The following is a 57671-nucleotide window of genomic DNA, read 5'->3' as shown; positions in this document are numbered from 1 at the left end:
TATAGAAAAGGCGAATGAAGCACGCGGTCTAGTTGATGCGGTTGTCAAGACGGTGAAACCGCTCACGGAAGAGCAGCAACAAGAATTGGTTAAATCCTTTAAGTCCTTGTTAAATAAAGAAATTCGCATTGAAACTCAGCTGGATGACTCGATCATGGGCGGAGTTGTCGTGCAAATTGGAGACCGTCTGTATGACGGCAGTGTGGCCGGTAAGCTAAATCGTTTGCAACAGAGCTTAAAGCAAGCTCAAGTTCGCTAGATAGGAGGGTACTTCATTGAGTACAATCAGACCTGAAGAAATCAGTTCTCTTATAAAGCAGCAGATCGAGAACTATAAAGCTGATATAGAAGTAGTTGAAGTAGGTACGGTTATCGTGGTAGGTGACGGTATCGCGCGTGTGCATGGACTAGAAAAAGCCATGGCGGGAGAGCTTTTAGAGTTCGCCAACGGCGTAATGGGTATGGTATTGAACCTTGAAGAAGATAACGTAGGGGTTATCATCCTTGGGCCTTTCACAGGCATTAAGGAAGGGGACCAAGTAAAGCGTACAGGCCGTATCATGGAGGTTCCTGTAGGGGAAGCGTTACTTGGACGCGTTGTGAACCCTCTTGGTCAGCCGATTGACGGGCTTGGCCCAATTGAAACAACTCATTTCCGTCCAATCGAATCTCCAGCTCCTGGAGTTATGGCTCGTAAATCCGTACATGAGCCGATGCAAACGGGATTAAAAGCGATTGACGCTTTGGTTCCGATCGGACGCGGTCAGCGTGAGTTAATCATCGGAGACCGTCAAACCGGGAAAACAACGGTTGCTCTTGATACGATCTTGAACCAAAAAGGTCAAGACATGATTTGTATCTATGTAGCGATTGGACAAAAGCAATCCACTGTATCCGGCGTGGTTGAGACCCTTCGCAAGCATGGAGCTTTGGATTATACAATCGTAGTATCTGCGACAGCATCTGATCCTGCACCATTATTATACTTGGCTCCATATGCTGGGGTTTCCATGGGTGAGTACTTCATGTATAACGGAAAGCACGTTCTTTGCGTATACGATGACTTGTCCAAGCAAGCTGCTGCATACCGTGAGCTTTCCTTGTTGCTTCGCCGTCCTCCAGGTCGTGAGGCTTATCCAGGGGATGTATTCTATCTTCACTCCCGTTTGCTTGAGCGTGCTGCGAAAATCAATGATGATTTGGGTGCAGGTTCTATCACTGCTCTTCCTTTCATTGAAACGCAAGCGAGTGACGTTTCTGCATACATTCCAACAAACGTAATCTCTATCACTGACGGACAGATCTTCCTTGAGTCTGACTTGTTCTACTCTGGGGTTCGTCCAGCAATCAACGCTGGTATCTCCGTATCTCGTGTAGGGGGATCCGCGCAAATCAAAGCGATGAAGAAAGTTGCTGGTACATTGCGTCTTGACTTGGCACAATACCGTGAGCTTCAAGCGTTTGCTCAGTTCGGTTCTGACTTGGATAAAGCGACAAAAGCTCGTTTGGATCGCGGAGAGCGTACCGTTGAGATCCTGAAGCAAGGTGTAGGGGAGCCAATGCCTGTAGAACACCAAGTTATCTCTCTTTATGCGCTAACTAAAGGATTTATCGATGATGTTCCAGTAGAAGATGTACGTCGCTTCGAAAAGGAATTGTTGGCATTCTTTGATACTCAAAAGAAAGAATTGCTTGATCATATCCGCAATACGAAAGACCTTCCGGCTGATGATCAGTTGAAAGCAGCAATTGAAGAGTTCAAGAAGGGCTTTGCTCCTTCCAAGTAAGCCTCTTAATCGACGCCTGCATATAAACTGATTCGTTAAAGGTGGTGAAAAGAAATGGCAATGGGAACACGCGAAATAAAACGCCGTATTAAAAGCGTTAAGAATACAAGGCAAATCACGAAAGCCATGAAGATGGTTGCAGCCGCGAAGCTGCGCCGCGCTCAAGAGCGTGCACAGTCTTCTAGGCCTTATGCGGAAAAGATGAAGGAAGTAATCACAAGTATTGCTTCCGGAACGTCCATCAATCATCCGATGCTTCAAACTCGACCTATTAAAAAGACGGGATATCTTGTCATTACATCAGATCGAGGTTTGGCCGGCGGGTTGAACAGTAACTTACTGCGCATGGTGTTGAATACCATTAAGGAACGACACAAGAGCCAGGATGAATATGTGATTTTTGCGGTTGGGAAAAAGGGTCGTGATTTCTTCAACAAGCTAGGCTACAAGCTGATTGATGAAGTTACCGGTATCCCTGATTCCCCCAATTTCTCAGACATTAAGTCAATTGCCAGCAAAGCTGTAGCTCTTTTCGCGGATGAAAAGATTGACGAGTTAAACTTGTTCTACAGTAAGTTCCAAAGTGCTCTTACCCAAATACCAACCGAAATTCGTTTGTTGCCTTTGGGTGATGTCGAAGGAAATGCTGGTCAAGCAAAAGTAAGCTATGAATATGAGCCGTCTGCTGAGGAAGTATTGAACGACCTTCTTCCAAAGTATGCGGAAACGTTGATCTTTAGTGCGCTGCTGGATTCGAAAGCAAGCTTCCAAGGTGCTCAGATGACGGCGATGGGCAGCGCGAGCGATAACGCCAGCGAGATGATCGGCAAGTTGACCTTGTCCTTCAACCGTGCCCGTCAAGCAGCGATTACTCAAGAGATTTCCGAGATTGTTGCTGGAGCTAACGCTTAGTAATATGGTTCCGACTGTGATACCCATATGTGGGGTATTTTCTTCCGCCATGGACGCCGTGGCGGGACCTTAAGGAGGGAATACGATGAATAAAGGACGCGTAGTTGCGGTCATGGGTCCCGTTGTTGACATTCAGTTTGAACGTGGACATCTGCCTGCGATCTATAACGCTATTAAGATTGAAAATAATGAGTTAAGCCTTACTTGCGAAGTAGCGCTTCACTTAGGAGACAACCTTGTTCGTACCGTTGCGATGTCTTCTACCGATGGTTTGGTTCGTGGCGCTGATGCGATTGATACTGGAAAGCCGATCTCTGTACCAGTTGGTCAGAAAACACTAGGCCGTGTATTTAACGTTTTGGGAGAGCCTATCGATTTGATGGATGCTCCTGAAGGTGCTGAAACATTGCCGATTCACCGTGCGGCTCCTGCTTTTGATGAACAAGCTCCTGCTGACCAAATTCTTGAAACAGGAATTAAAGTTATCGACTTGCTTGCTCCTTATGCAAAAGGGGGAAAAATCGGTCTATTCGGCGGTGCGGGTGTAGGTAAAACCGTATTGATCCAAGAATTGATCAACAACATCGCGCAAGAGCACGGTGGATTCTCCATCTTTGCTGGGGTAGGGGAGCGTACTCGTGAAGGGAACGACCTTTACCACGAAATGAAGGATTCCGGCGTTCTTTCCAAAACTACAATGGTATTCGGTCAGATGAACGAGCCTCCTGGTGCACGTATGCGCGTGGCCTTGACTGGTTTGACCATGGCTGAGTATTTCCGTGATGCGGAAGGCCGTGACGTATTATTGTTCGTAGATAACATCTTCCGCTTTACTCAAGCGGGTTCTGAGGTATCAGCGTTGCTTGGACGTATGCCATCTGCGGTAGGTTATCAGCCTACACTAGCTACAGAGATGGGTCAGTTGCAAGAGCGTATCACTTCTACTAAGAAGGGTTCTGTAACTTCCATTCAAGCGATCTACGTTCCTGCGGATGACTATACGGATCCAGCTCCTGCAACTACGTTTGCTCACTTGGATGCAACAACTAACCTTGACCGTGGTATTTCCGAGTTGGGTATCTACCCTGCGGTTGACCCATTAGCTTCTACTTCTCGTCTTTTGACGCCAGAAGCTCTTGGTCAGGAGCACTACCAAGTAGCTCGTGGAGTTCAGGCTGTTCTTCAACGATATAAAGAATTGCAAGATATCATTGCTATCTTGGGTATGGACGAGTTGTCTGATGAAGATAAGCAATTGGTTGCTCGTGCACGTAAAATCCAGCGTTTCTTGTCCCAGCCGTTCCACGTGGCTGAGCAATTCACTGGCTTCCCAGGTAAGTATGTTCCTGTAAAGGAAACTGTACGCAGCTTTAAAGAAATCCTGGATGGTAAGCATGATGATCTTCCAGAGGTTGCTTTCTTGTATGTAGGTACAATTGAAGAAGCGCGTGAAAAGGCACAAAAGATGTTGGCTGAAGCGAAGTAAGGCAACCCTATCACAAGGGGAGGAACGTAACGATGAATACCGTTAAAGTAGAAGTAGTGACTCCTGAACGGGTTGTTTATAGCGGTGAAGCTAATCTTGTTGTTGCTAGGGGAGCAGATGGAGAACTGGGTATCCTAGCTAACCATATTCCCATGGTAACTCCATTGAAGATCGCGCCTGTTCAGATTAAAAAGCCGGGCAACCAAGAAGACTTGATTGCCGTCAGTGGTGGATTTTTAGAAATACGTAAGGATAAGATTACAATCCTTGCGGAGTCTGCTGAACTCCCTCAAGATATCGACGTGAATCGTGCTCAAGCCGCAAAAGAGCGAGCTGAGCGCCGTATGGCCGAGTCCCGTCGAGAAGAGCTGGATTTCAAGCGTGCTCAATTAGCACTTCAACGTGCCCTTGTCCGTATTCAGGTAGGCGGTAAAGGGAATAAATAAAGTTTCATAGGAAGAGGCTTCTAACCGAATGGTTAGAGGTCTCTTTTTTTATGGCATTAAAAAGTAAAGGTAGTCAGTATGATTGGATTGAAAAATAGGTCTAGCTGGAAGGTAATTTCATAACATAAGGTTTTTATACAATTGTTTCAATTTAATCTTTACAAATGGTTGATTTTGGATTAACGTAAGAAAGGTATAGGTTATTTGACCTAATATTGAATTCGGCAATAGGTTATCTTACATAAATTGTCAGATACACTACTTTGATGGGAGGTTTACCTTTTACCATGTCTGCACTTGGTCAAGAGCTGAAGCGACTGCGTGAACTGCGCGGTTTTACGTTAGAGGAGGCTTCTAGCAAAATAGAAATTACACGACAATACCTAAGCATGCTAGAAAAAGGACAGAGAAAATCCGCTTCCTTTGAAATTATGAACCGAATCGGGGTCATCTATGATGTTCCTATGGATTATTTGAAGAAATTCATATCCAAGTCAGCAAAACAACTATCAGAAAATGAGCTGCGGATATGGAATGAACTGAACCGACGTGCAGAGGAAGAAGTGTATCATAAGAAGAGCGATAATCTCATTGATTATAGGATGCCAAATGAACAACAAAGCAGTTAGATAGTGGGACGATGACAAAGAGTCATCGTTTTTCTTATGTAATTTTAAGAAAAGTGACTGATATGAGTGAGAGAATGTGAGGGTAATAGTGTTTATAGGTTTCAGTTAAACAGTGTTGTGGGTGGTTGTTAAAAAAGGACGATTATGCCGCAATTCGCAAATTTTGATAGGTCTGTTCTAGAGGGATGGAACTGCTTCGTATAAGAAATTCTGTCATGGTCTCTTGGATAGGGTCTTTTCTATGACGGTCGATAAATAGAAACCAGGCTATATAACGGGCTAGATATTTTCCTGCGATCCAGTTAAAGCGAAGAATCCAGGATCCGAAGCGGTATCTTTCTTCTTGGGAAACAAGCCAAGTGGGTGGGTAGAGGCCGACAGGTACATATTTCTGACTTGAATGAGGGATCTTGTTAGAGGCGAGTTTTAGCATCGCATGAATTAATTTATGCCGCCAATCGAAGACTCTCTCCTCGAACCATGGATTCGAGGAACTTTACCCATTTGTCAGGAAAGTGGGTGCGGTGAAGGGGGGTATTTGTATAATCATTGAAGGTCCTCTCGCAGGATTTGCATTTATACCGTTGGCGGCCACGATATTGGCCGTGACCGATGACACTTTGGCTTTGGCAATGAGGGCATGCGGAAGGGTGTTTTTGCTTTGATGATACTAGGCTTTGTAGGATCTTATTTATAGTAGGGTGATCCTTGAAGCGTTTGAGAGTATCGTGGAGTGATTTTTTTCTAAATGTGGCCGTATACTTTACCAAGAGAGTTCACCCCTTTATCAGGAACGTTTGTTCTTATTTTAACTGAATTCTTTTTTAACGTCCACCCACAATGTTATTTAACTGAAAGGCTAACATACAAAAGCAGCCACTTTTGACAAAAGTAAAGGCCGCACAAAGAGATAGTCCTTTATACGGCTATAAGTTAGTAGCGAGTTCTAATTAGACTTCAACTGATGTTCCTCAGCTATGTAGTCCAAGAGATTCTCACAAGAACGGCGTACAATTAAATAGGTTTCTAGAAAGGCTTCATCCCCTAGACTCCAAGGATCTGGAACGTCACTACCCGGACCTTCGTGGTCGAAATCTCGCATGAGAAGCAGCTTTCCTATGACTGAACCCAGCCTTTCAATATTTTTTCGATTGGAAGAGTCCATAGCGATGATATAATCCCAACCTTCTAGATCATTAGGAGAAAATTGGCGAGCCCGTTGACCTTCGATAGAAAATCCATGTTTTAAAGCTACGCGTTGGGAGCCTGGATCAGGAGATTTCCCGACATGATATGCAGCTGTTCCAGCAGAGTCGATTAGAAATTCCTTTTCCCAGCCTTTCTCCTTTACTAACTCTCGAAAAATTCCTTCTCCTAACGGAGAACGACAGATGTTTCCCAAACAAACGAATATGACTTTTATCACAACGTAACGCCTCCTTTTGTGATAATATAACAAAGATGATTGATTAAAAGTATTATTTTATCGAAGAAAGGGGAGGTTAGTTAAAAAAAGACCTTTTTGGAAGAAGACTCATGTTAGACATATCCAGGAACTATTTGCTATACTGTTCTATGGAATGTGATGGTTTTATCATTTTTTCAAGGTAAATGGAGGGAGAGGCAATGGCTGAATTATACTCCAATAATTACCTGATTGTCGCCATATTTTTAATCCTGGGGTTAGCCCTTCCGGTAGGAGCGTTGACTGCGGGGCGTTTTTTGCGTCCTCATAACCCGACTCCGGCAAAGCAAACCACGTATGAGAGCGGGATGGAACCCATTGGAGGCAGTTGGGTACAATTCAATGTGAAATACTATATGTATGCTCTTTTGTTTGTAGTATTTGACGTTGAGACGATCTTTTTATATCCTTGGGCCGTAGCTTATGAGCAGCTGGGACTTTTTGCCCTGATTGAGATGCTTATCTTTGTTGTACTATTGCTCATTGGTTTAATCTATGCCTGGAAAAAGAAGGTGTTAGAATGGAACTAAATCTAGAAGGAATTTCTCCTGAGGAACAAAAAGAACTAGATCGCAACGTTTTCGTTACTTCTTTAGAACAAGTGAAGGCTTGGTCTCGAAGTAATTCTTTGTGGCCCCTCGGTTTTGGTCTAGCCTGCTGTGCCATTGAGATGATGGCAACTGGCGGTGCTCATTATGACTTTGACCGATTCGGGGTTATTTTCCGTGCCTCACCACGCCAGTCTGACCTTATGATCGTTGCAGGGACGGTAACGAAGAAAATGGCTCCTGCGCTGCGTCGATTATATGATCAAATGCCGGAACCCAAATATGTCATTGCAATGGGGGTTTGCGCGACTGCTGGGGGTCCGTACGTGAACTCTTACTCTGTCGTGAAAGGGGTAGACCAGATTGTACCGGTAGATGTGTATATTCCAGGCTGTCCTCCGAATCCAGCGGCCTTGATCTACGGAGTAAATAAGCTGCAAGAAAAAATCCGCTGGGAAGCGAAGACTGGGAGGAAGGTGACCAGTCAATGAGTACTCCGGAAGACAAGAAGGCAGCCGCCGCGAAAGCGAAGGAAGAAGCTCTTCGCAAGCTGAAAGAACAGCAAGGACAGGCGGGTACTAAAGCTCAAGATGAAGCCCCAGCTGCTGCACCTGCTGAGAAACCGTTCAGTGAAATGACAGATGAGGAGAAGAAGGCGGCAAAAGCTAAGGCGATTGCGGAGGCCAAGGCGAAAGCTGCAGCTAAACTAAAAGGGGAAGAGCCTGTAGCTCCTTCGGCTCCAGCGGCACCTGAGAAGCCGTTCAGTGAAATGACGGAAGAAGAGAAAAAGGCGGCTAAGGCAGCAGCCATTGCGGCAGCTAAGGCCAAAGCAGCCGCTAAGCTTCAAGGCGGGGAAGAACCCGCAGCACCAGCTGTTCCGAATAAGCCGTTAAGTGAAATGACAGAGGAAGAAAAGAAAGCGGCTAAGGCAGCTGCTGTGGCAGCGGCAAAAGCTAAGGCTGCGGCCGCAGTCAAAGCGAAGGAAGGAACAGCAGAACCAGCTGGGGATGATGAAAAAGCGAAAGCGATTGCGGCAGCCAAGGCAAAAGCTGCAGCTGCAGCTGCAGCTAAGTTGAAAGCTGCGGGAGCGGAGAAAACGGAAGAAGCAGCCGCTCCGAAAGAACCGTCGCCGAAGCAGCCCATATTAGACCATATCGTCAAGATTATTTCGCAAGAGTTAGGCAATGATGTGATAGAAGAGTCTTACGTGAAGGAAAACAGCAAGCATATGCCCACCCTCGTGGTTAAACGAGAAAAATGGTTGGAAACGGCTACTCTATTAAAGAATCATCCGGAATTATCGTTTGATTATGTTTCGAATTTACTTGGGGTTGACTATAAGTCTCATATGGAGTCCGTTACTTATTTTTACTCATATCCGAAAAAGCATTCCCTTGCCGTTCGGGTAAAAACGAAAGACAGAGAGGATACCAAAATCGCCTCCATCGCAAACTTGTGGGCAGGTGCTAACTGGCACGAACGCGAAAGCTACGACTTGCTGGGCATCGTCTATGAAGGCCATCCGGATCTGCGCCGGATCATGCTGACAGATGATTGGGTCGGTCATCCTCTTCGCAAAGACTATGAGCAATATGACGAGGAGGTGTAATCGTCATGACCTTAAGAACGGAAGAAATGACGCTAAACGTTGGACCGCAGCATCCAAGTACACACGGGGTTTTGCGTCTGCTGGTTACGTTGGATGGGGAGACTATTAAAAAGGTAGACCCTGTTGTCGGTTATCTCCACCGTGGTACGGAGAAGCTTGCGGAGGACTTGAACTATACGCAAATTATTCCGTATACGGATCGCATGGATTATCTTGCGGCGATGACCAATAACTATAATCTTGTTCACTGTGTTGAAACCGCCATGGGATTAGAGATTCCTGAGCGTGCAGAGTATTTGCGCGTTCTGGTTATGGAGCTTCAGCGGATTGCCAGTCACTTGGTTTGGTTTGGGACCTATCTGTTGGATATTGGGGCCATGAGCCCATTCTTGTACGCTTTCCGTGACCGAGAAGCGATTCTTGGCTTGTTTAATGAGCTTTGCGGGGCTCGCTTAACCTACAACTATATGCGTGTAGGAGGATTAAAGTGGGATGTACCGCCAGGTTGGCTTGATAAAGTGAAGGATTTTGTACCTTACTTTAAAAAAGAGTTGGAAGGTTATCATCAGCTTGTATCGGGTAATGAGATTTTTCTCCGCCGTGTACGAGGTGTGGGCAGTTATACAACGGATCAAGCCATCAACTATGGACTTAGCGGGGTTAACCTGCGCTGTACAGGCGTGAAATGGGATCTGCGTCGGGATGAGCCTTATTCGATTTATGATCGCTTTGAATTTGATGTCCCTACGGCAACCGAAGGGGATTGCTATGCGCGTTACCTTCTTCGCATGGAGGAGATGAAGCAGTCGATTCGGATCGTAGAGCAAGCGGTTGCTCAGTTTCCGAGCGAAGGGGAGATCATGGCCAAAGTGCCACGCGTGATCCGCCCGCCAGCAGGTGAATGCTTTACACGCATTGAAGCCCCACGCGGAGAAATTGGAACGTACATCTTAAGCGAAGGAAAAGATAAGCCTTACCGTTTGAAATTTCGCCGTCCATCTTTTGTGAACCTATCGATTCTTCCAGAAATATTGGTGGGGGAGAACATGGCAAACATGATAGCGGTCCTAGGTAGCATTGATATTGTGCTTGGGGAGGTTGACGCGTAATGAGTGATTTTCTGCAACAGCCCCTCAGTTGGATCAATGGCTCTGTCTTCGTGCTTTCTGCCGTTGTACTGATGGGAATCGTACTAGGTTTCGTAACGTATGGGATTTACTTTGAGCGTAAGGTGATAGGATGGATCCAATTGCGGATCGGGCCGAACCGTGTAGGTCCATTAGGACTTTTACAGACGGTAGCGGACGTATTAAAGCTATTGCTGAAGGAAGATACCATCCCTAAGCTGGCGGATCGTCCCCTGTATCTATTGGCTCCGCTGATCGCCTTCGTACCTTCTTTTGCGGTACTGGCCGTCATTCCTTTTACCGAAACGCTGCATTTTGCTGACCTTGGTATTGGGTTGCTTTATTACATTGCTATTGCCGGGATTACTACGTTAGGTGTGATTACCGGGGGCTGGGCATCTAACAACAAATATTCCCTGATGGGAAGCATGCGATCTGCAGCTCAGATGATCAGTTATGAGATTCCTTTGATCATGTCTCTAGTAGGGGTCATCTTATGGACTGGAAGCTTGAATTTAATTGATATTGTCAACAAGCAAGCGGAAATGGGAGTTTGGTTTTTTATCCCGCAGTTCATCGGATTTGTTATTTTCATCATTGCCTCTTTAGCGGAACTAAACCGTACACCCTTTGACTTATCGGAAGCGGAGTCGGAGTTGGTCGCGGGTTATATGACAGAGTACTCTGGGTTCCGTTACGCTTTCTTCATGTTGGCGGAATATGTGTATGTGTTTGGAATGGCAAGTCTAACCACGATTGTTTTCTTTGGCGGCTGGTTGCCACCATTTGAATTCTTAGGCTTTATTCCAGGCATTGTCTGGTTCATTTTAAAATTTAGTGCCGTCGTTTTCTTCCTGTTCTGGTTGCGTGCGACCATGCCGCGTTTGCGGGCGGATCAATTGATGCAGTTCGGATGGAAGGTCCTTCTTCCTTTGGCGCTGTTGAACATCTTCCTGACGGCCTTGATGAAAGAGTTTTTACGCTAATAGAAACATCCAGTGAAGGGGTGAAAACATGCTAGGTTTCGCCAAAGGGTTAACCTATACGCTTAAGCAGATGACTAAGAAAAAGGTAACCTCCCGTTATCCTGATGAGGCTGTCATCATGCCGGACCGGTTCCGCGGGATTCAGCACTTTGATCCAGAAAAGTGTATCGTCTGCAATCAATGTGCGCGGATTTGTCCGACGAACTGTATCAACTTAACAGGAAAGGCGTCGACGGACCCGAATAAAAAAGGGAAAGTAATCGATACGTACGATATTAATTTTGAAATCTGCATTTTATGCGATCTATGTACCGAAGTGTGTCCTACCGAAGCGATTGTGATGACCAATAATTTTGAGCTGGCGACGTTCAGCCGAGATGACTTGTTCAAAGACCTGCAGTGGCTTCATGGAAACAACACGAATGTCAGAAAGGATCAGGGGACCTAATATGAGCGGAGAATTTATTGCTTTCTTTATCTTGTCCCTTCTGACCATTGGCGGTGCCGTGTTCATGATCAGCTTCACCCGCGTGGTGCATCAGGTTGTGGCCTTGGCTTTTACCTTTTTAAGCATTGCGGGGCTTTATGTCCTGCTTGAGGCGGAGTTTGTAGCCGTGACTCAGATCCTGGTTTACTCCGGGGCGATTTCCGTGCTGATGCTTTTTGGGATTATGCTTACCAGGCATAACGCGCAGGAAACGGAGAAACGCAAAGGCTTTAAGTTTTTTGCCTTTCTTGTGGTAGCTGGATTTTTTGCTCTGATGTTTGCCGGTATCCAATCCATGACCATTCCAGGAGAAGTGGCGAATTACTCCTCTACGAATAACGTGAAGGAAATCGGAAAGCTGATGTTTAGCCAGTATGTGATTCCTTTTGAGACGGTTTCGGTCTTGCTGCTCGTGGCACTGGTTGGAGCCATCATCCTTGCGAAGAAGGAGACGGGTGACGAATGAGTGTACCATTAGCTTCTTATCTTTTAGTGGCTTTGATTCTGTTTTGCATCGGTTTATTTGGGGCCTTAACGAAGCGCAATGCGGTCGTGGTGCTCTTGTCTATCGAGTTGATGCTCAATGCGGTAAATATCAATTTTGTGGCCTTCTCTAAGTACGGCGTGATGCCGAATATGACGGGTCAGATTTTTACCTTGTTTAGTATTACCCTGGCGGCTGCGGAGGCGGCGATCGGGGTGGCACTTCTTATTGCCTTGTATCGCAACCGCAGTACGGTGAATGTTGACGAAATGGACTTATTAAAAAGATAGAGGGTGAAATCAAATGATGTCTAACGCATGGCTGATTCCTCTCTTTCCCCTCCTGTCCTTCCTCGTCCTGTTGGCTTTCGGCCGCCAGTTGAAGGAAGGTTCGGCCTACGTCGGGATTATCGCGACATTGGCTGCGTTCGTGGTCTCCTTGGGAGCGTTCTTTGAGCGTTTTGCGTCGGGAGCAGAGGATTATGATTTTGCATTCCAGTGGTTGACTTTAGGTGACAATGCCATCGACATGGGATTCGTCGTCAACCCATTAAATGCTATGATGCTTGTGATTGTTACGTTTGTCAGTCTTTTGGTTCATATCTATTCCAAAGGATACATGCACGGAGATGAGCGTTTCCCTGTTTTCTATTCCTACTTAGCCTTGTTTACCTTTTCTATGTTAGGCTTAGTCATCTCCCCGAACTTATTGCAAGTTTATATCTTTTGGGAATTGGTAGGGGTATGTTCCTTCTTGCTTGTCGGATTCTACTTCTTTAAACCAGAGGCGAAAGCGGCAGCCAAAAAGGCTTTTATCGTGACCCGGATTGGGGATGTGGGTCTTTTTATCGGAATTGCGTTATTGTTCTGGTTTACAGGCAGCTTTAACTTTGTGGATATTTTCGCCGCGATCCAAAATGGCGTTATGGAATCTTGGCAGTTAACGTTAATTGGGATCCTGGTCTTTATTGGGGCCGTAGGGAAATCCGGTCAGTTTCCGCTTCACACGTGGTTACCGGATGCGATGGAAGGTCCTACGCCGGTTTCCGCTTTGATCCACGCCGCAACCATGGTAGCCGCAGGGGTATACTTGGTGGCGACGATGTTCCCGCTTTATCAGGCATCTGCGGATGCCAGCTTGGTCGTAGCGTATATTGGAGGATTTACTGCGATCTTTGCTGCCTCCATCGGTTTGACTCAGCGTGACATTAAGCGTGTCTTGGCGTATTCAACTGTCAGCCAATTGGGTTATATGATGTTAGCACTTGGGATGGCATCGGTGGCCGGTTATGTAGCAGGTACGTTCCACTTAATGACCCACGCATTTTTCAAAGCTTTGCTGTTCTTGGCAGCGGGTAGTGTGATCCATGCCGTTCATACGCAGGATATTTTTGAAATGGGCGGATTGTTTAGCAAGATGAAGGTAACCGGAACGGTTTTCTTAATCGGATGTCTAGCGATTGCCGGGATTTTCCCGTTTGCCGGTTACTGGTCCAAAGAAGAAATTCTGGGTGCCGTTTATAACGAAGGTCATTATGGTTTGTTTGTGATCGCATTGACTGCGGCGTTCTTCACCGCTTTCTATATGTTCCGTTTGTTCTTCGTGACGTTTATGGGAAAAGCGCAGAACTCACATGCACATGAGTCTCCGCTTGTGATGACGGTTCCGATGATGCTGTTGGCCCTGTTGGCTGTGGCTGCAGGTTGGATTAACACCCCTGGAAATCCGGTGCTGGGTCATTGGATGACCGAAGGCATGGCGGGAGCGGGGGAAGCACACCATGCCCCGGGTTGGTTAGCGATTGTGGCAACTGTGGTTTCGTTGCTCGGGATTGGTCTTGCGTATCTGATGTATGCGAAAAAATCCGTTTCACGGGATATTATTGCAGATCCGCTGCCATGGCTGTATAAGCTTTCCTTTGGTAAGTACTTTATTGATGAGCTGTATGATCTCATTATTGTTCGTCCACTGCGTGCGATCGGGGCCTTCTTGACGGCTGTTGACGTGTACATCGTGGATGGTCTCGTACGCTTGGCTGGCGCTTTTACAAAAGAGCTTGGACACGCCGGTGCCCGCGTACAAAACGGTCAAGTTCAAACCTACGGAGCAATTGCATTCTTAGGCATTGTATTGCTTGCCCTTGGCTTGACGTTCGTTAGGGGGTATCTAGGTTAGATGGATTCCATATTACTGTCACTTATCACCTTTTCTCCATTGCTCGGGCTGATCTTGCTGGCCTTTATCCCGAAAGAACAAGCGGGTACGGTTAAATTGATTGGAATATTAGGGGCATTGCTGCCTTTAGTTTTGTCTTTTGTGATGTATGCAGGCTTTACTTTTAATCAAGCCGGATTGCAATTCCATGAACAGTTCCAGTGGTTCTCGATTCCGGCCGATCAAGTGAGCTTCCCGATCCAATACGAAATGGGCGTGGATGGTCTGTCGATGCCGCTAGTCATGCTGGCCGCGTTGATTGGATTTTTTGCTGCCGTGGCGGGAGCGATCTTTATTAAAAAACGCTGGAAAGAATTTTACATTCTGTTCTTTATCATGCTAATCGGGATGATCGGCGTGTTCGCTTCGCAAAACCTGTTTTTGTTCTTCATTTTCTTCGAGTTCACACTCATCCCAATGTTCTTTATCATGGGGATCTGGGGCTATGTAGAAAGAGAGCAAGCGGCGTTTAAGTTTTTGCTTTATAACGGGGTAGGATCGGCGATCATGCTGATTGTGTTTGTGACCATCTTTATGAATGTATGGACGTTGAGTTTTTCGGAAATTGCTGATGCATTCACGAATCCGATGTCTCCTTACAATGTACCGGATGCACCCGCCTATGTTTCTGAGGGGATTCGTTACGGTTTATTCTTGGCCCTCTTGATCGCTTTTGCGATTAAGATGCCGATTGCTCCGCTTCACACGTGGATGGTGAAGGCATACCAGGAGTCTCCAGCCCCTGCGGTGCTGATTTCTTCCGGTGTATTAATTAAAATTGGTGCCTACGGTTTGCTGCGCTTTAACGTTGGGTTCTTCCCAGAGGTTGCAACGGATATGGCTCAAGTGTTGGCTGTTCTTGGATTGATCAACATTATTTACGGGGCTTTGCTGGCATTGGTTCAAAAGAGCTTAAAGCTGGTTCTTGCGTATTCCAGCTTAAGCCATATGGGAATTGTCCTTTTGGGGATCGCATCAATGAACGCGGTTGGATTCCAAGGAGCAATCTTCCAGATGGTTTCCCACGGGATGGTAGCTGCACTGCTGTTCTTTATCGTGAGTATCATTTTTGAGCGTACGTCGACTGCTGAACTGGCAGACTTAGGCGGATTGGCAAAATCCATGCCTTTCATTGCGGGGATGTTCCTTGCTGCGGCGATGGCATCTGCAGGCTTGCCAGGGATGTCAGGGTTTATCAGTGAGTTTATGGCTTTCCTAGGATTGTTCGGCGAAATGCCAATCTTAGCGGCGATTGGGACGTTGGGAATTATTTTGACGGCCGTGTATCTCTTGCGAGCTGTACTCGGCACCACGTATGGACCGACACCAGAGCGCTGGATGGGCCTTTCGGACGCCCGCCCGCTGGAAGTGTTGCCAATGGTATTGCTTTTAGGTTTTATCTTGTTAATCGGCGTTTATCCTTCTGTACTGAGTGACCCGATGCAAGCCACATTACAAAACATTGTTCCTAAGATAGGAGGGTGAGCCGATGGAAAGCAGATGGGGTCCTTTAGCCCAATATGATTGGTCGGTCATGGCACCCGAATTCACCATTCTGATCGTGGCGACGCTGATTTCCTTAATTGATTTGTTTGCACCGAAGAATACAGATCGGCGTTTCTTGGCATGGTTCGGAATACTAGGAAGCTTGTTGGCTGGCTGGTTTGTTTTTCAGAACGTCGGGATCGGAGTCGTTGAGATTCTGGACGGTTCCTACCGGATTGATGCTTATGGAAACATCTTTAAGCTGATTTTCATAAGCGGAACGATTTTGACGCTCATGATGTCTGTGAATTACTTGGATCGCAAGGATGAGGTTCAGTATCACGGAGAATTCTACTATTTGATTTTAACCGGCTTGCTCGGAGCGATGATTATGTCCTCCTCTGCCGACTTCATTACCTTATTCGTAGGGCTTGAGCTTCTTTCGATCTCGTCTTATATTTTAGTCGGAGCGAGAAAGAAAAACCTGCAAACGAACGAATCGGCGTTTAAATATGTCGTAAGCGGATCGATTGCAGCGGCAACCACGCTGTACGGAATCAGCTTCTTGTATGGATTGACAGGGACGACCAATATCTTCCTAATGGGGGATTACCTGGCTGAAGCCTATGCAGCGGGGAATCAGTTCATTATTTACTTGGCTTTCTTCCTGTTGTTTGTCGGTTTGAGCTTTAAAATCTCTACTGTTCCTTATCATATGTGGGCACCGGATGTGTATCAAGGAGCACCGACGCCGATTACCGCTTTCTTGTCTGTGGTTTCCAAGGCAGCTGGTTTTGCTCTTATCATTCGTGTGATCATCACGGTCTTCCGAAATATGGTGGATGTTGACAATACGCTGGGGCCGAAATCCGTGCTGATCGATGAGATCACGTTTATCGTCGGCGTGTTGGCTGCGATCTCCATGATTGTCGGAAATACGTTGGCATTGCGTCAAACGAACATCAAGCGCATGATGGCGTACTCGTCCATCGCGCAAGCTGGATATATCCTAGTGCCATTTGCAACGATCACCTCGTTGGTGTTTGAACAGACGGTCTTTTACCTTGTAGCGTACCTATTGATGAACATGGGGGCATTTGCGGTCATCATGATCGTGACACGTGATCGTGGAAGCGAAGATTTGGTTAGCTTTGCCGGATTGTATCATCGTGCTCCGTGGGTAGCGATCGCCATGACGATGTTCCTGCTGTCCCTGGCCGGGATACCGATCTCCGCCGGGTTCTTCGGAAAGTTCTATATCTTCATGAGCTCGCTTGTGGTAGGCAACTACTGGCTGGCTGGCATCATGGTAGCGACAAGCGTCGTATCCTACTACTATTATTTTGGCATCATCAGACAGATGTATATGCGCCCTGGGGCGACGGAATCGCCATTGCGTGTTCCAGCTTCCATCGCTGTGATCGTCTTGATCGCCTTAGTGGGTACTGTGGGTGTAGGGTTAGTTCCGGATACGCTGATGAACTTCATTCATACGAACTTCCCGTTCATTGAGATGATTCAGGCGGCGGGGCAGTAAAGAAAGATAGAGTTGAGGGTAGATAGTGCCTTAGTTAAGGTGCTGTTTATCCTCTTTTTTTTGAGGTTGAGTAGGTTAGTCGGTAACATGAGTGATGTGGGGGGAGGAGCTTGCAGTTAAACAACGTTGTGGGTGGGGTAAAGGTACAGAAAAAGGTACCAAGGGACCTATTATCTATATTAAAGAAAAAAATGACAGGAAATAACAATAAATACTGTTCTAACGAGAAAATGTCAGTATTTTTCGATAACATTTTTACCCAATTATAAAGTTAACATGTTAGAATTTTATTTATAAAAGTTTAGGAGATATTCATAGAGTTTTGTATACTGCCAAAAGAAAAAGAAGAACCGTATAAAAGATTAGATTTTTGTACGGTTCTGTCTCCATATATGAAATTCTAGGCACTCTCGGAACTGCTCTTTACTAATGCCGGAACTCATGGCATCTTGTACAATATTAATCCACTCTGCATCAAGGTGAGACGGTTCTATGTCCTCTTCATCATGAAGGAATGCATTGACTGAAACCCCTAGAACAGCAGAAATTTTTTCAAGGAATTGTATTGAAGGGTTAGATTGTATGTCACGTTCAATGGTACTGAGATAAGATTTCGCTACACCTGCACGCTCCGCTAATTCTGATAGGGAAAGCCCCTTATCTTGGCGTAATCTCTGGATACGCTTTCCGATCATAATCGAAAACTCACCTTCTCTCTTTTTATGCCACCATTATAGCAGATCTAGAATAGAAACGATAATGATTTATGAAGAGGAGAACCAAGCAGCAGGGCAAAAAGGAATAGCTCAAGGAACAATTCATCCAATTCTCCTTGGTGATCTATGGCTTATATTCTGTAACAATCTCGGTTTTGACTTCGGTGGAACAACCCATTTTATAAGAAAAGGCAGGAAAGGTGAATACAAGGAACTTTCGCCGGATCTCGTTCTGATGGATATTTTTATGCCGGAGTTGGATGGGATTACTGCTTTAAAGGAAATTAAAAAGCTAGATCCTATGGCAAAGGTTATTTTTTGTACGGCGGTATCGGATCGATCGAAGATCCGTTATTACAGCGATTCAGGAAGGAGCGATCGACTTCTTGGCCAAGCCGATCCAACAAGAAACGCTATTATTTAGCCTGGAGGCTTCATTATTAAAAGAGACTTCCAATTACGAAAAGGGGGATCCAATTCTCTTGAGACCTTTTTATTCCTATAGAACTCCTTATTCCTTGCAACCGGTTCATCCGGTCTGGTCGTTACCGCACCATGAGCATTGGCCTCCTTTTCAACACCACGCAGATGATCCCTTCACGATTCACATCAAGCTGTCTATTCAAAAGAAGAAAAAGAAGTCACAGGCACCCATTTCTGCCAAGCATCCCTATAAAGGCCACGTCATCGACCTTTCGATTTAACTCTACGACAAAAAAGGCTGCCCTTATCCTCATGGATATCAGGCAGCCTTTTTTTCCCTCACCCTCTTCCTATATTAATCGGAACGCTTCCCTGCAGCCCGCTCATCAGCTCCCTTAATTGCTGGTTGCTGATGACCACATGTTCCACGTTATCCATCAGTTGATCACAGCATTTTAACAGGACCGAATCGGTCAGCAATTCTTTTCCACAGCAGGAGCAACGAAACCGGAATAATACGTTCATCCGAACCCCTCCTCGTTATAGCAGATAAACAAAATAACAACAATTTCTGATATGTTTATGCACGGCAGTAGGCTTTAATGTATACTTATGTGAGGAAAAATTGAAAAAAGATGGGGGAGTGACCATGGGGTTTGACCAATGGCGGCGCATCGATAGCCAGATTCCTTTCCATGAACGATACATACGGGTCCGAAAAGATCTCCTGCAATCTCCGGAGGGGAAGGAGACGGACTATGTTTACTTAGAGGATGAGATCCCGGGAACCGTAGTCGTAGTGGTGATCACCGAGGATCAAAGGATTGGACTGGTGAGGCAGTACCGCTATCCAATTCAAGCCTATCAGTACAATCTTCCTGGCGGTGCCATCGATCCGGGGGAAACGCCGGAGCAAGCGGCACGGCGTGAACTCAGGGAAGAGACGGGGATTACGGCCGAGGAGTGGATAGCGGCAGGAACCTATCATCCGATGTCTTCTCATCATACGAGGAAGGCTTACTTGTTTGTAGCCAGGGGACTTTCTTTTGGGGAGCAAAGCTTAGATCCTGATGAAGATCTTCAAGTGGAATTGGTGTCGGTTGAAGATGTTGTGAATCGGATTTTGGCTAACGAATTTACAGATATCGAACTCGTTTATGGGATTTTATTTACCCGGGCCAAGGGTTATATATAGGAAGGAGTGTTGACCATGGGTCTTGGATCCACTGGATTGATTAATATCTTTTTATCGCTTGTTTTTATCTGGATTAGCTGGTGGGCAATCCAGTGCTTTCGCCTGGATTTGTTTGTGAAGGACTATAAGAGTCCGCAGGTAAAGGCTTTGCAAATCCTCGTGTCGGTTGCGCTTGGGCACGGTGTGGCTCGCTTTTTTATGGACTATCTCGGATGGTCGATGATGCTTAAGCAATTGTTTGTGCCTTAAGTAGGATTTAGGAATCGATGGTATAAGTTTCCTCTCCCCGGTAAAAATAGGTAGTACAGATAAATGGGGAAGAGGAGAATACGCTATGATTAAAAATTGGGGAAAAAACACCGCATTAGTCGGTTTGATGTTGTTATTTTCATGGACGGTTTTTGCTGATCAGCAACCGATGCAGGATGCGCAGGAAACGCACGCAGCCCTTGACCAAATCATGCGAGCCATGGAGGATACAGGGGCGAATGCGGAACAGATTTATCTTCACTTAGGAACCTCTTATCGGACGTTTGAGGATCCCCAGGAAGTGGAGGGTTTTGCGGAGCAATTGGGGTCGGAGCTAAATCTGACTGAAACGCATCGCCAACAACAAAAGGAATTCCATTTTCAAAGCCTCAACCAAGGCGTCACGACCGATCTTCGGGTGATGATGATGCCTAGTCATTCTAGGACAGGTGCATGGGACAGCTACTTGACAGTAAAGCTCACGGCTGAGCCTTCCGCAATAGCAAGTCTCAAGACTCAACACGATTTTGTGTATAAAGCCCTAGAACGTTCGCAAATACTACCTCATTTTAACACTTGTGTCCAAGGAATTTATAATGTTACACTGGAAAATGACGTTCAATTAATGAAACTACACAAACTGCTTGATTTGTTGGGTGCTGAAGTAGTAGAGCAGGTGGAAGATTCTACGGTAAAAAGTATATCGGCTTATACGTCTCGCCTTTCGTCTTACATAATGACAAATGGTCGTCCTATGAATGTCCAAGCCGGTATGCATGTGGATCAAATGCTCGACGTAACTAGAATAACCATTGGAACCCCCATCATCACTATAGAATATTGATATATAGTGGTGGAACGGACGGACGTATACGCTCATGCCGTTACGAACCGAATGTTGGGGTCCCCCTTCGGACATATAAGGCACCCCATATAACACCAAATCAGGATTGGAATACTAGCAGCGGGGGGAAAAGTACTTTGGACAAAATCATAGTCCACGGTGGAGCACGTTTATCAGGAAAAGTTAAAGTTAGCGGAGCAAAAAACGCAGTCCTACCGATCATTGCGGCAGCCCTTCTGCCAGAATCGGGCAAGAGTGTCATCCATGATGTGCCCGCCTTGGATGATGTCTACACGATCGGCGAAGTTTTACGAGCACTTAATGCAAAAGTCACATATGATGAACAAGGAATTTTAGAAGTAGATGCAACCGATGTCGATCGCACAGAAACGCCCTATGAGCTAATCCGGAAAATGCGTGCCTCTTTCCTCGTCATGGGTCCTTTGCTGGCCCGAAAGGGAAAAGCGCGCGTGTCTTTACCAGGCGGTTGTGCTATTGGCACCCGGCCGATCGACCAGCACCTGAAAGGCTTTGAAGCGATGGGTGCGCATATAGATATTGGTCAAGGATATATTGAAGCCTCCGTGCAAGGACGCCTTCGCGGGACCAAGATTTACTTGGATATCGCGAGTGTAGGCGCTACGGAAAACATCATGATGGCGGCCACCTTGGCGGATGGCACAACCATCATTGAAAATGCTGCACAAGAACCCGAGATCGTTGATCTGGCCAATTATCTGAATGCGATGGGGGCCAAGGTCCGCGGTGCGGGTACGGGCACCATCAAGATCGAGGGAGTGGAACAGCTGAAAGGAGCCGTCCACACCGTGATTCCCGATCGAATCGAAGCCGGTACGTTCATGGTTGCCGCGGCGATTACCCGCGGAGATGTGTACGTGGAAGGGGCGATCAGTGATCACCTTCGTCCCGTGATTGCCAAGCTTCGGGAGATGGGAGTCATCATCAAGGAGGAGGAGAATGGCGTTCATGTCACGGCCACGGGCAAGCTCAAGGCGGTTGACGTGAAGACCTTGCCTCATCCTGGTTTTCCGACCGATATGCAATCTCAATTCATGGCTCTGTTGCTAACCGCGGAAGGATCCAGTGTGGTATCGGAGACGGTTTTTGAAAATCGTTTCATGCACGTGGATGAATTTAAGCGCATGGGAGCTAGGATCAAGATTGAAGGAAGAAGTGCAGTGATTCAAGGCGGTGCCCAGCTGAAAGGAGCTCAAGTCACGTCGACTGACCTCCGTGCGGGAGCGGCCTTGGTTCTTACGGGCCTCGTATCCGAAGGGCAAACGGAAGTCGGAGCCTTGCACCATATCGACCGGGGATATGTTGATCTTTGTGGAAAGCTTCGCGGCTTAGGCGCGACCATCACTCGCTTGTCCGAAGAGGAAGCGAAGCGGAAGGAAGCGGAAAAGCTAGCTCCGAACGTGATTAAGTTAAGAACTTCATATGCGTAAAGACACACTAAAATCGCCGCGCTGTTTAGACAGTGGGGCGATTTTTTTATTCTTTTAACTTTGCAGTAATAATGTACCGATATGGGGCGTCCCCTGTGAAGGAGAAAGGGTAACAAGTGATTAAGGTTAGCTGAGATTCAGAGCTCAACTTTACAGCATGCTTGTTATCTTTAGCGACAACGACATAGCTGGAAAACGACACAAAGAGAACTGACGAAAATCAAGTGCAGTATCCTAGTCCATCCGATCATTTTTTTCGTTCCTCCCGTTGACGCAACCATAAAGCTAAACCAGATAGACTTGTTATAATCGCTCCTTCCATTCCCCAGATGTACCAGGAAGTACCCGTGTTCGGAAGGTCGTAGTAGCTTTGGCCCGCTGTTGCTTGGATTTCTGTCCCCGCTGCGATGGATTGGCTGACGGATTCCTCATGTGCTTTTTTGAATGACTCATGAGAAGAAATATCGTTATTGGCAGATGTGTTCTCATCATTTCCTGATAAGCCCTCTCCGCTTTCAACCCTGCTTGGATTATTTTCACTCAAGGGCTCTTTGAGCAATGGATCTTCTTTTGGAGATGGCCCTGTGTTAGGGACGGAATCCCCTTTGGGGGATTTCCCCTTTCCGGTAGGGGAATCCTCTTGCTCTTCAGGAGAGGGAATTGGTTTGTTGCCATCCGGTGGTGTGGAAAGATCCGTAGAGGAAATAATGGTTTCGAAAGTAATCGCAAAATGCCCTAAAATGGTAGGGCTTCTGTAGGGCTTCTTATAAAGATCATCCATCAGAACAGGAGCCACCTTTTCGTTCTTTATATAGGTATTTTCAATTATATTGTTCTAATTACAGAACAAAAGTAGCGAGTTATACAACAGATTACTTGAAAGTAAATAGGAAAAAATATACATAAACCCGGAATCTCAAAAAATTATCCCCACAAAAACCCAGATAATTGTTAAAATAGGAAAGTACATCCTAAAACATTCGGAGGAGAAACATGGATTACCGCCAAGAATATGAGCGCTGGAAACAAGCCGGCCATTTAGATGAAGAAATCAAGCAACAGCTGGTAGACATTGAGGGAAATGAAAAAGAAATCGAAGACCGTTTCTATAAATCTCTTGAGTTTGGGACCGGAGGCTTACGCGGTGTGATTGGCGCAGGAACCAACCGGATGAACACCTACACAGTAAGAAAAGCAACCCAAGGCTTGGCTCAATTCATCGCAAAGCAAGGGGAGGAAGCGAAGCGAAAAGGGGTAGCGATCGCTTATGACTCACGCCATAAGTCGCCAGAGTTTGCCCAGGAAGCTGGACGGGTGCTCGCTCAAAATGGGATTAAGGCGTATGTGTTTGAGGAATTGCGTCCCACTCCAGAGCTTTCTTTTGCTGTGCGCCATTTGGGAGCGACGGCTGGTATTGTCATCACAGCGAGCCATAATCCCCCAGAATATAACGGGTATAAAGTATATTGGTCAGATGGGGCCCAGATTGCTACAGAATTAGCGGATGCCATTACAGAAGAGATTGCCGGGGTGCAGGATGAGCTGAAGGTTCAGGCGATGGCGTTGGAAGAGGCACAGGCACAAGGATTATTCCAGTGGTTAGGCAAGGAAGTGGATGAGGCTTACCAGGAAAGGCTAAGGACCCTGGCCCTGCAGCCAAGAGAGAACAACAAGGATTATAAGGTGGTTTACACGCCTTTGCACGGAACAGGGAATCTTCCCGTTCGGCGAGTTTTAGCGGACATGGGATTTAAGAACGTGTATGTGGTTCCTGAACAGGAACTGCCGGATCCGAATTTCTCTACGGTGAAATCCCCGAATCCGGAGGAGCATGAGGCATTCAAGCTGGCTATCGCTTTAGCGGAAGAAGTAGGAGCGGACATGATCATGGGAACGGATCCGGATACAGACCGAGCTGGTGTGGTCGTGCGCAATGAGGAAGGCGAGTTTACCGTTTTAACGGGAAATCAGTTGGGGGCATTGCTGTTGGATTACCTTTTGTCCCAGCGCGAGGTGCAAGGGACTCTTCCGGCTAATGGGGTGGTCATTAAAACCATTGTTACGTCAGAGATCGGTGCTGAAGTTGGAAAGAGTTACGGTTTGGATACCCTCGATACGTTGACCGGGTTTAAATATATCGGAGAAAAGATCAAGCAGTTCGAAGAAACGAAGGAGAAAACGTTCCTTTTTGGCTATGAAGAAAGCTACGGCTATTTGGCTGGCGACTTCTGCCGGGATAAGGATGCGGTCCAAGCCTGTCTGTTAGCGGCAGAGATGGGGGCTTATTATCAGAAGCAAGGGTTGACGGTTTATCAAGCGCTTCTTCAATTGTTTTCTAATGTGGGCTATTTCAAAGAAGATTTGGTGTCTTTAACACTCAAGGGTGTAGAAGGGGTAGCCAAGATCAGCCAAATGATGGAGGATCTGCGGAAGCAGCCGCCAAGCCAAATCGGAGCGGTGAAAGTCAAGGAAGTCAAAGACTATAAAGATGGAATCGATGGACTGCCGAAAGCCAATGTACTGAAGTTTTTCCTGCAGGATGATTCTTGGTTTGCCGCACGCCCATCAGGTACGGAGCCGAAAATTAAGTTTTACCTCGGAGTCAAAGGGGATAGTGTGGAAGATTCCGTATCGAAGCTGAATGCGTTGAAGCAAGAAGTAATGCAGATGATTCAAGAATAGTAATTGATGATTAAAAGAGATCCTGCGGGGTCTCTTTGTTATTTCCCAGGGAAATGAAGGGAAAATAATTTAGCCCCAAAACACTTATAAAAGAAACATACTCCCCCTCTTCGATGAATAGATATCTTAGTAGATTTAAGCGGGAAGACCGCGCGACATCGGGAGGGGTGTAATGAAACGAATTGGATTAGGACTAGCTGTATTACTCATCATTGTTATGGTAATCCCTGCAACGATTACGCTTTTTACCCCAAAACAACCGGAGGTGTCCTTGCCAGATAATCCTCCACCCAGTACCTTAGAAAGTCCGATTGATGTGTCCGTGTACCGAACAGAAAGCAAGAAGGTAGAGTCGTACCCTATTGAAGAATATATTGTGGGCGTATTATCGGCGGAGATGCCGGCGGATTTCGAGCTGGAGGCGTTGAAAGCCCAGGCGATGGCGGCCCGCACTTATATTGTCCGAAGGCTGGCAAGCAAGGATTTTAAGGATGTTCCGGAAGGAGCACAGGTCACCGATACCGTACAGCATCAGGTTTTTCTGGATGATCAGCAAAGGCGGGAAGCGTGGGGAACCGATTATAGCTGGAAGATCCAGCGGGTCCGCCAAGCGGTCGCAGAAACGCAGGGGAAAGTGCTCACTTTTGATGGTAAGCCGATTGATGCCACGTTTTTTTCTACGAGCAATGGCTACACCGAAAACTCCGAGGAATATTGGGCTTCGGAAATCCCGTACCTGCGCAGCGTAGAAGTGCCATGGGATAAGGCATCGCCTAAATATCAAGGGACAAATACGTTTTCCATCGCGGATGTGGAAAAGAAGCTGGGTGTGAAGATTGCGGTCACGGCATCGGCACCGAATGCTTGGTATAAGGTGGTGGAGAGAACCACAGGAAACCGGATTGGGAAAATCCAAATTGGGGAAAAGACATTCACTGGCAAGGAGATCCGTGAGAAGCTCGGCTTGCCTTCTACTTCTTTTGAGTGGAGTATGAAGAATGGGAAGCTGGCGGTGACGACCTATGGCTATGGCCATGGCGTAGGAATGAGCCAGTGGGGGGCCCATGGCATGGCACAAAGCGGCAAAACGGCCAATGATATTGTACAGTATTTTTACCAGGGAATTGCGATAGAAGACTATGACCAGTGGGTACAATAAGAGGCGGAATGAGACGGTTGGCTTCGAATAACAGGAGAAAGCCCGGTTATTTCAGAATGTTGACAGAGAAAAGGGTAGAATAGGGGAGAAGCTCCGGTTATTTCCGTGGGAGGTGCGAAAAAGGTGCATTTTTCTGGACTTAACCGGAGAAGGTCCTGTTATTTTGCTTTTTTTTATGAGAAATTGTGATATAGGTGGAAAAGCTCCCGTTATTTCTGCCAGGAGAAAGGAGTGTAAGATGAGAACTGAACGTTTGGTATTACGTGGTGCTCGGATCTATGGAGAAGAGGATGTGATCGAACAGGGTTATCTTGTTGTGGACAAGGGAAGGATTACGGAGATCGGGCGAGGGGAAAGGGAGCTTCCGAATGAGGTTCAGCTTCCTACTGACTGGACCATCATCCCAGGGATGATCGATGTACATATTCATGGAGCAGCTGGGGCGGACACGATGGATGCTACCCCGGAATCGATCAGTACAATGGCGGAGGCGCTGCCGGCAGAGGGGACGACGGCTTTTTTGGCGACGACCATGACGCAGGAGGAGGTCTTCATTGAACAGGCTTTAAAAAATGTGGCTTTTTATATCGAAGAAGAAAATCAGCTGGGAAAAGCTGAGGTCCTGGGCATTCACTTGGAAGGTCCGTTTATCTCGCCGAAGAGAGCCGGAGCCCAGCCGGTGGAGGCCATTCGTCTTCCCGATGTAGCTTTGTTTCGAAAATGGCAGGAGCTAGCCCGTGGTCATATACGGCTGGTTACGCTTGCCCCGGAGCGGGAGGGAGGCTTGGAGCTGGCAGCTCATCTCAAGGAGACAGGTGTAGTGGCCTCGATCGGTCATTCGGATGCGACGTATGAAGAGGCGGTGGAGGCGGTAAAAGCGGGGGTCTGCCACGCGACACACCTATTCAACGGTATGCGTGGCCTGCACCACCGAGAGCCTGGCGTTGTGGGGGCGGTTTTACTGCACAAGGAAATCACGACGGAACTGATTGCTGACGGCATACATGTCCGTCCCGAGATGCTGGATCTCACGTTTCGCCAGAAAACATCGGAAAAGCTCATTCTCATTACTGACGCGATGCGCGCCAAGTGCTTAGGCGATGGCACGTATTCGTTGGGGGGACAGGCCGTTCAGGTGGCGAATGGACAGGCGGTCCTGGAAGACGGGACACTTGCGGGAAGCATCGTGAAAATGAGGGATGCCGCCATTCATATGATGTCAGCCACTCGGTGTGACTTGCGGGACATTGTCCGCATGACATCCGAAAATCCGGCGAAACAGCTCGGCCTTTTTGACCGAAAAGGCAGCTTGCGTCCTGGAAAAGATGCGGATCTGGTGGTCCTGGATGAGCAGTTGAGGGTGAAAATGACCTATTGTCGTGGGAAATTGGCTTATCGGGATTATTTTGAAAATGTGGGGTCTGAGCACCATCCGATATAGGATATGGCGGGTCTGACCCCACTCTTCGTGTTTCACGCGAAATGAGAGTTTATAATGATTAAACTATTACTGTTCAATTTTTATATATATGAATCCAGTAGAGCTTTAGATTCAGGCAGGCCTTGGAATCTCTTGAAAACAGTCAAAAATCTCTCGAAATGCCTGGGTATTCTCTCGAAAATCTCTCGATCTCGGAAGAAGACTGTTCATCCCACCCCAATCTTCGCCAGTTCCCTCTCAATCGCAAACGCCACGCCATCTTCTCCATTCGTCTTCGTCGTAAATCGGCAAATCGCTTTGACCTCTTCTGCCGCGTTGCCCATGGCCACGGGCATTCCCACGATCCGCATCATGGAAAGATCATTGAAGCTGTCTCCTATAGCCATCACTTCCGCTAAGGAAATGCCCTGAGAGTCTGCATAAGCTTGAACGGCATTTCCTTTTTGGGCTTGAACGCTGTTCACTTCTAAGTTAATGGGGGCAGAGGAGCTGATGGCAAGTCCGGGAAGCTGCTGCAATTCCTCTTTTGTCCACGACAGATTAGAAGGATCCAAGGAGTAGCCCATAATTTTAAAGATGGGAGCCTTTTGCTCCGAAAAGTATTGGTCGTAGCTTTCAATTAAACGGACGGCCCCGGTAGCAAATCGATCCTCAGCAAGGGTGTGCAGGTAAACCGGGTCCTGCTCCAGCTTTGTCCCTGTGAAGTAAGCTTTAAGAAAGGACAATGCTTTTTCCCGATCCTCCGTCAGCGTTCCTTTTTCTGTATACACTTCGTAGTAGACGTTGCCTTTCTTCAATACATCCGCGATCTGCTGGTATTGAGTCAGGGAGAGGGGAAAATGGGCGATTCGTTTCCCTTCTGCTGTCCGAATGTCGGCTCCGTTCAAGCAAAGAAGAGGACAGTGCAGTCCGGCCTCTTGGATAAGGGGGTGGGCTTCCTGGTAGGAACGGCCCGTCGCGACTACCACGTGAATGCCGCTGGATTGAGCCCGGCGGATGGCTTCCGCATTCGCGGGACTAATCGTGTGATGATGGTTGAGTAGTGTTCCGTCCATATCTAAGGCGATGAGTTTCATATAAGCATCCTCTCTCAATTTCATTCTTAACCCCACTATATACCATTTTGTACGGATAGGAAAAAAAGATGTGAAAATGGTTGGTTTAATTTACCATGTAAGGTAAATCCAAGAACTCCAAAAACTGAAAGGAAAAAGGAGTTGAGCAGGTATTGACAAGGAGGATTCCTTTTTCCGGAAGGGCCTGGGCGGCAACATTGGCAGCTGGTGCATTCATTGCAGGGATCGGTTGGACAAGCCTTCATATTCCTGCCGCTTCCCAGGCAATGGACCCTATTGATCAGGTGATTCAGCAGGCGGTTCAAGATCGTCTCATACCGGGGGCGGTTGTGTTGATCAGCCATAAAGGGACTGTTGTGAAGCACGAAGCCTATGGACAAGCTTATCGCTATGAAGATGACCAGTTCAACCCAGCCGCGGAGCCTAGGCCTATGAAAAAAGACACGATCTTTGATATCGCCTCGATCAGTAAGGTGTTTACAGCGACCGCCGTGTTGAAGCTGGTGGAGGACGGGAAGCTCAAGCTAGACGATCCCGTGATGAAATATTTGCCGGCATTTGGACAAAATGGGAAATCAGGAGTAACTATCCGCCAGCTGTTGACCCATACGTCAGGTTTTCCGGCTTGGGTTCCTGTTTATAAGATGGGGGCCACGAGGGAAGAACGACTTCAAGCGGTGTACCGTCACCCCCTCACAAATGGTCCGGGTAAAAAGTACACGTACAGTGACCTAAACCTGATCACGTTAGGAGCTTTAGTGGAGAGATTGACGGGCAAAGGCTTAGATGAATACGTAAAAGAGGAGATCACGGATCCTTTGGGTATGAAAGAAACCGGGTACAATCCTTCAGCGAAGCTAAAGCGGCGCATGGCGGCAACCGAGTATCAGCCATTGATAGGGAGGGGAATGGTCTGGGGACAGGTGCATGATGAAAATGCCTGGTCTCTTGACGGCGTAGCGGGCCATGCCGGCGTGTTTTCCACTGCCCAGGACTTAGCGGTATTTGCCCACATGATGTTGAATGGCGGCACGTATGGCGGGAAGCTCATTTTAAAACCGGAAACGATCAAGCTGCTGACGGAAAACCAAATCCCTCAGTTCCCTGGGGATGGACATGGCCTCGGCTGGGAGGTATGTCAAGACTGGTATATGGATACCAAGTTTGATTCCGCGTCTTATGGACACACCGGGTATACCGGAACTTCGCTGGTCATTAGCCCCAACAGGGAGACGGTCGTGATTTTGCTTACCAATCGGGTCCATCCCACACGTGATACTCCTTCGATCAATGCCTTGCGGCGGGAAGTGGCCCGATTAGCATCCGAGGTCGAGGGGTAGATCTGAGAGGGAGGGTTGATAACCGGACTTTCTCCTGTTATCCGTACTCGGCCCCCTCGTGTAGAATCACTAGTGTGGACCTTGAGCATTCAGTTAAACAACATTGTGGGTGAACCCATCGACAACCGAAAAAACAACAGAAGGAGTAAGACCAGACTCATGCTGAAGAAAAAATCAAGCGGGCTTCAATGGTTTCTCTTGTTCGCGCTTTTTGTGGCGCAGGTGTCTGCTGGTAGAGAGGCAAGCGGGGAAGGGCCGCTTTTTTCTGACTTAATTATTGATCAAAATATCCCGCAAGCGGAGCTGCAACTAGAAGCCAATCAAGTCCAGCTGTCCGCTTTGCACCGGCATGGCGGGGGGCATTTTACGAAGGCTGGCGAAGGGGTGCAGTGGACCTCCTCGAACCCCGCCGTGTCTGAAGTCACATCCGACGGTCGGGTTACATTTCATGGACAAAAGGGAAAAACGGTCATCCGGGTGACGGACGGATTATATACTGACCGGATTACGCTGAAGTGGGATCCACCGGAAAACGTAGTCGCGATAAAAGAAGATGACGAACGATATGAGGTCGTCAGTTATGCCATTCAAACGATGACTCTAGAGGAAAAGATCGGGCAGATGCTTATGCCGGATTTTCGGGAGTATCACGAGGAAAGTGTCACCGCCATGCTGCCGGATATCGAAGCCCTGGTTAAGAAGTATCATATCGGCGGAGTCATTTTGTTTCGTGAAAATGTGGTGACGACCGCGCAAACCGCGCAATTGATCCGGGATTTTCAGAAGGCTTCGGAGAAGTTCGGGCTTTTGGTTAGCATTGATCAAGAGGGAGGGATAGTGACGCGGCTGCAATCAGAAACGCAGTTTCCGGGAAACATGGCCTTAGGGGCTACGCGCGATCCGGAGCTGAGCTTTCGGGCGGGAAAGGCGATTGGCGAGGAGCTCAAGGCGCTGGGCATTAACATGAATTTTGCCCCGGTCATGGATATCAATAATAATCCGGACAACCCGGTGATCGGGGTGCGTTCGTTTAGTGAAAATCCGCAGATGGTCGCAGAGCTGGGTACGGCTTATATTCGCGGCATGCAAAGCGCGGGGGTGGCAGCCACCGCGAAGCACTTCCCGGGTCATGGGGACACGACGGTCGACTCCCATCTCGGATTGGCTGAAGTGCCGCATTCCAAAGAGCGCCTTTTTCAGATGGAGCTTTTGCCCTTTCAGGAAGCCATGAAACAAAACATCGATGCCATCATGACGGCTCATGTGACTTTTCCCAACATTGATCCCTCCAAAGCGGTATCGGAGCTGGACGGATCAGAAATTGCCGTTCCCGCCACGTTGTCTCCGATTGTCCTGACGGGATTGATGCGGGAACAGATGGGGTATGAAGGGGTGATTTCGACGGATGCCATGGATATGAAGGCCATTGCCGATCATTTTGGTCCGGTGGATGCCGCGGTGCGTGCCGTCAAGGCGGGGGCAGATATTATCCTAATGCCGGTGGGGCTGGAGGACGTCGCGGAGGGGCTGTATGAAGCGGTTCGAACAGGTGAGATCAGGGAAGAGCGCATTAACGAGTCTGTTAAGCGAATCATGGCCTTGAAGGTGAAACGAGGGATTTTCAAAGAAGAGGCGCCGACATGGATAGGGACACAGATCCAACAGGCGATCCATGTCATCGGTTCTTTGGAGCATAAGGCCTTGGAATCGGAAATTGCGGTTCGTTCGATCACGCTCGTGAAAAACGATGGGGTTTTGCCGTTAAAACCGAAGGCGGAGCAGAAGATCGTTGTTGTAGGCAGCGCGGCGGTGGACGATTTGTTTCAAGCCGTCCAATCCCATCACCCGAATACCCAGCTGGTGAAGGTGAAATCCTCAGGATTTATGGAGTTTCAGCCTAGCCGGGAAGAGTGGTCCGAGTTGAAGAGTGCGGATCTGCTCATCCTAGGCACCTACACCTTCAATGTGGAGGGACGACAGCCGACTCATGCCCAAATGAAGCTAGTGAAGGAGCTGGCGCAAACGGTGAAGGGGCCGATCATTGCCGTTGGATTACGCAATCCTTATGACATCATGGCTTTTCCTGATGAGGTGGATGCGTATCTTGTGCAATATGGGTTCCGTCCCGTCAGCTCAAAGGCAACAGCCGATGTGATATTTGGCGAAAAAGAACCTTCCGGCCAGCTCCCCGTTACCATTCCGGGTTTTGACGGGGGCGTGCTTTACCCTTATGGTCATGGATTAACTTACGAGGAATAGGAGGATCTGTGTGAGGCGATATGCTGTTATTCTCTTCATCCTATTTCTGCTGTTCACGGTTCCCTCCACGGGAGGGGCGGACTCGGAATTCAAGCTAGGGGTGGAGGTGCTGCTGGAGAAGCGGCTGGATCTACTTCGAGGAAAAAAAGTCGGTCTCATTACCAATCCGACTGGGGTAGACCAGCATTTGAGGAGCATCGTGGATTTGCTTTTTGAGCATCCGCAGGTTCAACTCAAGGCTTTGTATGGCCCCGAGCATGGAGTTCGAGGGGATGCCCAAGCGGGGAAATATGTGGCGTCTTATAAGGATGAGCATACGGGGTTGCCGGTTTACAGTTTGTATGGGAAAACGAAAAAGCCCACTCCGTCCATGCTGGAGGGCATCGATGTGCTTTTATTCGATATTCAAGATGTCGGCTCACGCGCCTACACGTATATTTACACGATGGCGTATGCCATGGAAGCCGCTAAGGAAAATCGCCTTCCGTTTATTGTCTTGGATCGTCCCAACCCGTTAGGCGGGGTAAAGGTGGAAGGTCCTGTCCTGGAGCCTTCCTATTCCTCGTTCGTGGGTCGGTATGAAATTCCCGTGCGCCACGGAATGACGGTGGGGGAATTAGCTCAGCTGTTCAACGAACAATTCGGCATAGGCTGTGATTTGACCGTTGTCAAAATGGAGGGATGGAAGAGGGAGCTTAGCTTTGAGGATACACCGCTTACGTGGGTTCCGCCTTCGCCCAACCTGCCGACCCCGGATTCGGCCTGGGTGTATCCGGGGACATCCTTGTTTGAAGGAACGAATTTATCCGAGGGGCGGGGAACAACGAAACCGTTTGAAACCATTGGGGCCCCGTTTGTGGACGGGAGGCGCCTGGCGAACAAGCTCAATGATCTCCAACTCCCTGGGGTGGTGTTCCGAGCGGTGTTTTTTACCCCTCAGTTTTCCAAGTATGAAGGGAAGTTGTCCGGTGGGGTTCAAATCCATGTGACCGATCGGGTGGCGTACCAGCCGGTAGAAACGGGCCTCGCCATCCTCAAGACGATCTACAGTCTGTATCCGAATGAGGTGGAGTTTAACGATTTCTCTTCCTATTTGATAGGGAATCGTTGGGTTATGGAGGAAATTGAGAAGGGAACCCCCCTCGAACAGATCTGCCGCAGGTGGCAGGAAGGGGTGGAACAGTTTAAAGAAGCTCGGCGCCCGTTCCTGTTGTATGAATAGAGGAAAATGTTTCCCTATTTTATGGCGGTCTAGGACAGAATGCGTACTTCAAGAAGGGACAGTCATGTTGCTGTCCCTTTCGAGGTTCTATAGTATCTGAATTTAATTCCAAAATATTCCAATCTCCAATTGAAGGATGACTAAAACCTAATAATCCCTTATATTAATCCTATCAATGATAAATAAAACTTTTGCTAGTTTCGGGAGAGATCATGCTAAACCGATTTGTCAGTCTTCGCACTAAATTAATCGTTGCATTTTTATGTTTTATCCTGCTTCCTATCGTTGGAGTCGGAATTTATACGTACAGTCAGGTGGAGGACCTTCTGCGCGATCAGGTCTTTCAATCCAATGCAGACCGGTTAAACCAGGTAAATCGGAATATAGAACGGGAAATGAATCTCATGCTGAACTCGGCGATGTCTATCGTTTTAGATGAAAACGTTTATAAAATTTTAAAACAGCCCCCGATAACAGCGGGAGAACGTCTACGTTACGTAGGGCAAATGGATAAGAAGTATTTGGAAATCACGACGGCTATCATTAACAGCCCTGTTTATTTGACCGTCTTGGACAAGCAGGGAAACCTATATACGAATTGGGGACAAAATCACCAATCCCACCACCGAATCTCCCGTTCGGATTGGTACCAGAAGGCCTTGCTGCAAAATGGCTATATGGCTTGGACGCTGAATCACGACAGTTATATCTCGCCCTATTCTGGGAAAATGGTGACATTGGCCATGCTCATCAAGGATAAGAACTTGAAAAATGATATCGGGATGCTGGTGATCAGTCAACCGGTAGAGCAATTTGTTGGCATACTCCGCCTGAAAGGAGAAAAGAGGGGAAATGTCGGCTTCATCGTGGATCAGGACGGGATCTTTTTGGGAGAAGAGACGAAGAGAATTGAAACCGTTTACCCTCATATCCAGTCGAAACTAGGTTCATCACGCAGCATGTTTGCTCACCGAATTGACGGGGAATGGGTCGAGGTCATCTCCAACACGATCCCATTGACGGATTGGAAAGTGGTGCAAATTGTCCCGCATCAGGGGATCTTAAATCCGATCTTTAAGATCCGCAATATCGCCATCCTTATTCTGCTTACTAGTCTAACTATTTTTACACTCCTTCTCATACTTGCGTCCTCCATGATGACCAGGCCCCTTCGGAACATGCGGGGCTTAATGAAAAGGGTGGAGTCAGGGGACCTCGAAGTCTCCTTCCCCTCCCACGAGAGGGACGAGGTCGGGTTGCTGGGAAAAAACTTCAATCATATGGTCGTGAAGCTCAAGCGCCATCTGGAAAACGAGATTGAGCTGGAACGCAGTAAAGAAAAGGCGAAGCTGGAAGCCTTGCAAGCCCAGATTAATCCGCACTTTTTGCATAATACGTTGAATACGATTAAATGGATGTCGATCATGTCGGGAAATAAGCCCATCACGGAAATGTTGCTATCGCTGGGACATTTGCTTGACATGAGTATTCACCGGGGACAAGAAGTGATCCGACTGAAGGAAGAAATGGAAAACGTTCGCTCTTTTACAGTCATTCAAAAGTATCGATTCGGAGATACCATCCAGGTGGTGGAAGAGATAGATCCGGATACGTGGGAGGCGTTTGTTCCGAAGCTTTCCTTACAGCCCCTAGTGGAAAACGTCTACCATCACGGATTATTCATCGAGGGTGGTGAAATAACGATTCGCTCCCGCAAAGACGGAGAACTTCTTTACTTGGAGGTCGTCGATAATGGGGGCGAACTGACGGAAGAGCGCAGACAGGAGATCATGCATCAGTTGAATACGGAACAAGATGGGTCGTTCTCCCGCATCGGATTGAAAAATGTCCATAAGCGAATCCAAATGATCTTTGGCGGAAACCATGGCGTTCAGCTGGAAATCGATGAGGAGCGGAAAACGACATGTGTTTCCATTCAGCTTCCATATAGGAGGGATTGGGATGATACGCCTCGTGGTGATTGATGATGAAGTGTTTGTAAGAAAAGGGATTATCTCCAGCGTACCTTGGGAGCGGCACGGGATTGAAATTGCCGGCGAAGCGCCGGATGGAGAAAGCGGATTGGAGCTGATCCGTCGGACGAATCCCCATATTATCCTAACGGATATCCGGATGCCGCGAATGGACGGGCTTGAATTGATCCGTCATGTCCGCTCGGAGCTGCCTCAGGCAAAAATTTTGATTTTAAGCGTATTGGAGGATTTCTCCACAGTAAGGGAGGCGCTCAGGCTGGGAGTCGTCGATTATGTCCAAAAGCTGATGATGACCCCGGATGAGCTTGCGGAAACGGTGTTAAAGATTAAACAGTCTTTGGAACTAGAAAAGGATTACCATGCGGATTGGCAGCAGCCCGATCATCTCGGTAAATGGCTGCAAGGAAAAGCTGTTCCCATGTTCGATCAGGTTCTGAACGATTCCGTTCGTTATGTAATCGGCAAGGTGCGTCTCGATCAGACCGCCAGCGGATTCGAAGAATTTCGCGGAATGCTCGCGCGCTCCCGCCATGTGCTGCTTCAACAAGCGATGGTCAGTGGTGCTACCGATGGCGGTTTCTGGATGCTGTTAAAGGAAGAGACCGGTCCCCTTTCTCTCAAGCGGGTGGAAGATGCCTTGAGGGAGCTGTTGGACGAACATCCGGACTGCAGCCTAACGATCGGCTTGAGTCGTATCATGCAGGGTTCGGTGCAGAGGCAGGCCGGGAGAGAGCAAGCCGATGAGGCGATGCAGGAACGGTTTTTAAAGGGAGATGGCCAGATCTTTCATTTCCGGAAGAAGGAGCCGCAGCCGGCTCCGTTGAAACGATTTTTTGATCGGGATGATTTTAAGTACTACTTTGCCAGTTTGAAAAGAGCCGATCCGCTATTGGTATCCGAAGCGTTTGCACGTTTATTTCCGCCCCAGCTGGACGAGACTGTGTCTCCTGCGACGGTTCGGGACGCCATGACGCAATGGGTGTCTTCGATCATGATATTTGTCCAGGAATTCGGCGTCCATATAGGAGGACCCCAGTCAGAATCCTCTCCGTTCGAGCAGATGGGAAATATCGAAACCTATCCGGAGTTGCGCGGGTGGTGCTTGCGTATCCAGGAGACCGCGATGGATCTGCTTCTAACCCTAAGAAGTTCAACCCATCGATCGGAAATCGAACAGGCTAAGGAATATATCCACACCCATTACGGGGAATCGATCATGGTCAAAGAGGTAGCTGATCGGGTGGGTCTGAGCGAGAATTATTTCAGCTATTTGTTTAAGAAGGAAACCGGAAAACCGTTCAGCCAATACCTGCAGGAAACCAGGGTGGAAAAGGCGAAGGAATGGCTGGAACATGGAGAGATCCACTGGATCAATATCGGTGAACAAGTCGGTTTTGAAAGCCCGAAGTATTTTTCTAAGGTATTTAAAAAGTATACAGGCATGACACCGATGCAATATGCCAAAGAAAAGGGAAAAGGTCTCCTTTTCTAAGAATAGGGGCAATGATCTGAGAATAAGTTCCTTAAATAGTAAAACATTTTGAAAATTAGTATAAAAGTATCCCGTTTCGAAGGAACGGGTGTTTTTTTTGGCCTTCCTTCCCGGTAACATAGAGCTATACCAAGAAAGAGGAGGTGATGCCATGCAGCTTAAGCACAATCAAGTGGAAGCCCTTTCAGGCTGGCTGTTTATCCTGCCCAGTGTACTCGGGTTCGGACTGCTCACACTGGTTCCCATCGTGTTTTCCCTGGTGATCAGCTTTACGGATTGGAACTTCCTGAATGGTTTGAAAGCGTTTCATTTTGTCGGATTTGACAACTATATCAACATGTGGAGTGACCGTTGGTTCACGGACAGCTTGATCAACAACCTGATCTTTGTTTCGGCTACTGTACCATTGACCATTGTCATCTCGCTTCTGATCGCCATGGGTTTAAATAAGGGGGCGTTTCTCAAAACCCCGATCCGCCTGATGGTGTTTATGCCGTACATTTCCAGCATGGTGGCCGTGGCCATCGTATGGGGCGTTTTGTATGACCCTTCCCGTGGTCCGATCAATGCGTTCCTGCACAGCATCGGGATCAAGGATTTGCCGCAGTGGCTGGCCAGCTCGACATGGGCCCTGCCGGCGATCATCATTCTGACCGTGTGGGCGAACGTCGGCTATAACATGGTCATCTATTTGGCCGGTTTGCAAAACATTCCCAAGGATTTGTACGAAGCAGCGAAAATGGACGGAGCAGGTCCGATTGCCAGTTTCTTTCACGTAACCCTTCCGATGCTCTCGCCGACGACGTTTTTCGTCGTAATTACCAGCATCATCCAATCGTTCCAAGTGTTTGTAACGATCTTTATTATGACCCAGGGAGGTCCGGGAACGTCTACGAGTGTCCTTACCTTCTATATTTATCAGGCAGGTTTTAGCTTCTATCAAATGGGTTATGCCTCCGCCATGGCATGGATTCTATTTATCATCATCTTCGCCATTACGTTTGTACAGTGGCAAGGCCAGAAAAAATGGGTGAACTATTAAGGAAGGAGGTGTACGCGTGAATACGCCAATCGAAGCGGGAAAAGAGGTCATAACCGAAAGGGCCGGTCCGAATTGGTCCGTCCGGAGGCTGAAGAACAATGGAGGAAAGATTGCGCTGACGGTCATACTCCTCGGGTTAGCCCTGACGATGGTCCTTCCTTTCATCTGGATGCTCTCTACTTCATTCAAGAAGCCTTTGGAGGTGTTTGCGTATCCGATTCAATGGATTCCGTCTTCCTTTGAATGGGAGAACTACAAAGAAGTGTGGTTCGGCAGCCAGCCATTTTGGAAGTATTATTGGAATTCCATTAAAGTGACCGGTTTAACGGTCATTGGGACCGTCTTTATCAGTTCAGCCGCCGCCTATGGATTTGCCCGGATTCAATTCAAAGGACGGGATGCCGTGTTTTTCATCTACCTGGCAACACTGATGGTTCCCGAGCAGGTGACGTTGATTCCGCGCTTCATTCTGTTTAACTACCTGGGTATCTATAACACCCATTGGGCACTGATTTTACCAGGTGTGTTTACCGCTTTCGGAACCTTCCTATTAAGACAGTTTTATTTGACCATTCCGAATGAATTATCGGAGGCTGCCCGAATGGAAGGGGCGAATCACTTCCAGATTTGGACCAGGATTATTCTGCCATTATCCAAGCCTACGCTCGTGTCTTTGATCATTCTCAGCTTTACGTGGAACTGGAACGAGTTTGTCAATCCATTGGTATTTCTGAATAATCCAGAGTTATTTACCGTCCCGCTCGGCTTGACCAGCTTCATTGATGAAATGGGCACCGAGTACACCCTGATGATGGCGGCTGCGGTTAGTTCCATCCTGCCGGTAATCATCCTGTTTATCACCTGCCAGCGATGGTTCATTGAAGGAGTCATTTCCAGCGGTGTAAAAGGATAGTTTAAACTGACTATGAACATAAAAGGGGGATTACGATGAAAAAGATGAGAAAAGGATGGACTGTATTGCTAGCTGCCTGCATGACAGCGGCTGGCCTATTATCTGGATGTTCCAGCAGCGAACCAGCTTCTACGGGATCGACAGGAGATGCCGGTGGAAAAAAAGATGTCGTTCATCTGAAGGTATGGGGAGCCGTACCGGAGGAGGCTGGTCCCCAGCAGGTGGTGGAAAATTGGAATAAGGCCAATCCGGATATCCAAGTGGAGTATATTCGCTTCGTCAATGATGAAGCTGGAAATACCAAGCTAGAAACGGCCCTCTTGGCTGACGGACAAGTCGACTTATTCTTCGGCTACAGGGCGGATAAGGTGGTTAAACGGGTGGAAGCCGGCATGACGGAGCCGCTGGATCAGTACATCGAAAAAGATAACTTCAATATTGCTGAGAATTTTGGAGAAAATTCGATCTTCAAGTTCGGTGATAAAATCCACTATATACCTGCGATTATCCTCAATGACTTTGTCGGAATCAACAAATCCTACCTCGATGAGGCCGGACTTCCGATACCGAAGGATTGGACCTGGGAAGAGTACAAGGAATATGCGAAGAAGCTGACCAAAGGAGAAGGCCCGGAAAAAGTATGGGGATCTTTTGTCGGCGGTCCGGCTCCGAAAATATATGAATATGTGGATAAGGCTGTCAAGGTCCAGTTAGGCCCAGATATTTTATACAAGCAGGACGGAACGAGCAATCTAGACCATCCGGCATTTAAACAGTTTCTGGATCATCAAGTGGAGATGCAAAATGAATTGAAGGTTCAGCCGCCGTTTGCGGAAGTGAAAGCGACGAAAATGCAAGGCCAAGAAGTGTACCTAGGCGGAAAGGCAGCCTTGCATTGGTGGGGGACAGCCAGTATCCGCAATATCAAAAACACCAAAGATTATCCGCATGACTTTGTGACGGCATTTGCCCCGGTACCAAAGTTCAGCAAGGATGACCAATACGTAACGGCAGGAACCGGGTACCTGGATTTCATGTCTATCAATACCCGTTCGAAGCATAAGGATGCCGCTTGGAAGTTCATGAAGTGGTATGTCACAGAAGGAAATGAGCCGATGATTCCATTCGGCCGCATACCTGCTTGGAAGAAAGTCGATCAAAACAAAGTGGTCCAGATGGTGTTAGGTGAAAATCCGGAGAAGCTATTCGATGTTGAATCGTTCAAGCATGTCCTGTTCTTGGATAAAGAATTTATCGTCGATACGAAGTTCGATATGATGCCCGAGATTCAAAAAATTGTAGAAGAAGAATCGGAACGCACTTACATCGGGGAGCAAACGACGGAGCAGGCAATCGCCAATATGAAGAAGCGTTCGGATGGAATTCTAAAGAAATAGCAGAGGAGAAAAGAGAATGACAAAGAGCGACAATCAGTATGAAGTAGCCGTCATTGGCGGTGGCCCGGCCGGTGTGGCTGCAGCGATCGCTGCAGCAAGGACCGGGGCCCGTACGGTGCTAATTGAACCGAGTTCTTTTTTGGGCGGGGCCGGAACAGGCAGCATGGTCGGACCATGGATGTCCAATTATTATAAGGATACACAAGTGATCCGTGGGGTTTTCCAAGATGTTGTCGACGAGCTGGTCCGGTATGAAGGCTCCACCGGAACGATCAAATGCCCTTATGATGACCCGAACAGCACCTGGGGAACCGGCGGCTATATTACTCCCTTTGACGCAGAAATCTTAAAATTCGTGCTGAACAAACTGGTGTTGGAATCGGGTGTTGATCTTCGCCTCAATACGTATGTTGACCATGTAGAGGCCTCAGACGGTCAGATTCACTCTGTCGGGATCCGCTCCAAGTCATCCCAATCGAGTATCCATGCCAAGATGTTTATCGACGCGACCGGTGACGGAGACATCGCCGTGGCTGCTGGAGCCAGATACGAATTTGGCCGCCAGCAGGATGGATTGACACAACCGGTATCCGCTCTGTTTAAGATGAGCTATGTGGATCTGGATGCCTTTATCGAATATACGCTGGCCCACAAGGAAGAGTTTGTCTGGATTACCTATCCGGTCCTTCCAAGCAACCTGCCCAGCTATTTTGCCGATCGGATGGTTGCGTTAAGCGGGTTTAACCAAATCATCGCTCAGGGCCAGCAAAGCGGCGAATTGAATTTGGGACGGGAACGGATCACGCTTTTCTCTGACTATAAGCAAGGAGATGTCCTGTTCAATGCCACCCGCGTGAATCGGATCGATGCGACCAAAAACGAGGAATTGATCCGGGCGGAAATCGAGCTTCGCGAACAGGTGATTTCCTTAACTCAATTTGCCCGCAAATATTTACCCGGTTTCTCCAAGGCTTCTTTGTCAGGAGCGGCCTCTCGCGTCGGGGTTCGTGAGTCGAGGCGAATTATCGGCGATTACGTATTATCCGGGGAAGACGTGCTCCGCGGCAGAAAGTTCGAGGACGGGATCACCAAAGGCTGCTTCCCAATCGACATACACAGTCCGCATGACAAGAAAAACGTCTGGACCGAACTGGAAGATGCCTATGATATTCCTTATCGCAGCCTGATTCCGTTAGGTATGGATAACGTCTTGGTAGCCGGCCGCTGTATCTCTGCCACCCATGAAGCCTTAGCTTCAGCCCGCGTGCAGTCCCATTGCATGGGCCAAGGCCACGCCGCGGGTACAGCAGCCGCTCTGGCAGCTAATCAGGGAGTGAGCACAAGAGAAATTAGCGTGACCCAACTGCAAGACGTACTCCGTTCCCAACAGGCGATTGTCGCTGGAGATGTTTAATTCAGTATAACTAGCAAAAAGGGTTTGCTTCTCCGCAGGCCCTTTCTTTTAAAAATGAGGTGAATGGCGGATGCCGCTCAACGGATATCTTGGTGTTTTTCAACAGGTGTTTACCTGGTTGATGAGGCTGACCTATTTGAATATGCTCTGGCTGGGCTTTACGCTGATCGGTGGGATTGTCTTCGGATTCTTTCCGTCCACCGCAGCTTTGTTTTCCGTCCTTCGCCAATGCTTGCGGGAAGGACCGGAGTCAGGAGGGGTCCAACCCTTTTGGGAGTTCTACCGTCGTGAGTTCTTTCGGTCACAGAAAATTGGACTGTCGCTTTTTTTGGCCGGTTACATTTTATATGTGGACCTACAGTTATTTGCAAGCGGGGAGAATTTCCTATCGATGGTTTTCCAATGGATAGCTATCGGCTTTATCTTTGTTTATGGAATTGTTCTCGTATTCGTTTTTCCCGTATTTGTTCATTTGGAAGGTACAGTCATCCAGCTGTTGAAAAATTCCTTGGTTTTCGCAGTATCCCATTGGGCTTATGCGTTTATCATCGCTGCAGGATGGGTTATGATCGCTGTCATCTTGATATTTCTCCCTGCCTTGCTGTTCTTGATCGGCGGCAGTCTGTACGCCTTGTGGTCCACATGGGTGTTCCAGAAAATCTGGGAGAGACTTGAATTCCGTAAAGGGATGGTCCGTTCTGAAGCTTAAATAAGGAGGGATAACATGGAAGGTCAAATTCAAATTTCTCCCGAAGTGGTCGCAGGGGAAGTGGATGTACTGGTTGTCGGGGGAGGACCGGCAGGAATTGGTGCCGCGATCGCTGCCGCTCGGATGGGAGTGAAAACAGCGCTAGTAGAAAGGTATGGTTTTCTCGGCGGCAACGCTACGGCTAGCTTGGTGGGTCCGTTTATGACTTCTTTCAGCGATGATGGGGAGACCCAATTAATCAGAGGGGTTTTTGACGAGTTGATCCGCCGGATGGAGGAAAGGAATGGGGCGATCCATCCGCAAAGTGTCCGCAAGTTGTCCGCCTACTCAGGATACCGAAGTCACGGACATGATCGCGTCACCCCATTCGATCCGGAAGTGATGAAGCTAGTCACCATGGAAATGATGGAAGAAGCCGGGGTGAGGTTGTTCCTGCATACGTTTTTCGTAGACACCATCATGGACGGTGAGACCGTAAAGGGGGCTATCGTGGCCAACAAATCGGGACTGCAGTCCATTCAGGCACGAATCGTGATCGATTGCAGCGCCGATGGGGACGTCGCTTACCGGGCGGGTGTTCCGATGAAAAAAGGGCGTACCGCAGATGGGCTCACTCAACCGATGACCCTCTTTTTCCGGATGGCCAATATCGATGATGAGATGATCGACGAGTACCGGAGACAACACCCGGAAGAAGGTGAAAGACTGTTTGCCCACATTATTGATGAAGCCAAGAAGACAGGAGAATGGTCGGTTGCCCGAGACAAGGTGGCGATGTATAAAACTCCGCAAAAGGGTGTATGGCGGTTCAACATCTCCCGCATTCAGAGCCTAGACGGAACGAATGCACAGGACTTAACCAAAGCGGAGCTAGAAGGCAGAAGGCAGGTATTTCAGCTTGTAGAATTTTTCCAGCGTCGCTTACCTGGTTTCGAAAACGCAATCCTCATTGATACTGCCGCCCAAGTAGGGGTACGTGAAACCCGCCGCATCACAGGGGAGTACGAATTAACACTGGAAGACTTGATTCAGCCGACTGCATTTGCCGACGTCATCGCCCTATGTGGCTATCCGGTCGATATCCACAGCCCGACGGGCGAAGGCGGCGGCTGCACCGATGAATTTCCGACTGCCAATGCTTACGAGATTCCTTACCGTTCACTCGTTCCCATTCAAGTAGAAAACCTGCTAGTAGCCGGCCGGTGCATTTCTGCCACCCATGAAGCCCTAAGCGCTGTTCGCGTGATGCCCCCTTGCTTTGCCATGGGGCAGGCTGCAGGCGTAGCGGCTGCACTTAGCTGCAGCGATCATATTGCTCCAAGACTAGTAGATGTCCATGTACTGAAGCAGGAATTGTTGAAACAGAATGCTTATTTGGGAGAGCGGAATGCTGTAGAGGTGAAATAAGAGAATAATGTCCTTTGAAATAAATAGAATGCTACTATAGAGGAGATAACATTCCAGCGCTGATAAGAAATCCATCTCTAGGAAAAATAGGGCGGTTTACGATAAAGCAATTTATGGAAGGGTTGACTGCAGGTGCCGCTAAATAAGCAATGGTTCATTGGCGTGGATGGCGGGGGGACGGGCACGCGCGGGGTACTGGCAGATCGAGAGGGGCGGATTCTGGCTGTGGCCCGGAGGGATTCTACCCATGTACTGTCGCGCCCTCTCTCCCAGGTGATGCAAACGCTCAAGGCGTTGTGCCGGGAGCTGCTAGATCAAGTTAGTGGAACAGATGAGGAGGTCCGGTCGGTTTTTTTAGGGTTAGCCGGTGCGGGGCGCCCGCGGGAAAAGGAGCAATTGCTCCAAGGGTTCAACGAAGTGTATCCCGGACGGGTTCGGGTGGAGCATGATGCGGTAGCTGCGCTTTATGCGGGAACGTGGGGAAAGCCAGGGATCGTGCTGCTGGCGGGCACCGGTTCCATGGCCTTTGGGGTATCCTCGCAAGGAGCGCCTTACCGAGTGGGGGGCTGGGGGTACCTCATCGGGGATGAAGGGAGCGGGTTCTCCCTGGGACAGCAAGCGCTGACTGCGGTCATGCGGGCATTCGATGGAAGAGGAAAGCCCACACAGCTCGCCCCGCTTCTTTTTGCTCAGTATAAGATCCAGGAAGCCACGGAGCTAGTGTCTCTCCTCTATGCTTCCTCCAACCCGCGGAAGTGGATGGCAGAGGCCGGACCCTTGGTATTGCAGGCAACGGAGCAGGGAGATGAAGTGGCTCAGGAAATTGTGGATCAAGCCACCGATGAACTCGTTCTCCTGGCCGAGGCCTGCGGGCGAAATATGGGAGAAGCGCACCCGATTGTATTAGCGGGCGGTTTGTTGGGGAAAGGGACACTGTTGCAGAGAAGAGTTGCAGAAAAATTGGTAATGCTCGGTAATGCCGTCGAAATCCCTTCCTTTCCGCCGCTGATCGGCTCGCTGATCATGGCTTTGCAGCTCGGCGGAGTTCAGATGGATTCATCCGTACAGCATAACCTAACCGAAAGCTGGGGACTCATGGAGAGGGTGTACAAACATGATGGAAAAGTCGAATGAAGGGGTCACGGAGGGGCGCAATCCCAATACCGAAAACCTCGATGCCCTTTCAGTGATGGAAATCGTGAAAAAAATCAATGAGGAAGATAAAAAAGTGGCCCTTGCTGTAGAACAAGAACTTGAATCCGTGGCGAAAGCTGTGGAGCTGATCGTCGAGTCCTTGGAGAACGGAGGGCGTCTTTTCTATTTTGGGGCCGGAACCAGCGGACGCTTGGGCGTGCTGGATGCTGCGGAATGTCCTCCGACCTTTGGCACCGATCCGGGGCTGGTGCAAGGGTTCATGGCTGGAGGACTGGGTGCTCTTGTGGAAGCCGTAGAAGGGGCGGAGGATGAACCCGAAAAGGGGCGGGAAGATGTCGAAAAGGCCGGGGTCCGTGCGGGCGATGTGGTCGTGGGGATTGCTGCCAGCGGCCGGACCCCTTATGTCCTTGGAGCGTTGACAGAAGCGAAGAAACGAGGAGCCAAAACGGTTTCCCTATCCTGTAACCGGGGGGCGGCGATTAGTGCTTTAGCCGATGTGGCTATTGCCCCTATCGTGGGACCGGAAGTGATCACCGGTTCTACGCGAATGAAGGCGGGGACGGCCCAAAAAATGGTGCTCAACATGCTCACCACCGCTTCGATGGTCCGATTAGGGAAGGTGTACGGCAACCTGATGGTCCATGTCCAAGCGACGAATAGCAAACTGAAGGAACGGGTAAAGAAGATCATTTGTGAGGCAACGGGCTGTACCAGGTTGGAGGCGGAGGAGTTAGCGGAGCTGGCACAAGGGGATGCCCGAGTGGGCATATTGATGAAATTGAAGGGGATTACTGCCGATAAGGCCCGTCGGCAGCTGGATCTGGCCGGAGGAAGAATCCGGAAGGCACTGGAGAAGGAGTAGGGAAAGGTGGGTCTATTCATCGGAAGAAAATGACGTGCAAAGGTTGATCGCGATGGCATACAGGGCAGTTTTTATCCATTTTTTATTATTATCTTGCCATCTCTCTTCAAAAAATGTTTGGAAAAAAATAGGGACGGCTATCAGCATTAATTGGAGCAGAAAATCCTTTATGATGCTCATATTATTACCTTCTTCAAATACCGGAATAGTTTATACCATATTATACTGTTTATTGTAATATTCTAAAAATGATCCTTAAATGTATGAAGCTTATCTGTTAAACCAGCAGGGAATTCAACAGGAAAGAAACCGAGCGGGATTAAAAATGACGGAATTAATCCGGGATATCTTGTTCGAATACAGCGATCGCGCCCTTCGAGAATGCGAACAGGGCGTAACGGTAGAATTATAGATACTCTCCAAAAAATAATAAAAAGCTTAAAAGAGTTCAGCCTTGTGATGAATGTAATAGTAAAAATTCTTTATTGGTATGAAATTGGAATGAATCTCTTAGGTAAATCTAGTATTTCCTGACTAATGCTGTTTATTTATGTTATTTCATCAAGCAACAGATAATATATTGAACCTGTTTGGTAAAATGCACTTTACCAAACTAACTAAATAACAAGGACTTCTTCACCAATCAACAAGGATGGGGAGAAGTCCTTCCTTTATGTTTTCATTGTGATAGTTGACCCAAGCCTTGCTTTCACCTCTCAACGGAACTCGTTACTACTTTTGGAACTTACTTTATCCGCACCTCCACCTGCCTTCCGTCTGAATCATAGCGGATCTCTGCTCCCAAGGCTTCCAACGCTCGGGTAGGGATGTAGGTTCGACCGTCCAAGACAAACACTTCGCCTGGTACCCATTCCTCATTGACCCAGACCTGCCGGTTGTCGAGCTGAATTTTCATGCTGCGGTCGGGTGGGGGGGCTTCCACTTTTTCGACGCCACCTGATGGGAGGATTTCCGCAGATCCAACGGCAGGGGCGATCTCTTCAGATATTAAAGGAAAAGCTCCGATGCAGAGGCCGACAAATAAACTAAGCAGGATCATGTTCAACTTTTCCATTACAATCGTCTCCTTATTTTGGGATTGAATGCTTGTCCAATATGATATTCTTCTTTCATTATAAAAGGAGGGGGAGGTAAATTTTGTCATAACAAGAATGAATTTATTCGGAAAAAATTTCGGATGTCGTCGAAAAAAGTATGCATAATTTTTTTCAAATTGCGCACACCCCATGTTTAAACCTCAAGCAATGTGGAGAAGATTGTTGATGAGGTGATGATAAATGAATGGAGAACAAAAACAACCAATCCAACCACCAACAAAGTCAGGGTGGAAGGCGTTCTTCAGCAAGAAATGGACATTCCCCGTCATCTATATGGGGGCAGCAGCACTTATCCTTGCTTTAATCATGTGGTATCAGGACACGAGGGACTATTCTCTTGAACCCACGGAGCTTCCTGAGATCAGCATGGGAGAGGAAAATCCTACAACAGATCCTGTAGCGATGAATCCGCAAGAACAAGAAGCAATGCCTGTTAACTCGATGGAACAAGGGATGGCATGGCCTGTAGCGGAAGGTACTGAATTTGATGTAACTATGAATTTTTATGATGAAGCTGCTGAGGACGATGTCAAAGCTGCAGCGCTCATCCAATATGAAGACTCGTATTATCCTCACACCGGAATGGACTTGGCTAGCAAGGACCAAAAGCCATTCGATGTGACAGCAGCCCTTGCAGGGAAAGTAGCAAAAGCGGAAAAAGATCCAATGGTTGGCTTCGTAGTTGAAATCGAGCATGCGGATGGCATGACAACCGTATACCAAAGCTTAGAAGACTTGCAAGTCGCTGTCGGAGATGAAGTCGAGCAAGGAACGATCCTTGGTAAAGCAGGACGCAATACATTCGAAAAAGAATTGGGAGTCCACCTCCACTTTGAAGTAAGGGAAAATGGAAACCCCGTTTCACCTGATAAGTATCTGACGCAAGAAAGCAAGCAAAACGAAGCTCAATAAATGATGTGGGAAAAAGCTAGGGAAATGAACCTAGCTTTTTTTATTTGTAGATAGCGGTCTTGTGAGTATTTCGGTTGTTTTATTTGTAATCCATTCCGTGTTGTGAGTTTGGGGATCTGATTCGTGACCAAACCGAATTATTTTGGGAGTATTCTTGAAAACTCGTGAGTATGACCCAAGTGAGAGGGTCCAAAACGATCTCCGATCCTGCCAGTCATGATTGATAAGTGTGATCAACTTCACATAATGCCCTCACTGATTTGCTAGAATAGGTGAGTAGGCAGAACATTGTCATATAATGTCGAAGTTTGGGTATTTTGACCTATTTCAGTAGACCCGATAAATACATATGATGGATATTGTGCAAACAAGGCAAACCTGAACGAAAGTCAGGCACGCAAAGCTATAGGGGCTTCGTCCGCCAAGGAACATGCCAGCCAGCTGCCACAAAGGAGGAGACCAAAAAGTGAGTGTCTTTACGGGAATAAGAAAAATCTTGAGGAAAACAGGAACTGTGGAGGAAAAGCGGTTGACGTCGCAGGAAAAGTCAGCGGTTGCAACCTTTGCAGGATCCATTATAGCGATAGGATTAGTGAGTGCGATTACATTATTAATGGGAACTTAATAGACCGACAACAAAAGAATGAAAGCTAGGATCCGAATCCTGGCTTTTTGTCGTTTTCACGGCAAAGTTAAATTATGAGGACAACGAGAGGAAAGATTTTAGCAATTTTTTAACTGGACCAGAAGGCTTGCTGTCAACTCAGGGATTAACACTCCCAGCCTCCCTTTTTGGAATTTTCTGCATTCCTTGCGTTTTATCGGGAATATCTGATCTACCGCCTCCATATAATGTATCAGACTATCTCTAACAGGGAGGCGAGGGGAGTGCACGATTACATCAAAGAGCGCACCATCAAGATCGGTCGCTACATAGTGGAGACGCGCAACACCGTCCGCAAGATAGCCAAAGAATTCGGCGTATCTAAAAGCACTGTGCACAAAGATTTGACCGAACGGCTGCCCGAGATCAACCCCGAATTGGCTAATAAGGTAAAGGAAATATTGGAATACCACAAATCGATCCGCCACCTGCGCGGGGGAGAGGCCACGAAGATTAAGTACAAGAGGAAGTCGAAAAGCGAGAAGAAAGGAGCTAAGGAAGAGCTGGCATAACGCGAGTGCCTGTCACTCCCCGAAAGTACGAGAAAAATGTCGAAACCTCGAAAGGAATTCCTTGTTCCGCATCGAATTGATATATACTTTGGAGCTATGACACGCTAAAATAGCATTCACACATAGATGATCTAGTACAGGGAGGACCTTGCAATGATAGGGAAGGATATCGGAATCGATTTAGGAACGGCGAATGTATTAATTTATGTAAAAGGGCGCGGTATTGTGTTGGATGAACCTTCCGTAGTGGCCATCGACAGTATGACGAAGAAGGTCTTGGCCGTTGGGAATGAGGCTTACCGCATGGTAGGTCGGACACCGGGCAATATTGTGGCGATTCGGCCGCTTAGAGACGGAGTCATTGCTGATTTTGAAATTACCGAAGCCATGCTCAAGCACTTTATCGCGAAAATCGGAGTAAAAAGCTTTTTTGTCCGTCCTCGGATTTTGATTTGCTGCCCTACGAATATTACTTCTGTGGAACAAAAAGCCATTAGGGAAGCAGCGGAACGCAGTGGAGCAAGAACAGTTTACTTAGAAGAGGAGCCAAAGATCGCAGCCATTGGCGCCGGCATGGACATCTTTGTGCCAAGCGGGAATATGGTAGTGGACATTGGCGGAGGGACGACCGATGTGGCAGTTTTGTCCATGGGAGATATCGTCACCGCCTCTTCTATTAAAGTTGCAGGGGACAAGTTTGATTTGGATATTATGCGCCACATCAAGCAAAAATATCAGCTCATGATCGGAGAACGGACAGCGGAAGAGATCAAGAAGCAAATCGCCACCGTGTTCCCGGGAGGGCGCCAGGATGAAATGGATATCCGCGGACGCGATATGGTATCGGGCTTGCCGCGCAATATCACCGTTCGTTCGCAAGAAATTCAAGAGGCGCTAGCCGAATCCGTGACCCACATTATCCAAGCATCGAAAAACGTATTGGAAAGAACACCGCCAGAGCTATCCGCCGACATTATCGACAAGGGCGTGATGCTGACCGGAGGAGGAGCGTTGCTTCACGGCATGGACAAGCTTCTCGCCGAAGAGCTGAAGCTTCCGGTGCTGGTTGCTGAAGAGCCGATGTTCTGCGTGGCGAAAGGAACGGGCATTATGCTGGAAAACTTAGACAGAGCGAAACGTCGAACCATCTAATGCCCTCTCTATCAGGATATGCTAAAATAGGGATACCATACATACGGGAAAAGGGGAATCCACATGCTTAGGGGTTTGTATTCCGCCGCTTCAGGAATGATGGCCAATCAGCGCCGCTCCGAAGCGCTGACCAACAATTTGGCCAACAGCCAATCGCCAGGGTATAAAACGGATGAGGCGGTTTTTCGCTCGTTTCCGGAATATTTGCTTTCTGCGGTCCAGACGAAGCGCTCTCCGCTTCCGCCGAATGCCCCCCTCACAGGGCTCCAGAAGCAGCGGATCGGAACCTTGCCTCAAGGCGTCTACACGCAGGAGATGATTCCTAACTTTCGCCAGGGGGATCTGCAGGAAACGCAGAATCCGTTTGATGTGGCGATTATCGATGACCATTTGCCTCCTGTGGAAGTGGAAGGTCGCCTGGTTTCGCCTCGCCAATTCTTCGCGATCGAGAAGAGCGGAGAAACATTTTATACGCGGAATGGGAGCTTTACCATGGACGGCGCCAACCAGCTCGTGACCGGAGATGGGAGCTTGGTACTCGATACGGAAGGGAATCCGATCGTTTTAACATCGGATCAGTACCGAATCGATGAGCAGGGATACCTATACGATAAAAATGGACAAGCCTATACCGGCCTTCGGAATCCCGGCACACCGGATGAAGAGTCGTATCCGGTGCGGTTGCAAGTGGTGCAAGTGGACAACCCGTATGATTTGATCAAGACTGAAAACGGAGCCTATCGCTGGCAAGGCCAAGAGCCTCCGGCTTTAGCGCAGGGACTTACCCGCATGCGGCAAGGCTTTTTGGAACGCTCCAACGTGAATGTGCAGCAGACCATGGTGGACCTGATGCAAACGGCCCGGTCGCTGGAAAGCAACCAAAAGGTCCTGGACGCCTATAACCAGACGTTAGACCGGCTTTTTGAGTCATCCCGACTCGGCTAACGGAGTCATTTCATTTGAATGCAAGGTGAGGTGGAAGGATGTATACATCCATGATTAATGCGGTCAGCGGGATGCGATCCGCGCAAGTAAAGATGGATTCCATTGGGAATAATGTAGCTAATGTAAATACACACGGATATAAAAGCCAGGACGTTTCCTTTGGTTCCATCCTAGCTGAACAGCATAAGGTCAATCCGGAAGCTCCCTCGAGGGAGGGCCGCCTCACCCCTGTACACCTTCGCGTAGGCATGGGGGTGCTAGCGAATCTTCATCGCCCCAACATGCAGCAGGGGGCACCCATTCAAACCGATCTAGAGACAGATCTGTTTATTCAAGGAAATGCGTTCTTTCAGGTAGAGGGCGAGAACGGGGAACCTCGATTGACGCGGATGGGGGCTTTTCAACCGATGGCGAACGGAGACGGCCGGATGGTTCTGGGAACAGCCGATGGGCGACGGGTTTTGGATCGGAATGATCAACCGATTGAGCTGCTGGAGGGCTATCAGTTCAAAGTAGATGATCGAGGTTTTGTGAGCTTTGTGAATTCGGCTAATTCCAATGACCGCATCGACCAAGGGATCCAACTCAGGCTGGTTTCCGTTCCGAATCGCCAGGCTTTGATTCCTGTGGGGGAAAATGCCTATACCTTACCGAATGGAATGGAGCTCCTTCCTGTAGAGGATGCAGGTGATGTGCTCGTGAAAGCAGGCTTTCTTGAAGGGTCCAACGTAGATCTAGCGAAAGAGATGTCTACGCTAATCGAGACGCAGCGACAGTTCCAGTTTAATTCGCGGGCACTGCAGTTACTGGATCAGATGGGTCAGACCATCAATAATATTTATGGAAGATAGGGAGTAATGAACATGCCACTGCAAAGACAAGGAGAAGCCGCTATTTCTTTGGATGGAGAGGCCGTTGAAACGGAAAAGAGAGAAAAGAGAAGGAAGCTCTCTAAAACGAGAAAAGGGAGAACGATCCCTCGGTATGCTAAACTTATCACGGTTTTTGTGCTTTTGTTCGTTTCTTTACTCGGCGGTTTAGCTGTGGGGTACAGCGTAGTCGGGGATGGCCCGGTGCTAGAAGCGTTTGATATCAAAACCTATAAGCATATTTATGATTTAGTGTTTAAAATGTAAAAGGAGAGGGTACAGGCAGAAAGTACTCTCTCTTCTTTTTGTGTTGAAGAGGAAAAATTGTAGCTTAACGCTTGCCAAGTTTTCTTGCACTGTCAGAATTATAACTGCGTTACTATTATTAGGACAGTACGAGGAACTTGTAGCTGATCGCTTCCAAGTTTTCTTGCTCCCCATGGCAAATATAGGATATAATTTGGAAGGCTTTCTTTTGTTTGGTAAATAGGGGAGCACAGTTTGGGCTGTGCTCCGTTTATGTTAACCCCGTTGGCCGGCCGGGCTTGGGAGGTTAATTATAGTGTAGCTTTTGCGCTATTTTGTTATGTAGTTAAATATTGGAGGGTGAAGATGATGTTGAACATTGAGCAAATTAAAGAAATTATTCCACACCGCTATCCGTTTTTATTAGTGGATAAGATCTTGGAGATGGAAGAGGGTAAACGAGCTGTAGGGGTGAAAAGTGTTACGATCAATGAACCGTTTTTCCAAGGGCATTTTCCGGAATATGCGGTCATGCCAGGGGTGTTGATTGTAGAAGCCTTAGCGCAAGTCGGTGCGGTAGCCGTATTAAGCCTAGAAGAAAACAAGGGGAAGTTAGCTTTTTTTGCGGGGATCGATAACTTCCGCTTCAAGGAGCAGGTGCGTCCCGGGGACGTACTGACGCTGGAGGTCGAGATGCATACCTTGAGAAGAGGCATTGGAAAAGGGCATGCAGTGGCACGAATTGGAGACAAAATAGCGGCCGAGGGAGATCTCATGTTTGCGTTGGGACAGAAGTAGGGAATCAACTTGAAGGAAGTTTTTAACATTACTGGACTGTCTTTTACAGCTTAAAGTATATTAATAAAGTACTAAAACATAAGGAATTAACTTCATCTCTAATAATGAATTCGGACTATTGAAGCAAAGATCATTATTGGATAGTACATTCAGACTTCTTTTGTATGAGCAAGGGGCTTACGTCATTTGGAATTCAAAGTGGACAAACTGGAGGAGAAAGTGGAATATCTTCAATCTAAGGGAGTTAAGGTAAATGACTACTTTTATCATTATCGGTTCCACGATCAGAATACTTCTGCCCATCATCAAAAAGAATTAAATCAAGTAAAGAAATATCTCTATGAAAAGTATTTAAAAGAATGGGGTAATGAATACCAACCACTCTATTATATTTCCGATAATGGATGGTTGGATATAAAGGAAATTGTTCCTACCAAAAATAGAAGCTACGTTGACCTTTGATGGAGGGCGGTTTTCCTCATTCTGCTGAAGTGTAAAGCGTAAAAGTCAAAGAGCCAGGGGCTGTCCATATCATGGATTTATTGGCTAGGGCATTATAGCTCTTTTAGAGTGCCTGTCACCACTCGAATTTTATCGAAGGCAATTTCCAGCCTGCCGTTTAAGGAATAAAAAAAGTAGACGAGTCCGCTCGTCTACTTTCTTTGGTTTAAGCTGATGTTAGAGCTCGGATTTATTTGTTTGCACCCAACGGAAGTGGACTAATCAAAAAACGATAAGAATAATAAAGTGCAGGTAAGTAAAAATTTTGGCATAATACAACCCTTCCAAATCATAGTTATTATTATGGAGGTGTTGAGATCATGGAAAGCATCATTTTTTCGTTCTTAATTTTGTGCTTTATTGGTTTGTTTTCCTATCTCCGAAAAAATTACTACGAAGTTGAGAGTAGTTTGCTCCAAAACGAATTGCTTTATAATGATCTCGACGGCAAGACAAATTACTAATTCGGCGGTCAGGCGACGATAAAGGATTTAGAAATGATGAAGGGAACATGGTAACAGACCAATAAGGCACCTAATAAGGTGCTTTTTCTTTTGAAGATCACATTTTTGTGAAGTGTAGCTTATTTTCGCTTCGCAATTAGGGATTGGAGGTATTATACTCAACCCGACCCGATATTGGCGATGCTATTCGTCACAATTTGGTTCTAGTATCCTAAAATACTTAAATCACGCAATGATTTAAAACTGTGGATCATGATTCCTTTATAAGATGGGTGCGACTGCAAATGGGCATCTATTTCAGGAATCGCTTTTTCTAGCGCAATCCTACCCTTGTTGTAAAAACTAATGTGGGGCCCTTCGTTCGATTTGCCAGTTTCTAAACTTGCAAAGATGGATTTACCTAGGGCATCAGCTTCCGTCAATTCTTCTTGAACAATACTGACTACACTGTTGCTTCCTGTCGCTACATTACGGTAGGACATAAGTGCGAGGTAATCGTATTTCGAAATCATCCAGTGACTCAATGTTTCCGCAGTATTTGGAACAAGTCTTGTATGCAGCCAATGAGGTACAGATGCCCCGATTGATATCGGGATATTTGTACTTCTAAATTGCGTAATCATATGCGTCACAGCATCCATCCATTGAGTGACCGTACCCGGTTCATCGGCAGCCCATTCCGGTAAGGTGTATGGTTCAATATCTAGGTGAACGCCTTTGAACCGTTCAGTGGAAGGGGAAGATGTTTGGTAATTGTTGACCCAATTTATAAATGCATCCAAATCCTTTCTATACTTTGTCAAGGCCCATCCTCTCCTACCGCCTAGAGCGTGTATTTCAATGCCATTATCATAAGCTGTCTTTAAAAAAGTTTGGTAAGTGGAATGGGGTACTGCAGTATCAATATGCAAGAAAAGTAGATTAAAACTACCTGCTTTGCAGAAGGTGATCACATCTTTTGATGTGATGTAATTTGTCTCCCACAACCATAGCCCTTTAATCATCTTCCTTAACCTCCCTTATTTTACCTTCCACATATTCTATGTAGGTCTTTTCTATGTGTTTAGTAGGCATCCCCACAGAAATGCCAGCCATTCTCCTGATAGACTTAAAAATAAACCATGTCAGAAATCCTGACATGGTTTATTTTTGTTTCAAAGTATTTTTATATAATAGAATTAATTTGTTAGGAGAGTGAGAATAGTGAAAAAGAAAAAGCTTGTCTTGATCGGGAATGGGATGGCCGGTATAGGGTGTATTGAACATATCTTAAAGCTTTCCAAAGAAGCATTCGAAATTACTATTTTCGGTGCGGAGCCTTATCCCAACTATAATCGTATTCAATTGTCCTATGTATTAGCTGGAGATTCCAGCATTCAAGATATCGTTTTAAATGATTGGGATTGGTATAAGGAAAATAATATCACCCTTCATACAGGGCATACGGTCAATCGAATCGATGCGGATAATCGATGTGTTTATACGGATGGCGGTATAGTGGAGTCCTATGATGAACTGATTATCGCGACAGGCTCCAATCCATTTATGCTGCCTTTGCCAGGTGCCGATAAAGACGGGGTGATTGCCTACCGTGATATTAAGGATTGCAATGCCATGATCGAAGCATCCAAGACTTATAAAAAAGCGGTGGTCATCGGTGGCGGACTTCTCGGATTAGAAGCGGCTCGCGGATTGCTCAATCTTTCTATGGACGTTTCGGTTGTTCATGTATTTGACCATTTAATGGAACGTCAATTGGATCCGACAGCAAGTAAATTGCTTCAAGCGGAATTGGAAACACAAGGCATGAAATTCTTAATGAATAAGCAAACCGAAGAAATTTTCGGAGAAGACCGGGTTCAGGGACTGCGCTTTAAAGATGGAACCGAAGTCGAAGCCGATCTGGTGGTTATGGCTGTGGGAATTCGTCCCAATGTAGCCCTTGCCAAAGAAAGCGGCATTGAAGTCAACCGTGGGATTGTGGTCAATGATTATCTGGAAACGAGTGTTTCTCATGTGTATTCCGTTGGGGAATGTGCAGAACACCGAGGCGTAGTCTATGGTTTAGTGGCTCCCCTCTATGAACAGGGTGCGGTATTGGCTAAGCGCCTATGCGGTGCAGAAACCGATCCTTATGAAGGATCTGTCCTTTCTACCAAGTTGAAGGTTTCCGGAGTCGATGTATTCTCCGCTGGGGAATTCATGGATCAGGAGGATACCCGTGCCTTCCGTTTTCAAGACGATTTCAATGGAGTCTATAAAAAAGTTCTCGTGCGTGGAAGCGCCGTTATCGGTGCTGTTCTCTTTGGGGATACGCAGGATGGCTCCCGCTTGTTCCAGATGATTCGAAATGGCGCGGATGTTTCCGAATTAAAATCGATGTTCGCTCAAGGACAAAGTCAAGGTCAGTCTGCTGCATCCTCTGCGGTTGCCGACATGGCCGATGATGAATTAGTTTGCGGCTGCAATGGGGTATCGAAAGGAACGATTGTCCAAGCCATCCGTGAACAAGGATTGGATTCCGTAGAAAAGGTAAAAGGGTGTACGGGAGCCTCCCGTTCTTGCGGAGGGTGTAAACCGCTCGTGGAAGATCTATTGAAATGTACGCTAGGCGAAGAATTCCAAGCGGTAGAGAAGGAGCCCATCTGTTCTTGTACGACATTGAGCCGGGATGAAGTGGTAGAAGAGATTAAAACCAAAGAGCTAACCACCGTCAGGGAAGTGATGCATGTGCTTGATTGGGAAAACAAGGAAGGCTGTTCGAAGTGCCGCCCAGCCCTGAATTACTACTTGGGCATGGTTTGGCCGGAAGAACATGAAGATGAAGCCGATTCTCGTTTCGTCAATGAACGATTCCATGCGAATATACAAAACGATGGGACATTCTCGGTTGTTCCCCGCATGTATGGCGGAGTCACCAACCCGGATGAACTGCGTAAAATTGCGGATGTCGCAGATAAATACCAAGCAAGGATGGTTAAAATTACGGGTGGTCAGCGAATTGACCTATTAGGCATTAAAAAAGAAGACCTTCCGAAGGCATGGGCGGATTTAGATATGCCATCCGGTTATGCATACGGAAAAACCCTACGAACCGTTAAAACATGTGTCGGTGCCGATTTCTGCCGTTTTGGCACGCAAAACTCGATTCAAATGGGCATCGATATGGAAAAGAGATTTGAACGACTGCAAACTCCACACAAAGTAAAGATGGCTGTATCCGCTTGTCCACGCAACTGCGCGGAATCAGGGATCAAGGATGTAGGCGTTGTCGGGGTAGACGGCGGATGGGAACTGTATGTCGGCGGCAATGGCGGCGTGCACCTTCGCGGTGGAGAACTATTGGTTAAGGTGAAGACAAGTGAAGAGGTTCTGGAGTGGACCGCTGCGTTCTTACAATATTATCGTGAAGATGCTAAATACCTGGAGAGAACGTCTCATTGGGTAGAACGCGTTGGGCTCGACCCTATTCGCGAAGCTTTAGCAAACAGCGAAACGCGCAAAGAATTGATAGAGCGCATCGATAAATCGCTCGCTGTGACAACGGATCCATGGAAAGAACATATCGAGAATGAGAAGTTGCGTTCCATGTTCAATAAAATTACGGTACCAGCTACCAACTAATCGAGGGAGAGATCAGGATGGAAGCGATCAAGGTAAAAGTGGCAGAAATATCGGAGTTGATTGAGAAAATCGGCAAGACAGTAGAAGTGCAAGGTCAAGAGATTGCCTTGTTTCTATTAAATGACGGAACTATACGGGCAGTGGAAAACCGCTGCCCGCACAAAGGCGGGACCTTATCCGAAGGCATCGTTTCCGGAGAGCATG

The 57671-nt window shown here is 47.5% G+C and carries 61 protein-coding genes, 1 pseudogene and 1 riboswitch (2 of these 63 cut by a window edge); of the genes and pseudogenes, 51 read left to right on the top strand and 11 right to left on the bottom strand.

The annotated features are described in order from the left end of the window. The 6 genes from ABLT31_RS20585 to ABLT31_RS20560 all read left to right on the top strand — a co-directional run. A protein-coding gene (locus tag ABLT31_RS20585) for a F0F1 ATP synthase subunit delta (protein ID WP_367755157.1) crosses the window boundary here: on the top strand, positions 1-259 show its 3' portion. The gene continues 290 nt to the left of window position 1, outside the view; the window shows 259 of its 549 coding nt (coding positions 291-549); its start codon lies off the left edge, out of view; the stop codon is at positions 257-259. 16 nt (positions 260-275) lie between these two features. Continuing rightward, on the top strand, positions 276-1787 hold the full coding sequence (atpA, locus tag ABLT31_RS20580; protein WP_367755155.1) for a F0F1 ATP synthase subunit alpha: 1512 nt from the start codon (positions 276-278) through the stop codon (positions 1785-1787). A gap of 54 nt (positions 1788-1841) precedes the next feature. After that, positions 1842-2699, top strand: a complete 858-nt coding sequence (gene atpG / locus ABLT31_RS20575) for an ATP synthase F1 subunit gamma (protein ID WP_367755153.1) — start codon at positions 1842-1844, stop codon at positions 2697-2699. Positions 2700-2784: 85 nt separating this feature from the next. Further along, complete coding sequence (gene atpD, locus ABLT31_RS20570) at positions 2785-4185, top strand: F0F1 ATP synthase subunit beta (RefSeq protein WP_367755151.1); 1401 nt, start codon at positions 2785-2787, stop codon at positions 4183-4185. Positions 4186-4217: 32 nt separating this feature from the next. Next, entirely contained in the window at positions 4218-4631 is a 414-nt protein-coding gene (locus ABLT31_RS20565) for a F0F1 ATP synthase subunit epsilon (protein WP_367755149.1), read from the top strand. Between the two features lie 287 nt (positions 4632-4918). Beyond that, the gene (locus ABLT31_RS20560) at positions 4919-5260 is read left to right on the top strand and encodes a helix-turn-helix domain-containing protein (protein WP_367755147.1); all 342 of its coding nucleotides are present in this window, start codon (positions 4919-4921) and stop codon (positions 5258-5260) included. Positions 5261-5402: 142 nt separating this feature from the next. Here ABLT31_RS20560 and ABLT31_RS20555 read toward each other — a convergent pair whose 3' ends face one another. From ABLT31_RS20555 to ABLT31_RS20545, 3 genes are all read right to left on the bottom strand, one after another. Then, positions 5403-5693, bottom strand: a complete 291-nt coding sequence (locus ABLT31_RS20555) for a hypothetical protein (protein ID WP_367755145.1) — start codon at positions 5691-5693, stop codon at positions 5403-5405. 13 nt (positions 5694-5706) lie between these two features. Next, positions 5707-6030, bottom strand: coding sequence for a transposase (locus tag ABLT31_RS39030; RefSeq protein ID WP_462976518.1), 324 nt, complete (start codon positions 6028-6030; stop codon positions 5707-5709). Positions 6031-6206: 176 nt separating this feature from the next. After that, a complete protein-coding gene (locus tag ABLT31_RS20545) occupies positions 6207-6686 on the bottom strand; it encodes a low molecular weight protein-tyrosine-phosphatase (RefSeq protein WP_367755143.1) in 480 nt (159 codons plus the stop codon). Between the two features lie 200 nt (positions 6687-6886). Between ABLT31_RS20545 and ABLT31_RS20540 the strand changes: the two genes are divergently transcribed. From ABLT31_RS20540 to nuoN, 11 genes are read left to right on the top strand one after another with little or no spacing between them, the layout of a single operon-like run. Continuing rightward, positions 6887-7255 carry an NADH-quinone oxidoreductase subunit A gene (locus ABLT31_RS20540; RefSeq protein WP_367755141.1) on the top strand — a complete coding sequence of 123 codons (369 nt, stop codon included), beginning with the start codon at positions 6887-6889 and terminating at the stop codon, positions 7253-7255. Next, the gene (locus ABLT31_RS20535) at positions 7246-7764 is read left to right on the top strand and encodes a NuoB/complex I 20 kDa subunit family protein (RefSeq protein WP_367755139.1); all 519 of its coding nucleotides are present in this window, start codon (positions 7246-7248) and stop codon (positions 7762-7764) included. The genes ABLT31_RS20540 and ABLT31_RS20535 overlap by 10 nt, the downstream gene beginning before the upstream one ends. Then, complete coding sequence (locus tag ABLT31_RS20530) at positions 7761-8882, top strand: NADH-quinone oxidoreductase subunit C (RefSeq protein WP_367755137.1); 1122 nt, start codon at positions 7761-7763, stop codon at positions 8880-8882. The genes ABLT31_RS20535 and ABLT31_RS20530 overlap by 4 nt, the downstream gene beginning before the upstream one ends. 5 nt (positions 8883-8887) lie before the next feature. Then, positions 8888-9991, top strand: coding sequence for an NADH-quinone oxidoreductase subunit D (locus ABLT31_RS20525; RefSeq protein WP_367755135.1), 1104 nt, complete (start codon positions 8888-8890; stop codon positions 9989-9991). Continuing rightward, positions 9991-10995 carry an NADH-quinone oxidoreductase subunit NuoH gene (gene nuoH, locus ABLT31_RS20520; protein WP_367755133.1) on the top strand — a complete coding sequence of 335 codons (1005 nt, stop codon included), beginning with the start codon at positions 9991-9993 and terminating at the stop codon, positions 10993-10995. The genes ABLT31_RS20525 and nuoH overlap by 1 nt, the downstream gene beginning before the upstream one ends. Positions 10996-11023: 28 nt before the next feature. Next, positions 11024-11443: an NADH-quinone oxidoreductase subunit NuoI gene (nuoI, locus tag ABLT31_RS20515; RefSeq protein WP_367755131.1), complete on the top strand. Its 420-nt coding sequence runs from the start codon at positions 11024-11026 to the stop codon at positions 11441-11443. 1 nt (position 11444) lies between these two features. Next, positions 11445-11948 carry an NADH-quinone oxidoreductase subunit J gene (locus ABLT31_RS20510; RefSeq protein ID WP_367755129.1) on the top strand — a complete coding sequence of 168 codons (504 nt, stop codon included), beginning with the start codon at positions 11445-11447 and terminating at the stop codon, positions 11946-11948. Further along, positions 11945-12256, top strand: coding sequence for an NADH-quinone oxidoreductase subunit NuoK (nuoK, locus tag ABLT31_RS20505; RefSeq protein WP_367755127.1), 312 nt, complete (start codon positions 11945-11947; stop codon positions 12254-12256). The genes ABLT31_RS20510 and nuoK overlap by 4 nt, the downstream gene beginning before the upstream one ends. A gap of 13 nt (positions 12257-12269) precedes the next feature. Continuing rightward, complete coding sequence (gene nuoL, locus ABLT31_RS20500) at positions 12270-14141, top strand: NADH-quinone oxidoreductase subunit L (RefSeq protein WP_367755125.1); 1872 nt, start codon at positions 12270-12272, stop codon at positions 14139-14141. Beyond that, positions 14142-15665 (top strand): complex I subunit 4 family protein, encoded by a 1524-nt coding sequence (locus tag ABLT31_RS20495; protein WP_367755123.1) that lies wholly within the window; start codon positions 14142-14144, stop codon positions 15663-15665. Positions 15666-15669: 4 nt separating this feature from the next. Beyond that, positions 15670-17202: an NADH-quinone oxidoreductase subunit NuoN gene (gene nuoN, locus ABLT31_RS20490; protein ID WP_367755121.1), complete on the top strand. Its 1533-nt coding sequence runs from the start codon at positions 15670-15672 to the stop codon at positions 17200-17202. Between the two features lie 362 nt (positions 17203-17564). Here nuoN and ABLT31_RS20485 read toward each other — a convergent pair whose 3' ends face one another. Next, positions 17565-17897, bottom strand: coding sequence for a helix-turn-helix domain-containing protein (locus ABLT31_RS20485; protein WP_367755119.1), 333 nt, complete (start codon positions 17895-17897; stop codon positions 17565-17567). Positions 17898-17961: 64 nt separating this feature from the next. Here ABLT31_RS20485 and ABLT31_RS20480 point away from each other — a divergent pair, with 64 nt between their 5' ends. Continuing rightward, positions 17962-18342: a response regulator gene (locus tag ABLT31_RS20480; RefSeq protein ID WP_367755117.1), complete on the top strand. Its 381-nt coding sequence runs from the start codon at positions 17962-17964 to the stop codon at positions 18340-18342. Continuing rightward, a complete protein-coding gene (locus ABLT31_RS20475) occupies positions 18305-18622 on the top strand; it encodes a hypothetical protein (protein ID WP_367755115.1) in 318 nt (105 codons plus the stop codon). The genes ABLT31_RS20480 and ABLT31_RS20475 overlap by 38 nt, the downstream gene beginning before the upstream one ends. Positions 18623-18680: 58 nt before the next feature. Here ABLT31_RS20475 and ABLT31_RS20470 read toward each other — a convergent pair whose 3' ends face one another. Further along, positions 18681-18866 carry a hypothetical protein gene (locus ABLT31_RS20470; RefSeq protein ID WP_367755113.1) on the bottom strand — a complete coding sequence of 62 codons (186 nt, stop codon included), beginning with the start codon at positions 18864-18866 and terminating at the stop codon, positions 18681-18683. 124 nt (positions 18867-18990) lie between these two features. Here ABLT31_RS20470 and ABLT31_RS20465 point away from each other — a divergent pair, with 124 nt between their 5' ends. From ABLT31_RS20465 to murA, 4 genes are all read left to right on the top strand, one after another. After that, positions 18991-19536, top strand: coding sequence for an NUDIX hydrolase (locus ABLT31_RS20465; RefSeq protein WP_367755111.1), 546 nt, complete (start codon positions 18991-18993; stop codon positions 19534-19536). Between the two features lie 15 nt (positions 19537-19551). Beyond that, positions 19552-19785, top strand: coding sequence for a DUF1146 family protein (locus tag ABLT31_RS20460; protein WP_367755109.1), 234 nt, complete (start codon positions 19552-19554; stop codon positions 19783-19785). A gap of 85 nt (positions 19786-19870) precedes the next feature. After that, entirely contained in the window at positions 19871-20629 is a 759-nt protein-coding gene (locus tag ABLT31_RS20455; protein ID WP_367755107.1) for a YwmB family TATA-box binding protein, read from the top strand. Positions 20630-20766: 137 nt separating this feature from the next. Continuing rightward, entirely contained in the window at positions 20767-22098 is a 1332-nt protein-coding gene (gene murA / locus ABLT31_RS20450; protein WP_367755105.1) for a UDP-N-acetylglucosamine 1-carboxyvinyltransferase, read from the top strand. 46 nt (positions 22099-22144) lie between these two features. On the opposite strand, the gene ABLT31_RS20445 is transcribed toward murA, so the two are convergent. Both ABLT31_RS20445 and ABLT31_RS20440 read right to left on the bottom strand, forming a co-directional pair. Continuing rightward, positions 22145-22300 carry a sortase domain-containing protein gene (locus tag ABLT31_RS20445; RefSeq protein ID WP_367755103.1) on the bottom strand — a complete coding sequence of 52 codons (156 nt, stop codon included), beginning with the start codon at positions 22298-22300 and terminating at the stop codon, positions 22145-22147. A 45-nt stretch (positions 22301-22345) separates the two neighbouring features. Beyond that, the gene (locus ABLT31_RS20440) at positions 22346-22879 is read right to left on the bottom strand and encodes a hypothetical protein (protein WP_367755101.1); all 534 of its coding nucleotides are present in this window, start codon (positions 22877-22879) and stop codon (positions 22346-22348) included. A gap of 212 nt (positions 22880-23091) precedes the next feature. On the opposite strand from ABLT31_RS20440, the gene ABLT31_RS20435 reads away from it, so the two are divergent. The 3 genes from ABLT31_RS20435 (at position 23092) to nagA (ending at position 27380) form a co-directional block, all read left to right on the top strand. After that, entirely contained in the window at positions 23092-24780 is a 1689-nt protein-coding gene (locus ABLT31_RS20435) for a phospho-sugar mutase (RefSeq protein ID WP_367755099.1), read from the top strand. A gap of 172 nt (positions 24781-24952) precedes the next feature. Then, a complete protein-coding gene (gene spoIID / locus ABLT31_RS20430) occupies positions 24953-25939 on the top strand; it encodes a stage II sporulation protein D (RefSeq protein ID WP_367755097.1) in 987 nt (328 codons plus the stop codon). A 238-nt stretch (positions 25940-26177) separates the two neighbouring features. Beyond that, a complete protein-coding gene (nagA, locus tag ABLT31_RS20425) occupies positions 26178-27380 on the top strand; it encodes an N-acetylglucosamine-6-phosphate deacetylase (protein ID WP_367755095.1) in 1203 nt (400 codons plus the stop codon). Positions 27381-27586: 206 nt separating this feature from the next. On the opposite strand, the gene ABLT31_RS20420 is transcribed toward nagA, so the two are convergent. Then, positions 27587-28480: a Cof-type HAD-IIB family hydrolase gene (locus ABLT31_RS20420; RefSeq protein WP_367755093.1), complete on the bottom strand. Its 894-nt coding sequence runs from the start codon at positions 28478-28480 to the stop codon at positions 27587-27589. Positions 28481-28731: 251 nt separating this feature from the next. On the opposite strand from ABLT31_RS20420, the pseudogene ABLT31_RS20415 reads away from it, so the two are divergent. The 13 genes and pseudogenes from ABLT31_RS20415 to murQ form a co-directional block, all read left to right on the top strand. After that, positions 28732-29784: pseudogene (locus ABLT31_RS20415) on the top strand (serine hydrolase domain-containing protein); the annotation flags it as partial. Between the two features lie 171 nt (positions 29785-29955). Beyond that, the gene (gene nagZ, locus ABLT31_RS20410; protein ID WP_367755091.1) at positions 29956-32055 is read left to right on the top strand and encodes a beta-N-acetylhexosaminidase; all 2100 of its coding nucleotides are present in this window, start codon (positions 29956-29958) and stop codon (positions 32053-32055) included. A gap of 10 nt (positions 32056-32065) precedes the next feature. Further along, positions 32066-33277 (top strand): exo-beta-N-acetylmuramidase NamZ family protein, encoded by a 1212-nt coding sequence (locus ABLT31_RS20405; RefSeq protein ID WP_462976517.1) that lies wholly within the window; start codon positions 32066-32068, stop codon positions 33275-33277. 212 nt (positions 33278-33489) lie between these two features. Then, positions 33490-35262, top strand: a complete 1773-nt coding sequence (locus tag ABLT31_RS20400) for a sensor histidine kinase (protein WP_367755089.1) — start codon at positions 33490-33492, stop codon at positions 35260-35262. After that, entirely contained in the window at positions 35240-36763 is a 1524-nt protein-coding gene (locus tag ABLT31_RS20395; RefSeq protein WP_367755087.1) for a response regulator transcription factor, read from the top strand. The genes ABLT31_RS20400 and ABLT31_RS20395 overlap by 23 nt, the downstream gene beginning before the upstream one ends. A gap of 151 nt (positions 36764-36914) precedes the next feature. Next, positions 36915-37805: a carbohydrate ABC transporter permease gene (locus ABLT31_RS20390; protein WP_367755085.1), complete on the top strand. Its 891-nt coding sequence runs from the start codon at positions 36915-36917 to the stop codon at positions 37803-37805. A gap of 16 nt (positions 37806-37821) precedes the next feature. Further along, positions 37822-38718, top strand: coding sequence for a carbohydrate ABC transporter permease (locus tag ABLT31_RS20385; protein ID WP_367755083.1), 897 nt, complete (start codon positions 37822-37824; stop codon positions 38716-38718). A 35-nt stretch (positions 38719-38753) separates the two neighbouring features. Beyond that, positions 38754-40115: an ABC transporter substrate-binding protein gene (locus ABLT31_RS20380; RefSeq protein WP_367755081.1), complete on the top strand. Its 1362-nt coding sequence runs from the start codon at positions 38754-38756 to the stop codon at positions 40113-40115. A 16-nt stretch (positions 40116-40131) separates the two neighbouring features. Further along, entirely contained in the window at positions 40132-41529 is a 1398-nt protein-coding gene (locus ABLT31_RS20375) for an FAD-dependent oxidoreductase (RefSeq protein ID WP_367755079.1), read from the top strand. A 70-nt stretch (positions 41530-41599) separates the two neighbouring features. After that, positions 41600-42238 (top strand): YesL family protein, encoded by a 639-nt coding sequence (locus tag ABLT31_RS20370; RefSeq protein WP_367755077.1) that lies wholly within the window; start codon positions 41600-41602, stop codon positions 42236-42238. 15 nt (positions 42239-42253) lie between these two features. Further along, complete coding sequence (locus ABLT31_RS20365) at positions 42254-43645, top strand: FAD-dependent oxidoreductase (RefSeq protein ID WP_367755075.1); 1392 nt, start codon at positions 42254-42256, stop codon at positions 43643-43645. A gap of 132 nt (positions 43646-43777) precedes the next feature. After that, entirely contained in the window at positions 43778-44779 is a 1002-nt protein-coding gene (locus tag ABLT31_RS20360) for an N-acetylglucosamine kinase (RefSeq protein WP_367755073.1), read from the top strand. Then, a complete protein-coding gene (murQ, locus tag ABLT31_RS20355) occupies positions 44760-45662 on the top strand; it encodes an N-acetylmuramic acid 6-phosphate etherase (RefSeq protein ID WP_367755071.1) in 903 nt (300 codons plus the stop codon). Before ABLT31_RS20360 ends, murQ begins: the two co-directional genes overlap by 20 nt. Positions 45663-45674: 12 nt before the next feature. Here the strand turns inward: murQ and ABLT31_RS20350 are convergent, their stop codons facing one another. Then, the gene (locus ABLT31_RS20350; protein WP_367755069.1) at positions 45675-45842 is read right to left on the bottom strand and encodes a hypothetical protein; all 168 of its coding nucleotides are present in this window, start codon (positions 45840-45842) and stop codon (positions 45675-45677) included. Positions 45843-45921: 79 nt separating this feature from the next. Between ABLT31_RS20350 and ABLT31_RS20345 the strand changes: the two genes are divergently transcribed. Further along, the gene (locus tag ABLT31_RS20345; protein ID WP_367755067.1) at positions 45922-46074 is read left to right on the top strand and encodes a hypothetical protein; all 153 of its coding nucleotides are present in this window, start codon (positions 45922-45924) and stop codon (positions 46072-46074) included. Positions 46075-46407: 333 nt separating this feature from the next. On the opposite strand, the gene ABLT31_RS20340 is transcribed toward ABLT31_RS20345, so the two are convergent. Then, the gene (locus ABLT31_RS20340) at positions 46408-46737 is read right to left on the bottom strand and encodes a stalk domain-containing protein (protein ID WP_367755065.1); all 330 of its coding nucleotides are present in this window, start codon (positions 46735-46737) and stop codon (positions 46408-46410) included. Positions 46738-46960: 223 nt separating this feature from the next. Between ABLT31_RS20340 and ABLT31_RS20335 the strand changes: the two genes are divergently transcribed. The 9 genes from ABLT31_RS20335 to ABLT31_RS20295 all read left to right on the top strand — a co-directional run bounded on the left by ABLT31_RS20335 (position 46961) and on the right by ABLT31_RS20295 (position 53340). Continuing rightward, positions 46961-47692 carry a peptidoglycan DD-metalloendopeptidase family protein gene (locus ABLT31_RS20335; protein ID WP_367755063.1) on the top strand — a complete coding sequence of 244 codons (732 nt, stop codon included), beginning with the start codon at positions 46961-46963 and terminating at the stop codon, positions 47690-47692. 361 nt (positions 47693-48053) lie between these two features. Continuing rightward, positions 48054-48141, top strand: a riboswitch (cyclic di-GMP riboswitch). A gap of 17 nt (positions 48142-48158) precedes the next feature. After that, complete coding sequence (locus tag ABLT31_RS20330) at positions 48159-48317, top strand: hypothetical protein (protein ID WP_367755061.1); 159 nt, start codon at positions 48159-48161, stop codon at positions 48315-48317. Positions 48318-48580: 263 nt separating this feature from the next. Then, entirely contained in the window at positions 48581-48868 is a 288-nt protein-coding gene (gene spoIIID / locus ABLT31_RS20325) for a sporulation transcriptional regulator SpoIIID (protein ID WP_367755059.1), read from the top strand. 153 nt (positions 48869-49021) lie between these two features. Continuing rightward, positions 49022-50020 (top strand): rod shape-determining protein, encoded by a 999-nt coding sequence (mreB, locus tag ABLT31_RS20320; RefSeq protein WP_367755057.1) that lies wholly within the window; start codon positions 49022-49024, stop codon positions 50018-50020. A gap of 63 nt (positions 50021-50083) precedes the next feature. Further along, positions 50084-50965 carry a flagellar hook-basal body protein gene (locus ABLT31_RS20315; RefSeq protein ID WP_367755055.1) on the top strand — a complete coding sequence of 294 codons (882 nt, stop codon included), beginning with the start codon at positions 50084-50086 and terminating at the stop codon, positions 50963-50965. Between the two features lie 38 nt (positions 50966-51003). Next, positions 51004-51816, top strand: coding sequence for a flagellar hook-basal body protein (locus tag ABLT31_RS20310; RefSeq protein ID WP_367755052.1), 813 nt, complete (start codon positions 51004-51006; stop codon positions 51814-51816). Between the two features lie 12 nt (positions 51817-51828). Further along, positions 51829-52101 (top strand): DNA-directed RNA polymerase subunit beta, encoded by a 273-nt coding sequence (locus ABLT31_RS20305; protein ID WP_367755050.1) that lies wholly within the window; start codon positions 51829-51831, stop codon positions 52099-52101. Positions 52102-52449: 348 nt separating this feature from the next. Beyond that, positions 52450-52878: a 3-hydroxyacyl-ACP dehydratase FabZ gene (gene fabZ / locus ABLT31_RS20300; RefSeq protein WP_367755348.1), complete on the top strand. Its 429-nt coding sequence runs from the start codon at positions 52450-52452 to the stop codon at positions 52876-52878. Between the two features lie 186 nt (positions 52879-53064). Next, on the top strand, positions 53065-53340 hold the full coding sequence (locus tag ABLT31_RS20295) for a hypothetical protein (RefSeq protein ID WP_367755048.1): 276 nt from the start codon (positions 53065-53067) through the stop codon (positions 53338-53340). A 706-nt stretch (positions 53341-54046) separates the two neighbouring features. Here the strand turns inward: ABLT31_RS20295 and ABLT31_RS20290 are convergent. Next, a complete protein-coding gene (locus ABLT31_RS20290) occupies positions 54047-54847 on the bottom strand; it encodes a hypothetical protein (protein WP_367755046.1) in 801 nt (266 codons plus the stop codon). A gap of 199 nt (positions 54848-55046) precedes the next feature. Between ABLT31_RS20290 and nirB the strand changes: the two genes are divergently transcribed. Further along, positions 55047-57467 (top strand): nitrite reductase large subunit NirB, encoded by a 2421-nt coding sequence (gene nirB, locus ABLT31_RS20285; RefSeq protein WP_367755044.1) that lies wholly within the window; start codon positions 55047-55049, stop codon positions 57465-57467. A gap of 17 nt (positions 57468-57484) precedes the next feature. Beyond that, positions 57485-57671: the 5' portion of a nitrite reductase small subunit NirD gene (gene nirD / locus ABLT31_RS20280; protein ID WP_367755042.1), read on the top strand. The gene runs 125 nt beyond the window's last position; the window shows 187 of its 312 coding nt (coding positions 1-187); the start codon lies at positions 57485-57487; its stop codon lies off the right edge, out of view.

The sequence above is a fragment of the Ammoniphilus soli genome (assembly GCF_040813775.1).
This window is presented reverse-complemented; position numbering and strand designations above follow the sequence as displayed.

Coding starts and splice junctions, on each gene's coding strand:
- murQ (WP_367755071.1), top strand. CDS start 44,760: ATGATGGAAAAGTCGAATGAAGGGGTCACGGAGGGGCGCAATCCCAAT.
- ABLT31_RS20565 (WP_367755149.1), top strand. CDS start 4,218: ATGAATACCGTTAAAGTAGAAGTAGTGACTCCTGAACGGGTTGTTTAT.
- nuoH (WP_367755133.1), top strand. CDS start 9,991: ATGAGTGATTTTCTGCAACAGCCCCTCAGTTGGATCAATGGCTCTGTC.
- ABLT31_RS20435 (WP_367755099.1), top strand. CDS start 23,092: ATGGATTACCGCCAAGAATATGAGCGCTGGAAACAAGCCGGCCATTTA.
- fabZ (WP_367755348.1), top strand. CDS start 52,450: ATGTTGAACATTGAGCAAATTAAAGAAATTATTCCACACCGCTATCCG.
- ABLT31_RS20525 (WP_367755135.1), top strand. CDS start 8,888: ATGACCTTAAGAACGGAAGAAATGACGCTAAACGTTGGACCGCAGCAT.
- ABLT31_RS20560 (WP_367755147.1), top strand. CDS start 4,919: ATGTCTGCACTTGGTCAAGAGCTGAAGCGACTGCGTGAACTGCGCGGT.
- ABLT31_RS20480 (WP_367755117.1), top strand. CDS start 17,962: ATGATTTATGAAGAGGAGAACCAAGCAGCAGGGCAAAAAGGAATAGCT.
- ABLT31_RS20465 (WP_367755111.1), top strand. CDS start 18,991: ATGGGGTTTGACCAATGGCGGCGCATCGATAGCCAGATTCCTTTCCAT.
- ABLT31_RS20555 (WP_367755145.1), bottom strand. CDS start 5,693: ATGCTAAAACTCGCCTCTAACAAGATCCCTCATTCAAGTCAGAAATAT.
- ABLT31_RS20540 (WP_367755141.1), top strand. CDS start 6,887: ATGGCTGAATTATACTCCAATAATTACCTGATTGTCGCCATATTTTTA.
- spoIID (WP_367755097.1), top strand. CDS start 24,953: ATGAAACGAATTGGATTAGGACTAGCTGTATTACTCATCATTGTTATG.
- ABLT31_RS20460 (WP_367755109.1), top strand. CDS start 19,552: ATGGGTCTTGGATCCACTGGATTGATTAATATCTTTTTATCGCTTGTT.
- nagZ (WP_367755091.1), top strand. CDS start 29,956: ATGCTGAAGAAAAAATCAAGCGGGCTTCAATGGTTTCTCTTGTTCGCG.
- ABLT31_RS20305 (WP_367755050.1), top strand. CDS start 51,829: ATGCCACTGCAAAGACAAGGAGAAGCCGCTATTTCTTTGGATGGAGAG.
- ABLT31_RS20395 (WP_367755087.1), top strand. CDS start 35,240: ATGATACGCCTCGTGGTGATTGATGATGAAGTGTTTGTAAGAAAAGGG.
- mreB (WP_367755057.1), top strand. CDS start 49,022: ATGATAGGGAAGGATATCGGAATCGATTTAGGAACGGCGAATGTATTA.
- ABLT31_RS20365 (WP_367755075.1), top strand. CDS start 42,254: ATGGAAGGTCAAATTCAAATTTCTCCCGAAGTGGTCGCAGGGGAAGTG.
- ABLT31_RS20390 (WP_367755085.1), top strand. CDS start 36,915: ATGCAGCTTAAGCACAATCAAGTGGAAGCCCTTTCAGGCTGGCTGTTT.
- ABLT31_RS20440 (WP_367755101.1), bottom strand. CDS start 22,879: ATGGATGATCTTTATAAGAAGCCCTACAGAAGCCCTACCATTTTAGGG.
- ABLT31_RS20370 (WP_367755077.1), top strand. CDS start 41,600: ATGCCGCTCAACGGATATCTTGGTGTTTTTCAACAGGTGTTTACCTGG.
- atpD (WP_367755151.1), top strand. CDS start 2,785: ATGAATAAAGGACGCGTAGTTGCGGTCATGGGTCCCGTTGTTGACATT.
- ABLT31_RS20485 (WP_367755119.1), bottom strand. CDS start 17,897: ATGATCGGAAAGCGTATCCAGAGATTACGCCAAGATAAGGGGCTTTCC.
- ABLT31_RS20535 (WP_367755139.1), top strand. CDS start 7,246: ATGGAACTAAATCTAGAAGGAATTTCTCCTGAGGAACAAAAAGAACTA.
- nuoN (WP_367755121.1), top strand. CDS start 15,670: ATGGAAAGCAGATGGGGTCCTTTAGCCCAATATGATTGGTCGGTCATG.
- ABLT31_RS20290 (WP_367755046.1), bottom strand. CDS start 54,847: ATGATTAAAGGGCTATGGTTGTGGGAGACAAATTACATCACATCAAAA.
- ABLT31_RS20335 (WP_367755063.1), top strand. CDS start 46,961: ATGAATGGAGAACAAAAACAACCAATCCAACCACCAACAAAGTCAGGG.
- ABLT31_RS20375 (WP_367755079.1), top strand. CDS start 40,132: ATGACAAAGAGCGACAATCAGTATGAAGTAGCCGTCATTGGCGGTGGC.
- ABLT31_RS20345 (WP_367755067.1), top strand. CDS start 45,922: ATGTATGAAGCTTATCTGTTAAACCAGCAGGGAATTCAACAGGAAAGA.
- ABLT31_RS20315 (WP_367755055.1), top strand. CDS start 50,084: ATGCTTAGGGGTTTGTATTCCGCCGCTTCAGGAATGATGGCCAATCAG.
- nuoK (WP_367755127.1), top strand. CDS start 11,945: ATGAGTGTACCATTAGCTTCTTATCTTTTAGTGGCTTTGATTCTGTTT.
- nuoL (WP_367755125.1), top strand. CDS start 12,270: ATGATGTCTAACGCATGGCTGATTCCTCTCTTTCCCCTCCTGTCCTTC.
- ABLT31_RS20510 (WP_367755129.1), top strand. CDS start 11,445: ATGAGCGGAGAATTTATTGCTTTCTTTATCTTGTCCCTTCTGACCATT.
- ABLT31_RS20470 (WP_367755113.1), bottom strand. CDS start 18,866: ATGAACGTATTATTCCGGTTTCGTTGCTCCTGCTGTGGAAAAGAATTG.
- ABLT31_RS20380 (WP_367755081.1), top strand. CDS start 38,754: ATGAAAAAGATGAGAAAAGGATGGACTGTATTGCTAGCTGCCTGCATG.
- ABLT31_RS20495 (WP_367755123.1), top strand. CDS start 14,142: ATGGATTCCATATTACTGTCACTTATCACCTTTTCTCCATTGCTCGGG.
- ABLT31_RS20340 (WP_367755065.1), bottom strand. CDS start 46,737: ATGGAAAAGTTGAACATGATCCTGCTTAGTTTATTTGTCGGCCTCTGC.
- ABLT31_RS20350 (WP_367755069.1), bottom strand. CDS start 45,842: ATGAGCATCATAAAGGATTTTCTGCTCCAATTAATGCTGATAGCCGTC.
- ABLT31_RS20420 (WP_367755093.1), bottom strand. CDS start 28,480: ATGAAATTGAGAGAGGATGCTTATATGAAACTCATCGCCTTAGATATG.
- ABLT31_RS20455 (WP_367755107.1), top strand. CDS start 19,871: ATGATTAAAAATTGGGGAAAAAACACCGCATTAGTCGGTTTGATGTTG.
- nagA (WP_367755095.1), top strand. CDS start 26,178: ATGAGAACTGAACGTTTGGTATTACGTGGTGCTCGGATCTATGGAGAA.
- atpG (WP_367755153.1), top strand. CDS start 1,842: ATGGCAATGGGAACACGCGAAATAAAACGCCGTATTAAAAGCGTTAAG.
- nuoI (WP_367755131.1), top strand. CDS start 11,024: ATGCTAGGTTTCGCCAAAGGGTTAACCTATACGCTTAAGCAGATGACT.
- ABLT31_RS20400 (WP_367755089.1), top strand. CDS start 33,490: ATGCTAAACCGATTTGTCAGTCTTCGCACTAAATTAATCGTTGCATTT.
- ABLT31_RS20530 (WP_367755137.1), top strand. CDS start 7,761: ATGAGTACTCCGGAAGACAAGAAGGCAGCCGCCGCGAAAGCGAAGGAA.
- ABLT31_RS20310 (WP_367755052.1), top strand. CDS start 51,004: ATGTATACATCCATGATTAATGCGGTCAGCGGGATGCGATCCGCGCAA.